This window comes from Microbacterium sp. AG790, assembly GCF_003634765.1.
Lineage (GTDB): Bacteria > Actinomycetota > Actinomycetes > Actinomycetales > Microbacteriaceae > Microbacterium.
Map to the genome: position 1 here is coordinate 57,337 of NZ_RBWZ01000006.1, position 55,692 is coordinate 113,028.

At 71.1% G+C, this 55,692-nt stretch carries 56 protein-coding genes (2 of these 56 cut by a window edge); 27 read left to right on the forward strand and 29 right to left on the reverse strand.

Features of this window, described 5'->3' with window-relative positions:
* Positions 1-352, reverse strand: partial view of a sensor histidine kinase gene (locus tag DEU37_RS00865; protein ID WP_121188832.1) — the 5' end (the start) only. Its footprint begins 947 nt before the window's first position; the window shows 352 of its 1,299 coding nt (coding positions 1-352); the start codon lies at positions 350-352; its stop codon lies off the left edge, out of view.
* Positions 353-445: 93 nt separating this feature from the next.
* Between DEU37_RS00865 and DEU37_RS00870 the strand changes: the two genes are divergently transcribed.
* The gene (locus tag DEU37_RS00870) at positions 446-868 is read left to right on the forward strand and encodes a VOC family protein (protein ID WP_121188833.1); all 423 of its coding nucleotides are present in this window, start codon (positions 446-448) and stop codon (positions 866-868) included.
* A gap of 16 nt (positions 869-884) precedes the next feature.
* Here DEU37_RS00870 and DEU37_RS00875 read toward each other — a convergent pair whose 3' ends face one another.
* The 3 genes from DEU37_RS00875 to DEU37_RS00885 all read right to left on the reverse strand — a co-directional run bounded on the left by DEU37_RS00875 (position 885) and on the right by DEU37_RS00885 (position 4,968).
* Positions 885-1,724 carry an exodeoxyribonuclease III gene (locus DEU37_RS00875; RefSeq protein WP_121188834.1) on the reverse strand — a complete coding sequence of 280 codons (840 nt, stop codon included), beginning with the start codon at positions 1,722-1,724 and terminating at the stop codon, positions 885-887.
* Between the two features lie 245 nt (positions 1,725-1,969).
* A complete protein-coding gene (gene pntB / locus DEU37_RS00880; RefSeq protein ID WP_183043582.1) occupies positions 1,970-3,379 on the reverse strand; it encodes a Re/Si-specific NAD(P)(+) transhydrogenase subunit beta in 1,410 nt (469 codons plus the stop codon).
* Positions 3,380-3,411: 32 nt separating this feature from the next.
* Complete coding sequence (locus DEU37_RS00885; RefSeq protein ID WP_121188836.1) at positions 3,412-4,968, reverse strand: Re/Si-specific NAD(P)(+) transhydrogenase subunit alpha; 1,557 nt, start codon at positions 4,966-4,968, stop codon at positions 3,412-3,414.
* 150 nt (positions 4,969-5,118) lie between these two features.
* On the opposite strand from DEU37_RS00885, the gene pyrE reads away from it, so the two are divergent.
* The gene (gene pyrE / locus DEU37_RS00890) at positions 5,119-5,694 is read left to right on the forward strand and encodes an orotate phosphoribosyltransferase (RefSeq protein ID WP_061683505.1); all 576 of its coding nucleotides are present in this window, start codon (positions 5,119-5,121) and stop codon (positions 5,692-5,694) included.
* Positions 5,695-5,788: 94 nt separating this feature from the next.
* Here pyrE and DEU37_RS00895 read toward each other — a convergent pair whose 3' ends face one another.
* The 8 genes from DEU37_RS00895 to DEU37_RS00925 all read right to left on the reverse strand — a co-directional run bounded on the left by DEU37_RS00895 (position 5,789) and on the right by DEU37_RS00925 (position 11,824).
* Positions 5,789-6,010 (reverse strand): hypothetical protein, encoded by a 222-nt coding sequence (locus DEU37_RS00895; RefSeq protein ID WP_121188837.1) that lies wholly within the window; start codon positions 6,008-6,010, stop codon positions 5,789-5,791.
* 78 nt (positions 6,011-6,088) lie between these two features.
* Positions 6,089-6,271, reverse strand: coding sequence for a hypothetical protein (locus tag DEU37_RS00900; RefSeq protein ID WP_016464066.1), 183 nt, complete (start codon positions 6,269-6,271; stop codon positions 6,089-6,091).
* A complete protein-coding gene (locus tag DEU37_RS14965; protein WP_259457086.1) occupies positions 6,268-6,396 on the reverse strand; it encodes a hypothetical protein in 129 nt (42 codons plus the stop codon). The genes DEU37_RS00900 and DEU37_RS14965 overlap by 4 nt, the downstream gene beginning before the upstream one ends.
* A gap of 34 nt (positions 6,397-6,430) precedes the next feature.
* Entirely contained in the window at positions 6,431-7,648 is a 1,218-nt protein-coding gene (locus tag DEU37_RS00905; protein WP_121188838.1) for a GDSL-type esterase/lipase family protein, read from the reverse strand.
* Positions 7,645-8,454 (reverse strand): S9 family peptidase, encoded by an 810-nt coding sequence (locus tag DEU37_RS00910; RefSeq protein ID WP_121188839.1) that lies wholly within the window; start codon positions 8,452-8,454, stop codon positions 7,645-7,647. The genes DEU37_RS00905 and DEU37_RS00910 overlap by 4 nt, the downstream gene beginning before the upstream one ends.
* A 27-nt stretch (positions 8,455-8,481) precedes the next feature.
* A complete protein-coding gene (locus tag DEU37_RS00915; RefSeq protein ID WP_121189595.1) occupies positions 8,482-9,795 on the reverse strand; it encodes an MFS transporter in 1,314 nt (437 codons plus the stop codon).
* 161 nt (positions 9,796-9,956) lie between these two features.
* A complete protein-coding gene (locus tag DEU37_RS00920; RefSeq protein WP_121188840.1) occupies positions 9,957-11,018 on the reverse strand; it encodes a LacI family DNA-binding transcriptional regulator in 1,062 nt (353 codons plus the stop codon).
* Complete coding sequence (locus tag DEU37_RS00925) at positions 11,015-11,824, reverse strand: HAD-IIA family hydrolase (protein WP_121188841.1); 810 nt, start codon at positions 11,822-11,824, stop codon at positions 11,015-11,017. Before DEU37_RS00925 ends, DEU37_RS00920 begins: the two co-directional genes overlap by 4 nt.
* A gap of 68 nt (positions 11,825-11,892) precedes the next feature.
* Here DEU37_RS00925 and DEU37_RS00930 point away from each other — a divergent pair, with 68 nt between their 5' ends.
* Positions 11,893-12,828, forward strand: coding sequence for an SDR family NAD(P)-dependent oxidoreductase (locus DEU37_RS00930; RefSeq protein ID WP_121189596.1), 936 nt, complete (start codon positions 11,893-11,895; stop codon positions 12,826-12,828).
* Between the two features lie 156 nt (positions 12,829-12,984).
* Here DEU37_RS00930 and DEU37_RS00935 read toward each other — a convergent pair whose 3' ends face one another.
* On the reverse strand, positions 12,985-13,629 hold the full coding sequence (locus tag DEU37_RS00935; RefSeq protein ID WP_121188842.1) for a metal-dependent transcriptional regulator: 645 nt from the start codon (positions 13,627-13,629) through the stop codon (positions 12,985-12,987).
* A gap of 22 nt (positions 13,630-13,651) precedes the next feature.
* Positions 13,652-14,920: an Nramp family divalent metal transporter gene (locus DEU37_RS00940; protein ID WP_121188843.1), complete on the reverse strand. Its 1,269-nt coding sequence runs from the start codon at positions 14,918-14,920 to the stop codon at positions 13,652-13,654.
* A 261-nt stretch (positions 14,921-15,181) separates the two neighbouring features.
* Here DEU37_RS00940 and DEU37_RS00945 point away from each other — a divergent pair, with 261 nt between their 5' ends.
* Positions 15,182-15,847 (forward strand): TrmH family RNA methyltransferase, encoded by a 666-nt coding sequence (locus DEU37_RS00945; RefSeq protein WP_121188844.1) that lies wholly within the window; start codon positions 15,182-15,184, stop codon positions 15,845-15,847.
* A gap of 12 nt (positions 15,848-15,859) precedes the next feature.
* Here DEU37_RS00945 and DEU37_RS00950 read toward each other — a convergent pair whose 3' ends face one another.
* Entirely contained in the window at positions 15,860-17,179 is a 1,320-nt protein-coding gene (locus DEU37_RS00950; protein ID WP_121188845.1) for an MATE family efflux transporter, read from the reverse strand.
* Positions 17,180-17,357: 178 nt separating this feature from the next.
* On the opposite strand from DEU37_RS00950, the gene DEU37_RS00955 reads away from it, so the two are divergent.
* Both DEU37_RS00955 and DEU37_RS00960 read left to right on the forward strand, forming a co-directional pair.
* A complete protein-coding gene (locus tag DEU37_RS00955; protein ID WP_121188846.1) occupies positions 17,358-19,355 on the forward strand; it encodes a M13 family metallopeptidase in 1,998 nt (665 codons plus the stop codon).
* A gap of 89 nt (positions 19,356-19,444) precedes the next feature.
* Positions 19,445-20,392 (forward strand): class A beta-lactamase-related serine hydrolase, encoded by a 948-nt coding sequence (locus DEU37_RS00960; RefSeq protein WP_259457088.1) that lies wholly within the window; start codon positions 19,445-19,447, stop codon positions 20,390-20,392.
* Between the two features lie 24 nt (positions 20,393-20,416).
* On the opposite strand, the gene purU is transcribed toward DEU37_RS00960, so the two are convergent.
* From purU to DEU37_RS00975, 3 genes are read right to left on the reverse strand one after another with little or no spacing between them, the layout of a single operon-like run.
* Entirely contained in the window at positions 20,417-21,298 is an 882-nt protein-coding gene (gene purU, locus DEU37_RS00965; RefSeq protein WP_121188847.1) for a formyltetrahydrofolate deformylase, read from the reverse strand.
* Positions 21,299-21,325: 27 nt separating this feature from the next.
* Positions 21,326-22,912: an amidohydrolase gene (locus DEU37_RS00970; protein ID WP_121188848.1), complete on the reverse strand. Its 1,587-nt coding sequence runs from the start codon at positions 22,910-22,912 to the stop codon at positions 21,326-21,328.
* A complete protein-coding gene (locus DEU37_RS00975; protein ID WP_121188849.1) occupies positions 22,909-24,378 on the reverse strand; it encodes an APC family permease in 1,470 nt (489 codons plus the stop codon). Before DEU37_RS00975 ends, DEU37_RS00970 begins: the two co-directional genes overlap by 4 nt.
* A 127-nt stretch (positions 24,379-24,505) precedes the next feature.
* Between DEU37_RS00975 and DEU37_RS00980 the strand changes: the two genes are divergently transcribed.
* Positions 24,506-25,114: a TetR/AcrR family transcriptional regulator C-terminal domain-containing protein gene (locus DEU37_RS00980; RefSeq protein WP_183043551.1), complete on the forward strand. Its 609-nt coding sequence runs from the start codon at positions 24,506-24,508 to the stop codon at positions 25,112-25,114.
* A gap of 24 nt (positions 25,115-25,138) precedes the next feature.
* On the opposite strand, the gene DEU37_RS00985 is transcribed toward DEU37_RS00980, so the two are convergent.
* On the reverse strand, positions 25,139-26,317 hold the full coding sequence (locus tag DEU37_RS00985; RefSeq protein WP_121188850.1) for a cobalamin-independent methionine synthase II family protein: 1,179 nt from the start codon (positions 26,315-26,317) through the stop codon (positions 25,139-25,141).
* A 185-nt stretch (positions 26,318-26,502) separates the two neighbouring features.
* Entirely contained in the window at positions 26,503-27,903 is a 1,401-nt protein-coding gene (locus DEU37_RS00990) for an MFS transporter (RefSeq protein ID WP_005047924.1), read from the reverse strand.
* Positions 27,904-27,994: 91 nt separating this feature from the next.
* Between DEU37_RS00990 and DEU37_RS00995 the strand changes: the two genes are divergently transcribed.
* The 5 genes from DEU37_RS00995 to menC all read left to right on the forward strand — a co-directional run bounded on the left by DEU37_RS00995 (position 27,995) and on the right by menC (position 31,479).
* Positions 27,995-28,741, forward strand: a complete 747-nt coding sequence (locus tag DEU37_RS00995; RefSeq protein WP_121188851.1) for a GNAT family N-acetyltransferase — start codon at positions 27,995-27,997, stop codon at positions 28,739-28,741.
* Positions 28,738-29,133, forward strand: a complete 396-nt coding sequence (locus DEU37_RS01000; RefSeq protein WP_121188852.1) for a hypothetical protein — start codon at positions 28,738-28,740, stop codon at positions 29,131-29,133. Before DEU37_RS00995 ends, DEU37_RS01000 begins: the two co-directional genes overlap by 4 nt.
* Positions 29,134-29,188: 55 nt before the next feature.
* Positions 29,189-29,641, forward strand: a complete 453-nt coding sequence (locus DEU37_RS01005; RefSeq protein ID WP_121188853.1) for a MarR family winged helix-turn-helix transcriptional regulator — start codon at positions 29,189-29,191, stop codon at positions 29,639-29,641.
* 36 nt (positions 29,642-29,677) lie between these two features.
* Positions 29,678-30,100 carry an organic hydroperoxide resistance protein gene (locus DEU37_RS01010; protein WP_005047915.1) on the forward strand — a complete coding sequence of 141 codons (423 nt, stop codon included), beginning with the start codon at positions 29,678-29,680 and terminating at the stop codon, positions 30,098-30,100.
* 239 nt (positions 30,101-30,339) lie between these two features.
* Positions 30,340-31,479, forward strand: coding sequence for an o-succinylbenzoate synthase (menC, locus tag DEU37_RS01015; RefSeq protein WP_121188854.1), 1,140 nt, complete (start codon positions 30,340-30,342; stop codon positions 31,477-31,479).
* Positions 31,480-31,666: 187 nt separating this feature from the next.
* Here the strand turns inward: menC and DEU37_RS01020 are convergent, their stop codons facing one another.
* Entirely contained in the window at positions 31,667-33,034 is a 1,368-nt protein-coding gene (locus DEU37_RS01020) for a flotillin family protein (RefSeq protein WP_259457089.1), read from the reverse strand.
* 133 nt (positions 33,035-33,167) lie between these two features.
* Here DEU37_RS01020 and DEU37_RS01025 point away from each other — a divergent pair, with 133 nt between their 5' ends.
* The 3 genes from DEU37_RS01025 (at position 33,168) to DEU37_RS01035 (ending at position 35,919) form a co-directional block, all read left to right on the forward strand.
* Positions 33,168-33,539 carry a DUF4870 domain-containing protein gene (locus tag DEU37_RS01025; RefSeq protein WP_121188856.1) on the forward strand — a complete coding sequence of 124 codons (372 nt, stop codon included), beginning with the start codon at positions 33,168-33,170 and terminating at the stop codon, positions 33,537-33,539.
* Positions 33,540-33,582: 43 nt separating this feature from the next.
* Positions 33,583-34,362: a DUF4239 domain-containing protein gene (locus tag DEU37_RS01030; protein WP_259457090.1), complete on the forward strand. Its 780-nt coding sequence runs from the start codon at positions 33,583-33,585 to the stop codon at positions 34,360-34,362.
* Positions 34,363-34,494: 132 nt separating this feature from the next.
* The gene (locus DEU37_RS01035) at positions 34,495-35,919 is read left to right on the forward strand and encodes a sugar porter family MFS transporter (protein WP_396652192.1); all 1,425 of its coding nucleotides are present in this window, start codon (positions 34,495-34,497) and stop codon (positions 35,917-35,919) included.
* Between the two features lie 14 nt (positions 35,920-35,933).
* Here DEU37_RS01035 and DEU37_RS01040 read toward each other — a convergent pair whose 3' ends face one another.
* Positions 35,934-36,821, reverse strand: a complete 888-nt coding sequence (locus DEU37_RS01040; RefSeq protein ID WP_121188859.1) for an NAD(+)/NADH kinase — start codon at positions 36,819-36,821, stop codon at positions 35,934-35,936.
* A gap of 1 nt (position 36,822) precedes the next feature.
* Positions 36,823-37,851, reverse strand: a complete 1,029-nt coding sequence (locus DEU37_RS01045) for an SPFH domain-containing protein (RefSeq protein WP_121188860.1) — start codon at positions 37,849-37,851, stop codon at positions 36,823-36,825.
* Between the two features lie 89 nt (positions 37,852-37,940).
* Here DEU37_RS01045 and DEU37_RS01050 point away from each other — a divergent pair, with 89 nt between their 5' ends.
* Positions 37,941-38,624, forward strand: coding sequence for an NUDIX domain-containing protein (locus tag DEU37_RS01050; protein WP_121188861.1), 684 nt, complete (start codon positions 37,941-37,943; stop codon positions 38,622-38,624).
* A 136-nt stretch (positions 38,625-38,760) separates the two neighbouring features.
* Here the strand turns inward: DEU37_RS01050 and DEU37_RS01055 are convergent, their stop codons facing one another.
* On the reverse strand, positions 38,761-40,332 hold the full coding sequence (locus DEU37_RS01055; protein WP_259457091.1) for a class I SAM-dependent methyltransferase: 1,572 nt from the start codon (positions 40,330-40,332) through the stop codon (positions 38,761-38,763).
* Positions 40,333-40,456: 124 nt separating this feature from the next.
* Between DEU37_RS01055 and DEU37_RS01060 the strand changes: the two genes are divergently transcribed.
* Together DEU37_RS01060 and DEU37_RS01065 are read left to right on the forward strand one after the other, a co-directional pair.
* The gene (locus DEU37_RS01060; protein WP_121188863.1) at positions 40,457-41,845 is read left to right on the forward strand and encodes a glycine--tRNA ligase; all 1,389 of its coding nucleotides are present in this window, start codon (positions 40,457-40,459) and stop codon (positions 41,843-41,845) included.
* 185 nt (positions 41,846-42,030) lie between these two features.
* Entirely contained in the window at positions 42,031-42,756 is a 726-nt protein-coding gene (locus tag DEU37_RS01065; RefSeq protein WP_121188864.1) for a GNAT family N-acetyltransferase, read from the forward strand.
* A gap of 248 nt (positions 42,757-43,004) precedes the next feature.
* Here the strand turns inward: DEU37_RS01065 and DEU37_RS01070 are convergent, their stop codons facing one another.
* Positions 43,005-43,571, reverse strand: a complete 567-nt coding sequence (locus tag DEU37_RS01070; RefSeq protein ID WP_121188865.1) for an HhH-GPD-type base excision DNA repair protein — start codon at positions 43,569-43,571, stop codon at positions 43,005-43,007.
* Between the two features lie 47 nt (positions 43,572-43,618).
* Here DEU37_RS01070 and DEU37_RS01075 point away from each other — a divergent pair, with 47 nt between their 5' ends.
* The 3 genes from DEU37_RS01075 (at position 43,619) to DEU37_RS01085 (ending at position 46,556) form a co-directional block, all read left to right on the forward strand.
* Entirely contained in the window at positions 43,619-44,629 is a 1,011-nt protein-coding gene (locus DEU37_RS01075) for an endonuclease/exonuclease/phosphatase family protein (RefSeq protein ID WP_121188866.1), read from the forward strand.
* Between the two features lie 98 nt (positions 44,630-44,727).
* Entirely contained in the window at positions 44,728-45,738 is a 1,011-nt protein-coding gene (locus tag DEU37_RS01080; RefSeq protein ID WP_121188867.1) for an ATP-binding cassette domain-containing protein, read from the forward strand.
* Positions 45,735-46,556 (forward strand): ABC transporter permease, encoded by an 822-nt coding sequence (locus tag DEU37_RS01085; protein WP_121188868.1) that lies wholly within the window; start codon positions 45,735-45,737, stop codon positions 46,554-46,556. Before DEU37_RS01080 ends, DEU37_RS01085 begins: the two co-directional genes overlap by 4 nt.
* On the opposite strand, the gene DEU37_RS01090 is transcribed toward DEU37_RS01085, so the two are convergent.
* On the reverse strand, positions 46,538-49,384 hold the full coding sequence (locus DEU37_RS01090; RefSeq protein WP_121188869.1) for an AAA family ATPase: 2,847 nt from the start codon (positions 49,382-49,384) through the stop codon (positions 46,538-46,540). The two genes, DEU37_RS01085 and DEU37_RS01090, sit on opposite strands and share 19 nt — an antisense overlap.
* Positions 49,385-49,455: 71 nt before the next feature.
* Here DEU37_RS01090 and DEU37_RS01095 point away from each other — a divergent pair, with 71 nt between their 5' ends.
* From DEU37_RS01095 to DEU37_RS01115, 5 genes are all read left to right on the forward strand, one after another.
* Positions 49,456-50,934, forward strand: a complete 1,479-nt coding sequence (locus DEU37_RS01095; protein WP_121188870.1) for an NAD(P)/FAD-dependent oxidoreductase — start codon at positions 49,456-49,458, stop codon at positions 50,932-50,934.
* 109 nt (positions 50,935-51,043) lie between these two features.
* Positions 51,044-51,439 carry a hypothetical protein gene (locus DEU37_RS01100; protein WP_036285681.1) on the forward strand — a complete coding sequence of 132 codons (396 nt, stop codon included), beginning with the start codon at positions 51,044-51,046 and terminating at the stop codon, positions 51,437-51,439.
* 1 nt (position 51,440) lies between these two features.
* Positions 51,441-51,851, forward strand: coding sequence for a phage holin family protein (locus tag DEU37_RS01105; RefSeq protein WP_005047881.1), 411 nt, complete (start codon positions 51,441-51,443; stop codon positions 51,849-51,851).
* Positions 51,841-52,113 (forward strand): hypothetical protein, encoded by a 273-nt coding sequence (locus DEU37_RS01110; protein ID WP_121188871.1) that lies wholly within the window; start codon positions 51,841-51,843, stop codon positions 52,111-52,113. The genes DEU37_RS01105 and DEU37_RS01110 overlap by 11 nt, the downstream gene beginning before the upstream one ends.
* Before the next feature lie 233 nt (positions 52,114-52,346).
* Positions 52,347-53,141: a uroporphyrinogen-III synthase gene (locus DEU37_RS01115; RefSeq protein WP_005047876.1), complete on the forward strand. Its 795-nt coding sequence runs from the start codon at positions 52,347-52,349 to the stop codon at positions 53,139-53,141.
* A gap of 21 nt (positions 53,142-53,162) precedes the next feature.
* On the opposite strand, the gene DEU37_RS01120 is transcribed toward DEU37_RS01115, so the two are convergent.
* A complete protein-coding gene (locus DEU37_RS01120; protein ID WP_121188872.1) occupies positions 53,163-54,140 on the reverse strand; it encodes an acetylxylan esterase in 978 nt (325 codons plus the stop codon).
* 125 nt (positions 54,141-54,265) lie between these two features.
* Here DEU37_RS01120 and DEU37_RS01125 point away from each other — a divergent pair, with 125 nt between their 5' ends.
* Positions 54,266-54,655: a hypothetical protein gene (locus tag DEU37_RS01125; protein ID WP_005047872.1), complete on the forward strand. Its 390-nt coding sequence runs from the start codon at positions 54,266-54,268 to the stop codon at positions 54,653-54,655.
* Between the two features lie 7 nt (positions 54,656-54,662).
* On the opposite strand, the gene DEU37_RS01130 is transcribed toward DEU37_RS01125, so the two are convergent.
* Positions 54,663-55,487 carry an ABC transporter permease subunit gene (locus tag DEU37_RS01130; RefSeq protein ID WP_121188873.1) on the reverse strand — a complete coding sequence of 275 codons (825 nt, stop codon included), beginning with the start codon at positions 55,485-55,487 and terminating at the stop codon, positions 54,663-54,665.
* Positions 55,484-55,692, reverse strand: partial view of an ATP-binding cassette domain-containing protein gene (locus DEU37_RS01135; RefSeq protein WP_121189599.1) — the 3' portion only. 880 nt of this gene lie beyond the right edge of the window; 209 of the gene's 1,089 nt are visible here — the last part of the coding sequence; its start codon lies beyond the right edge, outside the window; the stop codon is at positions 55,484-55,486. Before DEU37_RS01135 ends, DEU37_RS01130 begins: the two co-directional genes overlap by 4 nt.

Below are 55,692 nucleotides of genomic sequence, written 5' to 3' on the forward strand. Positions count from 1 at the left end.
TCGTCGCGCGACGCCGGTGGCCGACCCACGCACCGACGGTGTACATCGCGATGAACAGCGCGACGTTGCCGACATAGACCTCGGGGATACGCACCGACACCCCGACGAAAAAGGTGAGGGCGACCACGATGAGGGTCAGCTCGGGAAAGCGCCGGCGCAGGGCGAGCGGCAGCGTGAGGGCCGCGACGTAGACGAGCGCCCAGCCGAACGCGGGCGTGCTCTCGCCGTAGAAGCCGGCCACCTTGCCCAGCCACGCACTGATCACGGCACTGATCAGCAGCGCCAGCGCGAGCCACACGTCGTTGCGACGCTGCGCCGGGGTGATCGTGCGGATGAGGGCGGCCGAGCTCATCCTTCCACGCTAGGGGGAGCCGGATGCCGCGGCATCCCCCGTGGGACGGAGAGGAGCCTCGACGTCATCGCGCCGCGGGTGCATGCTCTGCGTATGACGAGCATCTTCGTGAACATTCCGACGAACGACCTCGACCGCAGCATCGCCTTCTACCGGGCGCTCGGCTGCGCGATCAACCCCAACTTCACCGACGAGAACGCGGCGTGCGTCGTCTGGTCGGACGACATCTTCTTCATGGTGCTGCGCCGGGAGTTCTTCGCGACCTTCACGGACAAGCCCATCGGAGAGCCCAAGGAGTGGGCCCAGGTGTCGCTGTCGTTCACGCGGGACTCGCGCGCCGACGTCGACGCGATCGTCGAGGCGGGCGTGGCTGCCGGTGGCACCGAGCCGCGCCCCGCTCAGGACTACGGCTTCATGTACAGCCGCGACCTGGACGATCCCGACGGCAACAGCCTCGGCTTCCTCTACATGGACCCCGTCGCGGCCGAGCAGGGACCCCCGGCGGAGACCGCGTGATGCGCGGCGGGTCCGGTCACCAGATCATCGGGCGGTCGTCGTCGTCCGGGCCGTCGAGGTCCAGGTCGACGACGACGGGGACGTGATCGCTCGGGATCTCGCCCTTGCGCTCGTCGCGGTGGATGGCGGCCGCGGTCACCGCGTCGGAGAAGGCGTGCGAGCCGAGGATGAAGTCGATGCGCAGGCCCTCGTTCCGGGGGAAGCGCAACTGCTTGTAATCCCAGTAGGTGTAGCCGGTCGGCACGAGAGGGCGCACCGTGTCGGTCAGCCCGGCGCCGAGCAGCGCCTGGAAGGCGGCACGCTCGGGCGGGGAGACGTGGGTGGTCACGCCTTCGATGACCGTGGGGTCGCCGTTGTCGGCATCCGTGGGGGCGATGTTGAAGTCGCCGGTGAGCGCGAGCGCCCGGTCGGGATCGGCCGCGAGCGTGTCGGCGGTGTAGCCGCGGAGGGCCTCCAGCCAGTCGAGCTTGTAGCGGTAGTGCGGATCGTCGAGGCCGCGCCCGTTGGGCACGTACAGGCTCCACACCTCGACGCCGCCGATGGTCGCGCCGAGCGCGCGGGCCTCGAGCGGAGCGCCGGGGCCGTCGTGGCCCTTCGCGAAGCCGGGCATGTTCGGGAAGCCGATCTGCACGTCCTCGATCGGCTCACGGCTGGCGATCGCCACGCCGTTCCACTGGTTGAGACCGTGCGCCTCGACGGTGTAGCCCGCCTCCTCGAACGCCTCGTACGGGAACTGCTCGGGCTTGCACTTGATCTCCTGCATCGCCAGCACGTCGATGCCCTCGCGGACGGCGAAGTCGACGGTGCGGACGACGCGGGCGCGGATCGAGTTGACGTTCCAGGTGGCGATGCGCATGGCATCCAGCGTATTGGCCCCCGCGCTGGGGTCGGCGCCCCGCCGCTGCGTATTCAGTCTCCGCGGCCCGCGGCATCCTGCTCCGGCCCGTCGTGGCACGCTGCGTCACCACGCCGCATCGCAACCAGACTGAATACGGAACGCCCACAGGGGACCGCGTGCACAACTCCTCCCCAGCCGGCGGTGGGGAGCTGCCGGCGCCCGAGCCGGGCCGTCCAGGCGGAGTTATGCACGCGGGCGGCGGGTCACAGTGCCCGCAGGATGTCCTCTACCCGCTGCTTGGCGTCGCCGAAGAGCATCTGCGTGTTGTCTCGGAAGAACAGCGGGTTCTGCACGCCGGCGTAGCCGGAGGCCATCGACCGCTTGAACACCACGACGTTGCGCGCCTCCCACACGTGCAGCACCGGCATGCCCGCGATGGGTGAGCCCGGGTCCTCCGCTGCGGCCGGGTTGACCGTGTCGTTCGCCCCGATCACGAGCACCACGTCGGTGTCGGCGAAGTCGTCGTTGATCTCGTCGAGCTCCAGAACGATGTCGTACGGAACCTTGGCCTCGGCCAGCAGCACGTTCATGTGGCCCGGCAGGCGCCCGGCGACGGGATGGATGCCGAAGCGCACCTCGACGCCCCGTTCGCGCAGCCGCTTCGTGAGGTCGGCGACCGGGTACTGCGCCTGGGCGACGGCCATGCCGTAGCCGGGAGTGATGATGACCGACCGGGCGTCGCGGAGGAGCTCGGCGACGGTCGCGGCATCCGTCTCGTGGTGCTCGCCCTCTTCCGCGTCGGCGCTGCGCGGGGCCTCGATGCCGAACCCGCCGGCGATGACCGACAGGAACGAGCGGTTCATCGCCTTGCACATGATGTACGACAGGTACGCACCCGACGAGCCGACGAGCGCGCCGGTGACGATGAGCAGGTCGTTGTTCAGGAGGAACCCGGCGGCGGCCGCAGCCCACCCGGAGTAGCTGTTGAGCATCGAGACGACGACCGGCATGTCGCCGCCGCCGATCGAGGCCACCAGGTGCCAGCCGAGGGCGAGGGCGAGCGCGGTCACGGCGACGAGCAGCCAGATCGACGGGGTCGCGACGTACCAGACCGTGAGCACGAGGAAGAGTGCCAGGGCGCCGATGTTGAGGGCGTTCTTGCCGGGCAGCATGAGCGGCTTCGACGACATCCGCCCGGAGAGTTTGAGGAAGGCGACGATCGACCCCGTGAAGGTGACGGCGCCGATGAAGACGCCGATGAACACCTCGGCGTGGTGGATGCCGATGAGCTCGGGCGCGATCCCGTCGGCGTACAGGTGGCCGTTCCAGCCGACGAGCACGGCCGCCAGTCCCACGAAGGAGTGGAGCAGGGCGATGAGCTCGGGCATGCCGGTCATCTCGACGACGCGCGCCCGCCACAGGCCGATGGCGCCGCCGACCACCACCGCGGCGACGAGCAGCCCGATCCCGAGCGCGGCGGAAGCGCCGTCCAGAACGAGGGTGCCGTTCGCGACGACGAGCACGAGTGTGGCCAGAAGGGCGATCGTCATGCCGACGATGCCGTAGACGACGCCGCGGCGGGCGGTCTCCTGTGTGCTGAGCCCGGCGAGGGCGAGGATGAACAGCAGCGCCGCGACGATGTACGCGGCGGTGGCGACCGACTGGGCGAGCATCACGGCGCCGAGGTCTCCGATGTAGGCGTCGGTCACTTCTGGTCACCCTTCTGGAACATGGCGAGCATGCGACGGGTCACCGCGAAGCCTCCGAAGATGTTGATGGATGCCAGGAGCACCGCGACCGCCGCGAGCACCTGCACCACGGGGTTCGGCACGACGATCTGGCTCATGGCGCCGACGACGATGATGCCGCTGATCGCGTTGGTGACGCTCATCAGGGGCGTGTGCAGGGCGTGGGCGACCCTGCCGATGACGGAGAAGCCGATCACGACCGAGAGGGTCAGCACGAGGATGTGCTGGGGCAGGGGCGCGGGCGCGACGGCGCACACGAGGAACAGTGCGGCGATGCCGGCGACGATCAGGCCGCTCTTCGCTCCCGTCGAGAGCCCCTTCTTGGCGGCCGGGGCCGGCGCGGATGCCGCGGCATCCGTACCCGGCGTCGTGGGCGCGGCCGAGACCTGCACCGGGGGCGGCGGCCAGGTGACGGCGCCGTCACGCGTGACGGTGACGGCGCGCTGCACGACGTCGGTGTCGTCGATCGTGAGCTGCCCGTCTTTGCCTGGGGTGAGGAGGGCGAGCAGATTCAGCAGGTTGGTTCCGTAGAGCTGCGACGCCTGCTGGGGCAGGCGGCCGGCGAGATCGGTGTAGCCGAGGATGATGACGCCGTTCGCGGTGACGACGCGCTCGCCGGCGACGGAGCCCTCGACGTTGCCCCCCTGGCCCGCGGCCATGTCGACGATGACGCTGCCGGGCCTCATCGCGGCGACGTCGGCGGCCGTGAGCAGGCGCGGGGCGGCGCGGCCCGGGATGAGCGCCGTCGTGATCACGATGTCGACGTCGGCGGCCTGGTCGCTGTAGAGCTTGGCGGCCGCGGCGTCGTAGGCGGCACTGGTGGCCTTGGCGTAGCCGTCGGCCGAGACCTCCTTCTGCTCGTCGGGCACGACGACCTCGAGGTAGGTGCCGCCGATCGAGGCGACCTGGTCGGCGACCTCGGGGCGGGGATCGGTGGCGCGGACGATCGCGCCGAGGCTTGAGGCGGCGCCGATCGCGGCCAGACCGGCGACGCCGGCCCCGGCGACCAGCACCTTCGCGGGCGGCACCTTGCCGGCGGCGGTGACCTGTCCGGTGAAGAAGCGGCCGAACTCGTTCGCGGCCTCGACGACCGCGCGGTAGCCGGCGATGTTGGCCATCGAGCTGAGCACGTCCATCGACTGCGCGCGCGAGATGCGCGGCACGGCATCCATGGCGAGGGCCGTGACACCGCGGGCGGCGAGCGCGGCGAGCAGGTCGGGGCTGAGCGCGGGGCTCAGGATGCCGACGAGCGTCGCACCCGGCTGCAGGAGCGCGATCTCGGCATCCGTGGGGGCCGCGACCGACAGGACGACATCGGCGCCCCAGGCCTCGTCGCGGGGCGCGACGGTGGCGCCGGCGGCGGTGTAGGCGGCATCCGGGAACGACGACGCGGCGCCCGCGCCGGCCTCGACGACGACGTCGTAGCCGAGCGCACGGATCTTGCCGACGGTGGTGGGGGACGCGGCGACGCGGGTCTCGCCGTCCCGTTCGCGGACGATGCCGATACGGGCCATGGTGCTCCTTCGATCGGGTCCGACGGGGCCTGCGGGCGCGCCCGGGCACCGCGCCGGGTGACGTTCCCGACTCTAGGGGGCGGGACGGATGCCGCGGCGGGTGATGACGCGGAAATAATCCCGGTTCTTCGCTTCCGTAGACTCTTCAGCATGACCGCCGCCTCCACGCCCGAGCTCGAGTCCGAGCGCCGCGCCCTCGTCGACCTGATCGCCGCCGAAGCCGTCTTCCACGGCGACTTCACGCTCTCCAGCGGCAAGAAGGCGACCTACTACGTCGACATGCGCAAGCTCACCCTCGACCACCGGGCGGCTCCCGCGATCGGCCGCCTCGTGCTCGACGCGGTGCGCGACCTCGAGGTGGATGCCGTGGGCGGTCTGACCCTGGGCGCCGACCCGATCGCGAACGCCGTCATGCACGCGTCGGTCGCCGCCGGCACCCCCGTCGACGCGTTCGTCGTGCGCAAGGAGCCGAAGGACCACGGTCGTGGCCGCCAGATCGAGGGCGCCGAGGTGGCCGGCAAGCGCGTCGTGATCGTGGAGGACACCTCCACCACCGGAGGCTCCCCCCTGAAGGCGGCCGAGGTCGTGGCGGCTGCCGGTGCCGAGATCGTCGCGGTCGTGACGGTCGTCGACCGCAAGACCGGCGCGCAGGCGGCAGTGGAGGCCGCCGGCTACGAGTGGCGCTCGATCATCGACCTCGACGACCTGGGCCTTCAGGCGCAATAGCGCCCGCCCTGGCCGTTTCCGCCGCCGGCCGTGAACCGGATGCGGAGATGAGCAGCAGATTCGGAGATCAGCACTGGATTCGGATACGGCGAGCTCACGCCTCCGCATCCGTTGTCGGCATCCGATTCTGATCGGCCGCGCGGCGCGGCCGATAGCGGAAGAACGTGGCTACCCAGGCGCCGGCGGCGATCAGCTGAAGCGCGAACGCGACGGCGTACTGCTGCGTCGCGATCCCGATTGCGGCACCACCTCCGACCACGATGACCATCATGATCGCGAAGCTGGTCCAGAACAGGAACGGGTTCGGCGTCGTCACCGTGTTGCCTCCGTTCGATGTAGATCGGACGGTTTCACGCTACGTCGCGGCGCGGTCGAGCTCAAGGCGCTGGCGCGCTCAGCGGAAGACGGGCAGCTGCGACGCCAGCGCGAGCACGAGTCCCGCGAGGGTGAGCAACAGGATGCCGCGGCCGTTCGGCAGTGGCGTTCCCTGGGGGGCATCGCGGCGGCCCCGCACGAAGAGCACGAGTGCGACGATCAGCAGCACCATCGCGGTCACGACGAAGACGATGGCGATCACTGGTCGCTCCCGTCGCCGCCGTCGCGCCCGCGACCGCGGATGAACTGCACGACGAACACCACGAGCGTCCCGACCAGCACTACGCCGGTCGAGGCGAACAGCAGCGTCTGCTCGGTCGCGTTCACATCGTCTCCTCCGCCCGCGCGGAGGCGGGCAGTCTCAGCCTAGCCCGGCGCGCGGCACGAGCCCGTCGGCACCGAAGACGGCGGCGGAGAAGCGCGCGGCGATCTCGGCGTAGAGCTCGGTGTCTGGATGCAGGCTGTCGGGCAGCGTGTAGCGCTCCTCGTCGTCGGAGCCGTAGAGGCTCAGCCCGTCGAGGTACGCGATTCGTTCCCCGGATGCCGCGCGCACCCGCACCACCTCGGCCAGCTGCCGCCGCGACTCGGTCATGGTCAGCGCACCGCGGGCGACGTCGGCGGCGTCTCCGGCGGCGTAGCAGCGGACGTGACCGTCGTCGAAGAACTCCACGTCCGAGGGCCCCGGTGTGTCCTCGCTTCCGGGCCAGAGGATCGACGACGCCAGCACGATCGGGGTGTCGGGATGCCCGGCGCGCACGCGGTCGAGGAAGCCGTGCATCGCGGGCGTGAACGTGCGCTGGTCGAACGACCGCGCGCCCACGATGTTGATGCCCACCTTGAGCGTGATGACGTCGGCGGGCGTGGCGGCGATCGTGTCGGCGACGAACGGGTCGAGCATGCACTGCCCGCCGAAGCCGAGGTTGATGAGCGACAGATCGCTCGTGCGCGCCGCGATCACGGGCCACACCCCGGTCGGCGAGGGCGTCTCGACGCAGTGACTGATCGAGCTGCCATGGTGGATCCACACGGGTGCGTGCGACGGTTCTGCCGCGATCACGGGGGCGTCGGCACGGAGATCGAGCAGGTCGACGATCATCCCCTGCGGCAGCCATACGGTGACGGCGCGCGCAGCCGGCCCGCCCGCGCCGCCGAGCGCGATCTCCAACGTCGCGGGTTCCGTCACGGGCTCGTCGGTCGCGGCATCCCCGGTCCATGAGAGTCGACGGACGTCGGTGACGGGCGCGCGCTCGATGTGGACGGGCTCTCCGTCGACTTCCACGACGACGTCGTTGACCGGTCCGGCGAGCTCGGCGAAGAACAGCTGCGTGCACCGCAGCGTCAGGCTCAGCGTGGTCGCGGCCGTCGTGAAGCGCACGCGCACACCGCTCGCGTTGGCCGTGATCGCGCGCAGGATCTCGCCGTTCGGCGGGAAGTGCGCCCACGTGCGGCGGGGCAGGCGCAGCGGGCGGATGCCGCGACTGTCGTCGAGGTCGAGATGACCCTCCAGCAGCACCTCGGAGTCTCCGAAGCGCACGACCTCGCCGATGCCGGTGCGGGACGGGATGAGGGGGGTGGTCACGATGCGGTCCTCTCGGAGTGGGCCGTGATGAACGAGACGGTGCGGGTGATCAGTTCGTCACGCTGGGGCAGTTCGGCCCACCCGTGGTCGGCCCCCTCGACGACGACGACCTCGGCGCGCTCGCCGAACACGTCCGCGTCGGCGTAGCGCTCGGCGTAGCGCACCGGGACGAAGTCGGCCGTGCCGTGCAGCAGCAGGGCCGGGCCGTCGTAGGCCGCGGCTCGCGCATACGGATCGAACGTGAGAGCGTCGGCGCGCATCGCCGGACCCAGTCGCATCCCGAGGAAGTCGAAGAACCCGTCCGGCCCGTCGAGCGCGGCGAGCGAGCGCCCCTGGATCTGTCCCGAGCGGATGTCGTCGACGAACACGGCGGCCGTCGACCACATCGTCAGCGAGCGGATGCCGCCCGCTCCCGCCTCCGCCGCGACGACCGCGGCGATCACGGAGCCGAGGCTCATGCCGACGAGATGCAGGTTGTCGGCATCCACCTCGTCGGCCTTTCGGATCGCGGCCAGCACGGCCGCCGTGTCGGCGACGTCACCCGACGCCGTCGTGTCGAAGAACTTCCCGTCGCTCTCGCCGTGCCCGGCCCGGTCGAAGGCGACCACCCCGAACCCGGCCGCGACCAGCGTGCGGGCGAGAGTCACGAAGACCCCCGTCGTCTCCACTCGAGATCCGCCGAAGCCGTGCAGCAGCACGACGGTCGGATGCGGCGCCGGGTCGGCGCCCGCCGCGGCATCCGGCAGGTAGTGCGTGCCGCGCAGCGTGAGCGCGCGGACGGTGGTTTCGAAGGGCACGAGTCGCATGGGGGTTCTTTCGTCAGGGCAGCCGGATCAGTGGGCGAGTGTCGCGGCGGGCGCGTCGGTGTCGGATGCCGGGAGCATCTCCGCCTCGACGTCGAACGCGTTCGTCACGCCACGGCGGAAGCCGATCCAGCCGATGAGGAAGCCGGCGGCGGCGACCACCGAGACGGCGACGTAGACGGCGCTGGGGTTCAGGAGCAGCAGGGCCGGGGTGACGACGTTGAACGCGGCGGTCGCGAACCGGGCGACGGCGTAGACGGTGCCCTGCGCCGTGGAGCGCAGCATGGTGGGGAAGGACTCCTGCGTCCACACCTTCATGATCGTCTCGAAACAGAACGCGCCGGCGAAGGTCGTCACGACCACCGAGACGATGAGGGCGGGCAGCGTGAAGCCGAACACCACCGGCACCAGGTTCGCGACGACCACCGCGATCGCGCCGGCGACGTAGTAGCTCATGCGGAACGTCGTGTCGGCGACGGCCATGAACCAGACGGCGCCGAGGATCGCGGCGGGCATCGCCAGCAGGGTCCAGGTCTGGTACTCGTTCACCGGGATGCCGGCGACGTTGACCGCCACGAAGGTGCCGAAGCTGCCGGCCACGCTGATCGCGATCGAAGCGAGCGTGTAGTAGACGAGCAGGGTCACGAAGGGGCGGCGGTACTGCGGGCGGCCGAAGTCGCGGAGGCGGCCGCGCTCGGCACGGACGGTCTGCACGCCGCTGCGGCGCTCGTCGCGGGCGGCGAGCCAGTCGGCCGACTCGGGGATGGTCAGCCGGAGCGCAAGGACGACGAGGCCGACGCCGCCGAAGGCCGCGAACATGATGCGCCCACCGGCCTCGCCGAGGGATCCGAAGAAGATGCCGATGAGCACCGCGAGGAGGATGCCGAAGCCGCCGAGCAGGTTGGAGAAGACGAGGATCTTGCCCCGGTTGCGGTCGGTGGCCGCTTCGGAGATCGAGGCGAGGGCGGCGGGCAGGTCGGCGCCGACGCCGAGGCCGATGAGTGCGATGCCGGGCAGGAGCAGCCCGAAGGAGACGCCGAAGAACGGCGTCAGTGATCCGAGCACGATGAGGGTCATCGTGACGAGGAAGACGCGGCGACGGCCGAAGCGGTCGGCCAGGCGCCCGCCCACGAGCGATCCGATCGCGACGCCCGCGGTCAGCACGCCCGTGAGCAGGCCGACCTGGTCGGGCGTGAGTCCGGGAGTCCCGGGGACGAACGACTGGAAGAGAACGAGGGCGACGGCGATGCCGGTGGTCGCGGCGGCGTCGACGAACGTCGCCATCCCGCAGACGAAGCCCACCCACCAGGGGTTGGGGGCGGTGCGAGCGAGGGGTGCGCTCATGGTCATACTCCTTTGTACGTGCGGGTGACGAGGGTGGACGACAGTGCGGTGTTCCCGAAGGCTCCGCCGCCGTCGCGTCTCAAGCTATACCGATATAGCAACCGAGGCAAGCAGGAATTTCGCCCCAACGGCCGGAGAAATCCGACTCCGGATGCCGCCGGTCAGAGCCGCGGCGCGGCGATCGAGGCGCCGGCGCTGACCGGCATCTCGACGAGCTCGTGGCGCACGCCCTCGTCGGGGGAGAGCAGCAGATCGGCGGCGCGACGGCCGATCTCCGCCTGCGGAAGGCGCAGGGAGACCAGTTGCGGATCGGTCGCCTCGGCGAGAACGCCGCCGTCGAAGGAGACGAGCGACACGTCGTCGGGCACCCGCAGCCCCGCTCGGCGGAGAGCCTGGAACACGCCGACCCCGACGGCGTCGTTGACGCAGATGACGGCGCGCGGGCGCGCGCCGGACGCGAGCAGGCGCTCCGCGGCATCCCGCCCGTCGTGCACCGTCCAGTCGTCGTCCACGGCGACCTCGCCGGCGAGCCGCGTGCCCGCGGCGGCCAGCTGTGCGCGGATGCCCTCCAGGCGGCGGGGGAGCGCGACCGGACCCCACTCGTGCCAGGCGCTGCCCCCGGTGCGGCCGGGCGCGAGCGTGCCGACGAACCAGATGTCGCGATCGTGACCGGCCTCCCGCAGCAGCCGTGCCGCGGTCGCGCCCGCGGCACGCTCGTTGGGGACGACCGAACTGATCGCCGCGTCGTCGGCCTCGCAGTTCATGAGCACCAGTGCGGTGTGCCGAGCGGACGCCGGGGGCGTCACGCGCCGCGTGAACATCGACGCGTACAGGATGCCGTCGATGTCGCGCGCGACGAGGTCGTCGAGGAAGCGGCGCTCCATCTCGGCATCCCCCTGCGTGTCGACGGTGAACAGCAGCAGCCCCGCCTCGCGCAGCCGCTCCAGCGCACCGCGCACCATCGAGTTGGCGAACGAGGTCGAGCTGACGAAGTCCGAGACCAGTGCGACCGTGCCCGAGCGGCCCGTGCGCAGGGTCTTCGCGGTGACGTTCGCGCGGTAGCCGAGCTCGTCGGCCGCCCGGCGAACGCGGGCCATCGTCTCGACGGACAGACGCTGGTCGAGGCGACCGTTCAACGCGAACGAGGCCGCCGAGCGCGACACGCCCGCCCTCTCTGCGACCTCGGTGAGGGTGACCCGCCGACCGGAGCTGCGCTCCGTCACAGCCCCTCGGGCATCTCGGACTCCGCCGGCTCATCGGCCAGCAGGTCGGCGACCGAGTCGAGGATCTCGTCAGGGCGGAAGGGGTAGCGCTCGATCTCGGCGTCGTCGGAGATGCCGGTGCGGACGAGAATCGTGTGCAGACCGGCCTCGATGCCGGCGACGACATCGGTGTCCATGCGGTCGCCGATCATGCCGGTGTTCTCCGAGTGGGCCCCGATGCGGTTCATCGCGGAGCGGAACATCATCGGGTTCGGCTTGCCGACCACGTACGGGGCCTTGCCCGTCGCATGCGTGATGAGCGCGGCGAACGAGCCGGTCGCCGGCACGATACCGGTGGGGGTCGGCCCGGTCGCATCGGGGTTCGTGATGATGAAACGCGCGCCGTTGTTGATGAAGCGGATCGCCTGGGTGATGCGGTCGAACGAGTAGTTGCGCGTCTCGCCGATCACGACGTAGTCCGGCTGCGTCTCGGTCTGGACGTATCCCGCTTCGTGCAGGGCGGTCGTCAGACCCGCTTCGCCGATGACGAAGGCGGTGCCGCCCGGATGCTGCGAGCGCAGGAAGTCGGCCGTCGCCAGCGCCGACGTCCAGATACGGTCCTCCGGCACTTCCAGACCCGAGATGCGCAGGCGTGCGCTCAGATCACGCGGTGTGTAGAACGGGTTGTTGGTCAGCACGAGGAACGGTGTGCCCGCATCGCGCCACTGCGCGAGAAGCTCGGCGGCCCCCGGGATCGGCTTGTTCTCGTGGACGAGGACGCCGTCCATGTCGGTGAGCCAGCATTCGATATCGGCGCGTGTCCGCATGGGGCCAGCCTAGCGGGGCGATCCGGCCGTAGTCTCGACGCGTGGCACGCGACGACTGGGACCCGAAGATGCTCCCCGACCTGTCCGGCAGACGGTACCTCGTCACCGGATCGACGGCCGGGCTCGGCTTCTTCGCGTCGTTGCAGCTGGCCGGTGCCGGTGCCCACGTCATCATGACCGGGCGCAACCCGAACAAGCTGGCCACCGCGCGCGTCGCGGTGAGGCGCCAGGTGCCGGATGCCGAGATCACGACCCTCCTGCTCGACACGAGCAACCTGGGCTCGGTGCGCGCCGCGGCCGCGACGGTGCGCGGTCGCGCGGGGCTGCACGGGCTGCTGCTGAACGCCGGCGTCGTGCACCCGCCGCGCCACCGCGAGACCACCGCGGACGGGCACGAGGTGGTGTTCGCGACCAACGCTCTCGGCCACTACGCGCTCGCCGGCGAGCTGTTGCCGCCGCTCGCCGCCGGTCGCGGTCGCATGGTGTGGGTCGGGTCGATGTCGACCGCGATGGGAAACTACGACCCCGTCGACCCCGAGCTGGAGACGAACTACTCGCCGTGGCGGGCCTATGTGCAGTCGAAGGTCGCGACGACGGCCCTCGGCTTCGAGGCCGACCGGCGCCTCCGCGCCGCGAACGTGCCGATCGCGAGTCTGATCGCGCACCCCGGGTACGCGATCAGCGGCCGCACGCGCGGCATCCTGGGGATCAACGAGCCGTCCCGGATGACACGTTTCGTCGACAATCTGCAGGCCCCGATCACGCAGTCCAAGGAGCGCGGGGCGTGGCCGCTCGTGCGCGCGCTCGTCGATCCGGAGGCGGTCGGTGGGCAGTTCTGGGGGCCGTCGCGCCTGGTGGCCGGCGCGCCCACACTCGGTCAGGCCAGCAAGCTGGCCCGGCGCGAGGACATCGCAACCCGGCTCTGGGACTACTGCGAGCACGCCACCGGCATCACCTGGCCCTACCTCAAGGCCGGCCGGCCGCGGCGCCTCTGGCGGCGCTGACGCGGGTGCCGCACGCCCGCGCTGTCCACCGCGCACGCCTGCCGGCCCCTGCGCGCGGGCCGCGGACGCGGAGCATGTGAACAGATGCGGATGCCGCGACCGCCGCGGCCCGCATCCGTTGCGCTGATCCGAATCTGCGGCGGCGCGCCGACGCCGTCAGGCGGTCAGCCAGACCGCACCGGCCGCGCCGGCGGGCAGGGCGATCGTCGCGCCGTCATCGACGCGGACCACGTCCGTTCCGGCGACCACGAGGCGGTGCCCCACATCGATGCCGGCGCCCTCCAGCGCCCGCAAAAGCTCGGGATCGCGGTCGCTGACCCGCAGCACCTCGCCCGCGTGTCCGACCTCGGCGGTCGACAGCAGCACGAACGGCAGGCGGTGGACGTTGCCCTCGGCATCCGGGATCGCGTCGCCGTGCGGGTCGAAGCGGGGGTGGCCCAGCCGCTCCGCGATGCCGGCGAGCAGGCGGTCGCTGATCGTGTGCTCGAGCACCTCGGCCTCGTCGTGCACCTCGTCCCACGCGTAGCCGAACTCCTGCACGAGCCAGGTCTCGATGAGACGGTGGCGGCGGATGATGGATGCCGCGCGCAGCCGACCCCGCTCCGTCAGTGCCACCGGTCCGTACGGGCGGTGGTCGACGAGGCCCTGTGCGACGAGCTTCTGCACCATCTCGGTGACCGTCGACGGGGCGAGCTTCAGCTCGGCCGCCAGCTGCGACGACGTCATGAGCGCGGGCTGCCACTCGGTGTGGTGGTAGATCGTCTTCAGGTAGTCGTCGATCGCGACGGAGTTCGCAGCCACGCTCCCAGGCTACCGGCCGGAACTATCCGCCGATCAAGACCAGCCACAGCAGCAAGGCGTTGAGCGCGATGAGGAACACCGAGGCGGCGACGCCGGCGAGAGTCGTCCACCAGCGGTTGCGGTACGGCCCCAACACGTCGCGGCGGGCGGTGAGCGCGACGAGCGGCACGAGCGCGAACGGGATGCCGAAGCTCAGCACAACCTGGCTGAGGATCAGCGCCCAGGTCGGATCGGCCCCGAGCGCGAGGATCACGATGGCCGGCACGAGCGTGACGAGGCGCCGCGCGATCAGCGGCACCCGCACACGCAGCAGGCCGTGCATGATCTCCGCGCCGGCGTAGGCGCCCACCGCGGTGCTCGCCAGGCCGCTCGCGAGCAGGCCGACCGCGAACATCGTCGCGACGACGCCGCCGAGTCCCGCCGCCAGGGCGCCGTATGCGCCCTCGAGGCTGTCGGTCCCGTCGACGCCGGCGAGGTTGGCGGCCGCGAGCAGCAGGATCGCGAGGTTCACGGTGCCCGCGATGATCAGGGCGATCGTCACGTCCCAGCGGGTTGCGCGCAGCAGGCGCGGCGTGGTGATGGCGCGGTCGACGGGTCGCGCGCCGGCGGAGGAGAACCGGTCGCGGGCGAGGGCGCTGTGGGCGTAGATCGCGTGCGGCATGATCGTCGCGCCCAGGATGGATGCCGCGAGCAGCACCGACTCCGACCCCTCGAATCGCGGAATCATGCCGCCGGCGACACTCGCGGCATCCGGCGGGGCGATGAAGACGCCGTAGGTGAAGCCGATCGAGATCACGACGAGCAGGCCGATCACGACGAACTCGAAGCTGCGCGCGCCGCGGCGCTGCTGGATGAGCAGCAGTGCGATCGAGACGGCTCCCGTGATGAGGCCGCCGACGGGCAGGGGGACGCCGAAGAGAAGCCAGAGGGCGACCGCGCCGCCGATCACCTCGGCGACGTCGGTGGCGACGGCGACGAGCTCGGCCTGCAGCCAGTAGGCGCGGCGCGCCCAGGGATGACGAAGGCGCTCGCCGAGGGTCTCGGCGAGGCTCTGGCCGGTGACGATCCCGAGCTTCGCGGACAGGTACTGGATGAGCCACGCCATCGCGTTGCCGAGCACGACGACCCACACCAGCAGGTAGCCGAACCGCGCCCCGGCGGTCATGTTGCTCGCGACGTTGCCCGGGTCGAGGTAGGCGACACCGGCGACCAGCGCCGGACCGAGCAGCCATGCCGCGCGCCGGGTCCGGGAGGGCACGGTCGCCGTGCGGACAGGCGCCTCGATGATCACCCCGGTATTTTTCGGCACACCGAAAAATTACCAGAGATTTCGGGTGACCGAAATGTCGAGCACGTGGCCCGAACTCCTCCACATCGACGCCTCGTCGTGACGCACGGCAGAGGCGGCCCCACGCGGACGTGTTCCGTATTCAGTCCCGCGTGGTCCGGCAGCGCAACGAGGTCGCAGAACGATCGGACCGATCGCGCGCGGCGCGTCCGTGCGGACTGAATACGGAAGGCGAGTCGGCGAGGTCGTCGGTAGCCTGGAGCGATGACCGAGCCCGTGCTGCCGCCGGATGCGGCCGCCCCGGACAGTGCTGAGCTCGAGGCTCAGTTGCCCGTCGGGGTCGGGCCGTGGCCGGGGGGACCCGACGCGTGGCCCGACAATCCCCGCTACGACCGCGACCTGCTCGCCGACGGTGATCGCCGCAACGTCGTCGACCGCTACCGCTACTGGACGATGGCCGCGATCGTGGCCGACCTCGATGAGCACCGGCATCCGTTTCACGTCGCCATCGAGAACTGGCAGCACGACATGAACATCGGCTCGATCGTCCGCAGCGCCAACGCGTTCGGCGCCGCGGAGGTGCACATCATCGGCAAGCGGCGGTGGAACCGTCGCGGCGCGATGGTGACCGACCGCTACCAGCACGTGCGGCACCACGAAGATGTCGCCGCGTTCACCGCCTGGGCGGCGGATGCCGAGATCCCCGTGATCGCCGTCGACAACGTCGACGGGTCGGTGCCGGTCGACCGCGCCGAGCTCCCTCAGCGGTGCGTCCTGCTGTTCGGCCAGGAGGGACCGGGGCTGTCCGCCGAGGCGGTCGCCGCGGCATCCGCCGTCGTCGAGATCACCCAGTACGGCTCGACCCGCTCGATCAACGCGAGCGCGGCGGCCGCGGTCGTGATGTACGAGTGGTGTCGCCGTTGGGCGTGACGCCCCGGCCGCTCACGCCCGGTCGGTGACCCACTCCGGCCGCCGCACGCGCCAGGCGAGCGTCGCGAGCCGCGCCAGCATATAGACCCCGAAGAAGCAGACGGCGAGCCACATCAGGCCGATGGCCCCGGTCGGATGCACGAGCCACAGCACCGCGAGGGCGGGCAGGTACGGGACGAGGTTGAGGCCGCCGACGGCGGCGAGATAGCGGACGTCGCCGGCTCCCATCAGCACACCGTCGAGCACGAAGACCACGCCGCACACCGGCTGCGCCACCGCCAGCACGAGGAGAGCGGGCTGCACGAGAGCGGCGACCTCGGGCGACCCGGTGAACACGAGACCGATCACGCCGGAGAGCGCCGCGATCGCAGCGCCCACGATCACCCCGAACCACCCTCCCCACGCGACGGTGCGGCCGAGCACCCGGCGAACGAACAGCTCATCACCCGCGCCGAGACCCCGGCCGATGAGCGCCTGCGCGGCGATCGCCAACGCGTCGAGCGCGAAGGCGGCGGTCGAGAAGATCGTGAACGCGACCTGCCATCCGGCCAGCTCGTCGGTGCCGAGAGCGGTCGCCGCGAAGACGGTCGCGAGGAACGCCGCGCGCAACGACACGGTGCGCAGGAACAGCCAGCCTCCCGACGCGGCGGATCCGCGCAGTCCGTCGCGCTGCGGACGCAGGGATGCCGAGTGGCGCTGCGCCAGCCGGCCGATCACGACCGCGTAGGCGCCGACCATGCCCCACTGCGCCGCAACGGTTCCGGCCGCCGAGCCGGCGATGCCCCACCCGAACCCGTAGATGAACAGTGCGTTCAGCGCCGCGTTGAGGGCGAAGCCGATCCCCGCGATCCACAGCGGCGTGACGGTGTCCTGCATGCCGCGCAGCAGGCCCGTCGCCGCGAACACGATGAGCATGGCGGGAAGGCCCCACATCGACAGCTGCAGGTAGATGAGCGCCTGGTGAGAGACATCGGGCGCCGCGCCGAACAGCGACACGAGCGCGGGTGTCGCCAGCGATCCGGCGATCGCGAGCACGACGCCCAGACCGAGAGCCAGCCAGAGTCCGTCGACGCCGGCTCGCACCGCGTCGGCATGATCACCGGCACCGAAGCGACGCGCCACCGCCGGTGTGGTCGAGTAGGCGAGGAAGACCATGAGTCCGACGATCGTCTGCAGCACGGCCGACGCGATCCCGAGGCCCGCGAGCGGCACCACTCCCAGATGGCCGACGAGAGCCGCGTCGACGATGAGGAACAGCGGTTCGGCGACCAGCGCACCCAGGGCCGGCACCGCCAGCCGGAGGATCTCACGGTTGAGGGTGGGCGCGGCCATGCGTCGAGCCTACGGGCGGGCGCCGACGCGGCGCGTCGGTCGGGGCGGGGCGTTTCGACTCGTCGCGGTGCTCCTTGCTCAACGACCGGGGGGAGGGGTGCCGCGCAACGACCGGGGGTGGGCGAACGGCGGGTGAACACGGATCGCGCGGACAGGACCGGCGCGTATCCTGTACGGCATGACCGCCCCCACCCTTCGCTCGGGTATCGAGCTGTCCGCGTTGAGCCCCGGCATCCGTCCTCAGGACGACCTGTTCCGTCACGTGAACGGCGCCTGGCTGGAGGCCACCGAGATCCCGGACGACAAGGCCCGGTGGGGGTCGTTCCACCTGATCGCCGAGCAGGCCGAGAAGGATGTGCGGGCCATCATCGAGGAGTCGACCACGGCCGAGCCGGGCACCGAGGCGCGCAAGATCGGTGACCTGTTCGCCAGCTTCATGGACACCGAGCGGATCGAGCAGCTCGGCGCGCAGCCGCTGGAGGCCCAGCTCGCGCGGGTCGACGCGATCGGCTCCGTCTCCGACCTGCTGCGCACGGTCGGCGAAATGGAGCGGGAGGGCGTCGGCAGCATGATCGGCGTCTACATCGAGCCCGACCCGGGAAACCCCGAGCGCTACGTCGCGTTCTTCGTGCAGTCCGGTCTGTCGCTGCCGGATGAGAGCTACTACCGCCTCGACAACTTCGACAAGACCCGCATCGCCTTCCGTGAGTACGTGCAGACGGTCCTCGGTCTCGCAGGCGTGGGTGCGCAGGGTGAGGATGCCGGGCGGCAGGCCGACCGCGTGCTGGCGCTGGAGACCGAGCTGGCGAGCCACCATTGGGACAACGTGCGCACCCGCGACGCCGTCGCCACGTACAACCTCATGACGTGGGACGACGTGCAGCAGCTGGTCGGCGTTGACCTCGCCCCCTGGCTGGATGCCGTCGCCCCCGGCCGCTCCGACGGCTTCGCCGAGATCAACGTGAACGAGCCCAGCTACTTCGAAGGGCTCGGCTCGCTGCTCGTCGAGGACCGCCTCGAGGACTGGAAGGCGTGGCTGCGCCTGCATGCCGTGCGCGCCTCCGCAGCCTTCCTGTCGTCCGACTTCGTCGATGCGAACTTCGCGTTCTACGGCACCGAGCTCACGGGCGTCCCCGTCAATCGCGAGCGGTGGAAGCGGGGCGTCAGCTTCGTCGAGGCGGCGATGGGTGAGGCGGTGGGCAAGGTCTACGTCGAGCGCCACTTCCCGCCCGCAGCCAAAGAGGCGATGGACGAGCTCGTCGCGAACCTCATCGAGGCCTACCGGCGTTCCATCGAGACGCTCGAATGGATGACGCCGGAGACCCGCGGGCGCGCCCTCGAGAAGCTCGACGCGTTCACGCCCAAGGTCGGCTACCCCGTGACGTGGAAGGACTACGCGGCGCTGGAAGTCGACGCCGCCGATCTGATCGGCAACGTCCGCCGCACGAACGCGTGGGAACACGAACGGCAGATCGCCAAGCTCGGCGCCCCCATCGACCGCGACGAGTGGTACATGACCCCGCAGACGGTCAACGCCTACTACAACCCGCTGATGAACGAGATCGTGTTCCCCGCCGCGATCCTGCAGTACCCGTTCTTCGAGCTGGACCGGGATGCCGCGGCCAACTACGGCGGCATCGGCGCCGTGATCGGCCACGAGATCGGCCACGGCTTCGACGACCAGGGATCGGCCTTCGACGGCACAGGGGCCCTCCGCGACTGGTGGACGGATGACGACCGTGCCGCCTTCGAGCAGCGCACCGGCGCCCTCATCGCCCAGTACGACGCACTCGTGCCGCAGGGCCTCGCCGCCGAGCACCACGTCAACGGCGCTCTCACGATCGGCGAGAACATCGGAGACCTCGGCGGGCTCGGCATCGCGATCAAGGCCTACCGCCTCTCGCTCGGGGCCGACACGACCGACGAGGATGCCGATGGTCCCGTGATCGACGGGTACACCGGCATCCAGCGGCTGCTGCTCAGCTGGGCGCAGATCTGGCAGCAGAAGGGTCGCGAGGCCGAGACGATTCGCCTCCTGACCATCGATCCGCACTCGCCCAACGAGTTCCGCTGCAATCAGATCGTTCGCAACGTCGACGAGTTCTACCGAGCGTTCGACGTCACCGAGACCGACGCGCTGTGGCTCGACGCCGACCAGCGCGTCACCATCTGGTGACCACCGCGTCGCCGGGCCGGCGATCGTCGGCGCGGCGTCCGGGCCACGACACCGCCGGCGGCGACAACATCGAGAACGGAGCATCTCGCGTGGACAGTGCAGGTCGAGCATCGTCACCACGTCGCGGTGAGGTGCGCGCACCGCTGCGTGGCGAGGCGCGAGGCGAACGGCCCTCGACGCGACGATCGCCCCGGCGCTCGTCGGGCCGTACCCGTTCGTTCTCGACCGCGCTCGCCGCGCTCGACGCCGTCGCCGCAGCGGGGGCGCAGGTCTCGGTGTGCGTCACAGATCTGGACTCGGGTGAGACGGTGCTCGCCGGCGATGCGCACCTCGTGCTGCCCGTCGCGGGCATCGGCGTCGTGCCGCTGTTGATCGAGGTCGCCGCGCAGATCGACGCGGGCACGCTCGATCCGCTCCAGATCATCGAACGCAGCTCGGTGGCGCCGGTCGCCGTCGGCGGCCTCTGGCATCGGTTGGCCGCGCCCGCGCTGCCGGTGCGCGACCTGGCCGTGCTCGCCGCCGCGGCCTCCGACGCGGCCGCCGCCAATGCGCTGCTCGAGCGCGTCGGTCTCGACGCCGTGCGGGCCCGTGTCGAGCAGATCGGCCTCGTCAAGACGGCGCTGATCGACGGCTTCCGCGACGAGCGCGGCCTCGACGACGCCCCGCACGTGGGCCTCGCCTCGACGGGCGAGCTCGTCACCCTCTTCGCCGGTCTCGTGAACGCGCAGGTCGTCTCGCCCGCGGTCAGCGCGCAGGTGTCGGAGTGGCTCAGCCTCAACCAGGATCTGGCGCTCGTCGCGGCGAGCACCGCGCTGGACCCGTTCGCGCACGACGACGACCGCCACGGGCTGCTCTTCGTCAACAAGACCGGGCGTGGCGACGGCATCCGCGCGGAGGCCGGAGTGATCGCCGGGCCCCGCGCCGGCGCCGCTTACGCGCTGATCGTCTGCTTCGACGACCTGTCGGTCGCGCATCGGCTGCGCGCGCACGAGGCGTTCCGCGCCCTCGGCCTCGACCTCATGGAGTACGTGTACTGACGGTTTCCCGCCGGCAGCACCGCCTCAGAAGACGATCGTGTGGTTGCCGTGGCGGATCACGCGGTCCTCGGCGTGCCACAGCACCGCGCGGGAGAGCACCTGACGTTCGACGTCCGCGCCGCGACGGGCGAGTTCGGCCGACGACTCGGCGTGGGTGACGCGCACGGTGTCCTGCTCGATGATCGGGCCCTCATCGAGGTCGCCGGTGACGTAGTGCGAGGTCGCGCCGATGAGCTTCACCCCGCGCGCCTTGGCCTTCTTGTACGGCTCGGCGCCGATGAAGGCCGGCAGGAACGAGTGGTGGATGTTGATCACCGGCACCCCCAGTCGCTCGAGGAACTCGGGCGACAGGATCTGCATGTAGCGCGCGAGCACGACGAAGTCGACGTTGCCGACGAGCAGCTTCAGGATCTCCTCCTCCGACGCCGACTTGTCCGGCCCCGCGACCGAGGGCACATGGAAGAACGGCACGCCGAAACTGCGGACGTCTTCGGCCGTCGTGGTGTGGTTCGAGATCACCATCGGGATGGTGACCGGAAGGTCGCCGCGGCGGTGGCGCCATAGCAGGTCGAGCAGGCAGTGGTCCTGCGTGCTCGCCAGGATCGCCATCCGCTTGGGAACCGACTGGTCGGTCAGCGACCACTCCAGCTCGAAGTCGGCGAGGGTGCGGGCGATGTCGATCTCGATCGCGGGGCGCTCGAGCGCGAAGTCGGGGCGGTGGAACACCACGCGCTGGAAGTACGCCCCGCCGCGGTGGTCGTCGGAGAACTGGTCGAACGCCACGATGTTGCCGCCGATGCGGGTGATCATCGCCGAGACGGCCGCGACGATGCCGGGCTTGTCACTGCCGTGCACGATGAGGCACGCGTGGTCGGCGGGGAGGTGGGGATCGTGCACGGGAGACATGGATCGATTCTGCCCGATCGGCGCGCCTCACCCGCGCAGGTGGCGCACCCGCCCGTCGACCACGGTGGCGTTGACCGACAGGGCCGGGACGTCCTCCGGTGCGCACTGCGTCGGATCGGCGGCGAGAACCGTGAGGTCGGCGCGCATGCCCACCGCCAGCCGACCCTCGTCGGCCGCGTGCCCCGCGGCGGCGGCCGCGCCGGTCGTGTATCCGGCCAGCGCCTGCGCGGCCGACAACGCTTCGGCCGCGCCGACCGGTTCACCGTCGCCGTGTCGGCGCGTCTGCGCCTCGGCGATGATCTCCCGGGGGTCGAACGGTGCGATCGGCCAATCCGAGCCCAATGCGAGCATCACGCCGCGATCGGCGAGGGCACGGGTGCGCCACGACTGCCCCGCCCGCGCCCGTCCGACGCGCGCGCTCCAATTGTCGCGGCCGTCGGCGCGGATGAACCGCGTGCAGTGGGTGGGCTGCATGCTCGCGATCGCGCCGCTGCCGGCGACGGCGTCGACGATGTCGTCGCCGGTCAGCTCCAGGTGCTCGATCCGGTGCAGCGAGCCGGGGTGCGCGGCGCGCGCGGCGGCGATGGATGCCGCGGCGTGGCGCACCGCAGCATCCCCGATCGCGTGGGTCGCCGTGGGCACCCCGGCCGCCGCGAAGCGCGCGATCGCCGCGGCGTAGTGCGCCGGCGACGGCCAGGTGCTGCGCACCGACTGTCCGTGGCAGTCGGCGTGGGTCAGCCACGCCGTGCCGTTGTCGATCGTCCCGTCGAGGAAGAACTTGACGCCGTGCAGCCGCCAGAGCCTGCCGCCCGATCCGGTGGCACCGATGAGCGCGTCCCAGTCCTGCTCCGTCGTCGACGGGTCGACCCACGGGTGGATCCGCAGGCGCAGCGGCATCCGGTCCGCCTCCTCGACCGCCGCGTAGAGGGCCGCCGGGTCGCCCTCGAAGTCCATGACGTGTGCGCCGGTCAGACCCGCCGCGGCCATGCGCTCCAGATGGCCGGCGAGGCGCTCGGCCACGTCGGCCAGCGCTTCGACCGGCACGAGCCGCTCGACCAGGTCGATCGCCTCGTGCTCCTGCAGCACCCCGGTCGGGGTGCCCTCGGCATCCACCGCGACGCCCGCGCCCGAGGGGAACGTGCGCGGACCGTCGACGCCCGCCCGGGCGAGCGCCGCGGAGCTGGCGAGGGCGGAGTGGGCGTCGAACATCCGCAGCAGCACGAGGGCGCCGTCGACCGCGGAGCCCAGAGAGGCGGCGGTGATCGGGGCGCCCTCCCACACATCGTGGGAGAGCCCCCAACCGAGCACCCAGGCACCCGGCGCGGCCTCGCGGCAGGCACGCGTCAGGATCGTTCGGAGCTCGCCGAGGGTGCGGACACCCTGCAGGTCGAGCCCGCGCGACACCCGCGCACCGAGAACGGGGTGCGCATGGGCGTCGACGAGGCCGGGGAGGACGACGCCGGGCAGATGCACGGTGCGTGTTCCCCGGCCGCCCCACCCGGACGTGTCACGGCGGTCGCCGATCGCGACGATCCGCCCGTCCGCGACGGCCAGAGCCTCGCCGGTCGTGCCATGGAGCGCGTCGGCGACGACGACGAGGTCGGCGGCGGTCACTGCTCCGGACCGCCGATGCCCGCGTAGGCGGCCGGTCGAGCCCGTCGCAGCACCTCGGCGAGCACGATTCCGACGAGGAACGCCACCGGGATGACACCGATGATGACCGCGTTGGTCGTGTCGTCGGCGCCGGTCAGGACGCCGATGTTGACGACGATGAGCACGAGGAAGACGAGCATCAGCACGCCGCCGGCGATGCCCGCGGGCACCGCGTACCACGGCCGGTCGGCGCGGCTGGCGCGACGGACGAAGAAGACGACGACGGATGCCGCGGCCAGGATCTGCAGCACGACGACGCCGACGACGCCCGGGGTGTTGACCCAGATCAGCAACTGGAGGTAGGGGTCGGCACCCGCGAGGGCGAAGCCACCGACGATGATCGCGGCGAGGACCGACTGCGCGAGGCCTGCGACCCAGGGCGTGCCGTTGCGCGGACGGGTGCGGCCGAGCGCGGCGGGCAGCACGCCGTCGCGGGCGAGGGCGTACGTGTACCGGTTGATCGAGTTGTGGAAGGCGAGCAGTGCGGCGAAGACGCTCGTGACGATCAGCAGCAGGAACACGCTCGTCGCGACCTGGCCGAGCCGGCTGCCCGCGGTGGCGAACAGGAACGTCTCGACGCCGTTCTCGCCGATGAAGGCCTGCACGGCGCTCTCGCCGTACGCCTGGACGAGCAGCCACGTCAGCACGAAGTAGAACAGCGTCATGGCGGCGACGGCGATGTAGGTCGCGCGGGGGATCGTGCGGTGGGGGGTGCGCGCCTCGGACCGATACAGCACCGTCGACTCGAAGCCGATGAAGGCGGCGAAGGCGAGGCCGAGCACCACCGCGAACTGCGGCGTGAAGACGTTGACGGGGGCGAAGGCGCCCGTGCCGAAGCCCTCGGGGCTGCCCCCGGTGACGAGGATCGCGACGCCGAGCACCGCGAGTGCGATGGTCTCGGCGACCAGCAGCACGCCCAGCACGCGCGCTCCGATGTCGATGCCGGTGAAGCCCATCGCCCAGACGCCGACGAGCGCGACGCCGGCGAGGACGGGCCACGGCACGTCGATGCCGAAGACGGTGGCGAGCATCGCCTTGGCGTTCACGGCGAACAGGCCGTAGATGCCGATCTGCATGGCGTTGTAGGAGACGAGGGCGAGGATGCCGGCGCCGAGGCCCATGTGCTTGCCGAGGGCGGCGGCGATGTAGGTGTAGAAGCCGCCGGTGCGGGAGATGCGGTTGGTCATCGCCATGAAACCGACGGCGAAGATCGCCAGCGCGATGCCGACGACGAGGTAGGCCGTGGGGGCTGCGGGGCCGGCGATGAGGATGGCGAGCGGGACGGTTCCTGCGATGACCGTCAGCGGCGCGGCGGCCGAGACGACGAGGAACGTGATGCCCCTCGCGCCGAGGGAGTTCTTCTTCAGGGTGCCGATGGCACCGGACGGTTCCGCTGTCGCGGAGGGTGTGGGCGTCGCCGTTGACATGTGTCCTCCAAAGGGTGAGTCTGCCCCGGTCGATGCGCCGGGTTTATCTAACGATGTTAGGCAGTATGTCTCTCGTATGCGTCGCCGACAAGTACGCTGTGTAACTGTCTTGTTTCGGGAGGTGCGTGTGGGCAGACCGTCGGTGGCGCGGCTCTCGATCGAGGGCATCGTCGACGAGGCGCTCGCGCTCATCGACAGCGGCGACACCTTTTCGATGCGTGCCCTCGGCAAACGGCTCGGCGTCGCCGCGCCCTCGCTCTACTACCACGTGGGCGGACTCGACCACCTCGTCGACCTCATCCGCGACCGCATGGTGCGGGACTTCCCGCCTCCCGTGCCGGATGACGGGCGGCCCTGGCGCGAGGAACTGGAGGCGATCCTCCGCTCGATGCGCGCCGGCTACGCCGCCCACCCGCGTCTGGTCGCCCTCCTCGTCGGCACCCCGATCACCTCCGAGACGGTGCTCGGCATCTACGAGCGGATGGCGGCGTCGCTGCACGCCGCCGGCTTCGCCCCGCACGCCGTCTCGGTCTACCTCGAGGCGCTCGACAGCTTCGCCCTGGGCATCGCGCTCGAACGCGCCGCCCCGTCCGAGGTGTGGCGGACGTCTCCCGCGACGGGCGCGCTCGCCGCGGCGAGCAGCGCATGGACGGATGCCGACGCGCGCCTGGATGCGGCCTTCGAGATCGGCCTGCAGGCCCTGCTCGACGCGATCGATCGCGCCCAGCGCGGCTGACGCCCCGGCATCCGGTCCCGCGGCTCAGACGCGGTGCGCGCCCGCGCCGAGCGTCTCGAGCTTCGCCCAGGCGATGTCGGGGTGGATGCGGCCGCCGAGGCCGCAGTCCGTCGAGGCGATGACGCGGTCGGCTCCGACGATGTCGGTGAACCGGCGGATGCGCTGCGCGACCAGCTCGGGATGCTCCACGACGTTCGTCGCGTGGCTGACGACGCCGGGCACCAGCACCAGGTCGTCGGGCAGGGCGGCATCCGCCCAGGCGCCGAACTCGTGCTCGTGGCGCACGTTGCCGGCCTCGAACGAGATCGAGCCGACGTTCGCCTGCAGCACGACGGGGAGGATGTCCTTCAGTTCGATGTCGGTGGTGTGGGGGCCGTGCCACGACCCCCAGCACAGGTGCAGACGCACCTGCTCCTTGGGAAGCCCCGCGATGGCGTGGTTGATCGCGTCGATGCGGATCTTCGTGAACGCCTGATAGTCGGCGATCGAGGGCTCCGGGGAGATCTGGTCGAAGTTCTCGGCGAGCGAGGGGTCGTCGAGCTGCAGGATGAGACCCGCCTCGACGATCGCGCGGTACTCCTCGCGCAGCGCGTCGGCCCACGCGAAGATGTGCTCCTCGTCGGTGGCGTAGTAGTCGTTGCGCACGCGTGCCGCGGATCCGGGCGCGATCGCGGTGAGGAAGCCCTGTTCGCCCGGTCGCAGCGCCGCGGTGAGGTGGTGGATGTCGGAGGCCACGGCATCCTGACCCCGGTACGCGAGCGGTCCGGTGGTCGTGGGGAAGGCGGTCGCGGTGCGTCCGGCCTCCACGGCCTCGGCGTACACGGCGGGGAACCGCTGGCGGTCGCGGCGATCGAGGAAGCTCGTCAGGCGGATCGCGCCCGGCTCCGAGCGCACCGGCGGCTCGTTGAAGGCGTTGATCTCGGTGAGCGACAGGCCGCTCACCCGCTGGAACGAGTACGACCACCAGGCGCCGTAGTCGACGGCGTTCGACATGGCCTTGCCGAACTCGCCGTCGCCGACCAGGGTGACGCCGGCGGCCCGCTGGCGCTCGACGACGTCGGCGACGGCCTGGGCCGTGAGCGCCTCGAACTCGGGCGTCGACAGCAGCGTGAAGCCGTCGTCGGCGAGGCTGCGGGCGGCGTTCGCCTCGATGAGGGCGGCGGTGCGCGGCAGGCTGCCGGAGGTGGTGGTGGCGACGGACATGGTTCTCCTCCTGAGGACGATGGCCCGCGACGCGGGCGAGTGTCAGAAGGCTCTTGCAGCGGCGACGGTCACCGGCTGCTCAAGGCGGAGGCTTCCGGTTTTCGAGCCGTCGTCAGGATACGGCGCGACGGGCGTGCGTGACGGCCGTGTGACGCCGGGTGAAACCGGGCGGCGCCCGCGCGCCGCTAGTGACCGTTCGGCAGCGCCGGGTGGTGCTCGGCGGCGGGGCGCAGCGGGATGAAGGCGGCGACCGTGAGTGCGATCACCGCGGCGACCAGTCCCAGCCAGAACGACACCTGGAAGGCGGCTGCCGTGGGAACGGTGCGTCCGTCCTGCACGCTCGACATGCTCGCGAGCACGGCGCCGACCACCGCCGCCGCCGAACTCGTCCCGAGTGAGCGGAAGAGCGCGTTCAGGCCGTTCGAGGCGCCCGTCTCGCTCTGGGGGACCGAGCGCATGATGAGCATGGGCATGGCCGCGTAGCCGAAGCCGATCCCCACGCCGATCAGGAGGTTCGCGATGAGGATGTGCCAGACGGCGGACGCGAGAAGGAGGCTGAAGCCGTACGCCGCGATGAGGGCGATCGCGCCCAGGATGAGCAGGCGGCGCGGGCCGACGGTGCTCGCGAGGCGTCCGGAGAACGGGGAGAGCACCATCATCACCAGGCCGGAGGGCATGATCACGAGGCTCGCCGCCAGCAGGGTGAGCCCGAACCCGGTCGGCGCGGGCAGCTCCAGCAGTTGCGGGTAGGAGACGTTGGAAGAGAAGAGCGAGAAGCCCATCGCGACCGAGGCGATGTTGGTGAGCAGGACGGGGCGTCGGGCGGCGACCCGCAGGTCCAGCAGAGGCTCCGGGATGCGCAGCTCGTACCATCCCCACACGAGCAGCACCGCCACCCCGCCGAGGCCGCAGCCGAGCGTCGCCGCCGACCCCCAGCCCCAGGCGTCGCCGCGCGAGATCGCCAGCAGGATGCCGAGAAGTCCCACCGCCAGCCCGAGCGCACCGGCGTAGTCGAAACGGCCCGCGGTGCGCAGGACGCTCACGGGGACGACGAGAAGGACGAGGACGAACACGACGGCGCCGAGGACCGCGGCCGTCCAGAACAGCGCGTGCCAGTCGGCGTTCTCCGTCACCAGCGCACTGATGGGAAGCCCGAGCGCGCCTCCGACGCCGAGAGTCGCACTGATGAGGGCGATGGCCGGGTCGACCCGGTCCTCGTGGAGCACATCGCGCAGGATGGAGATGCCCAGGGGGATCACGCCGGTCACCGCGCCCTGCAGGGCGCGGCCGACGATCAGCCAGATCAGTCCGGTCGACACGGCGGCGATCACCGACCCGACCACCAGCGTCGCCAGCAGCACCAGGACGATGCGCCGCTTGCCGTACATGTCGCCCAGGCGTCCGGCGATGGGCGTGATGACGGCGGCCGCGAGCAGCGTCGCGGTGACCACCCATGCCGTGTCGTCCCTGTTCGCGTGCAGCAGATCGGGCAGGCGCGTCTGAATGGGAACGACGAGCGTGAACATGAATGACGACGCGAGCCCGGCCAGCGCCAGCACGGCGACGATCGCGCCCTGCGGCGGCATCCGGGTCAATCGTCGTCGGGCATCGTCATCAGCGGGCATCCTTTCAGGCTATCGGCCGCCTGATGCGGTGGCTCCGGCATAGGGTGACGGCATGGCGGACCTCGACAGCCGGACCCTCGACGGGTTTCGCATCCGGCCCCTTCGCACGATGGAGCAGATCGCGGCGGCATCCGCCGTGCTCAGCGAGGTGTGGGGCGGTGACCGCACGGGCATGCCGCCGAACCTCCTGCGTGCGCTCGCGCACGTCGGCAATTACGCCGTCGGGCTCTATGCCGTGCCGACGGGGGATCCCTCGGCGGAGCGCATGATCGGCGCGTCGGTCGGCTTCTTCGCCGCCCCCGACGACCGTTCGCTGCACTCGCACATCACCGGCATCGTCGGCGATCATCGCGGGCGGGGACTCGGACGGCTGCTGAAGCAGCACCAGCGCGAGTGGGCTCTGACGCGCGGCGTCCACCGGATCACGTGGACGTTCGACCCGCTCGTCGCCCGCAACGCCTCCTTCAACCTTCGTGTGCTCGGCGCGCGGGTCGGAGAGTACTACGTGGATCACTACGGCGCGATGGACGACGGCGTGAACCGCGGTGACGAGAGCGACCGCATCTTCGCCGTCTGGGACCTGGATGCGCCCGCCGCCGCGCCGCGCGAGCGCGACATCGTCACCACCGTGGAGGTTCCCGCCGACATCGAACGGCTCCGCCGAGATGCCCCGGGCGAAGCGCTGGACTGGCGGTACCGCGTGCGGGAGGCGTTCCTCGGGCTCACCGAGGACGGCTTCGCGGTGGCCGGGTTCGACGAGCGCGGCTACCTCTTCGTTCGCTCCGGGGTGGCGTCGTGAGCGGGGGCGGCGCCGTTGCCGACGATTGGACTCCCCACCGTCGCGACGACGGCGAGCGGTTGGGGTGGATCCGCCCCGACGGCGACGCGTGGACGGCGATCGACGTGCTGGGGCGGGTGGTCGCGGCATCCGTCGAGTGGCTGGATGCCGAGGAGGCGCTCGAGCAGCGCGGCCTCGCTTTCCTTGCCGAGCCTTGGATTCTCGAGCGCGGCGAGGGCGCGCCGGTGCGGGTCCGGCTCGTCGAGGTGACGCCGGCGCGGATCGTCGTCAAGGTCGACGACTACGGCGACATGAGCCGGCCGCACGAGGGCATCGTGCTGCCGTGGCCCCTGCCGCCGCAGCTGCGTCCGCCGCGGCCGGGCGATCCGGACGGGTTCACCCTGTCGCGCTGAGGAGTGCCTCACGCGAAAGATTGTGCACAACTGAATTGTGTGCAATGCTTTTCGCATGCCCGCTCCCGCCACACTCGACGAGTTCGTCTGCTTCGCGATGTACACCGCCTCGCACGCGACGACGCAGGCCTACCGCGAGCTGCTGAAGCCCTGGAAGCTCACCTACCCGCAGTACCTCGCGATGGTCGTGCTCGCCACGGGCGAGCGCACCGTCAGCGGCCTCGGCGAGGAGCTCGCACTGGACTCCGGCACCCTCTCGCCCCTGCTGCGGCGGCTCGAGGACCGCGGGCTGGTCTCGCGCCGGCGGGATGCCGCCGACGAGCGCGTGGTGCGGGTCGCCCTCACCGCCGCCGGTCGTGACGTGCACGCCGAGGTCGTCGCCGCGGCCGGCTGCCTCGTCCCGGCATTCGTCGACAGCGGCCGCAGCCTCGCCGACCTGCTCGACCAGCTCGCGGCGATCACCGCGAACATGCGCGCGCTCGCCGCAGACCTGCGCACCGCCGCCTGAGCGGCGCGCCCTCCCGCCTCCACGAAAGGAAGAACAATGGAAACTCTCTACACCGCCGAGGCCCTCGCCACCGGCGGCGGCCGCAATGGGCACGTCCGCACGACCGACGGCATCCTCGACTTCGACGTGCGCGTCCCCAAGGAGATGGGTGGTGCCGGTGAGGCGCCCAACCCCGAGCTGCTCTTCGCCGCCGGTTACGCGGCGTGCTTCCACAGCGCGCTGCAGAGCGTCGCCCGCGCGCAGAAGGTGAGCATCGAGGGCTCGAGCGTCGGCTCCCGGGTCGGCATCGGCCCGAACGGCCAGGGCGGCTTCCAGCTGGCGGTCGAGCTCGAGGTCAACATCCCCGACGTCGACCTCGCCGTCGCTCAGCAGCTCGCTGACGCGGCGCACCAGGTGTGCCCGTACTCGAACGCCACGCGCGGCAACATCGAGGTCAACGTCACCGTCGTCGACGACTGACTTCGCGAAGCCGCGTCATATCGCACGGCATCCGTCATCTCTTGAGTGAAGACCTCGAGAGGACGGATGCCGTGCGCATTTTCATCACCGCCATCACCGAAGCCCTCCTGCCGCGGGCTCCGCGTCGTAGCACCTACGTCGCCCCGCGCTTCGCCCTGCTGCGAGCGCCCCGCTGAGCACGCCCGGCGGCGCGCGTTTCCGTCCGGGTGCCCGCGGGGCGCGCGGCGTAGCCTGAGCGCATGCCGATCGTCCGCCCCGCCGCGCCCGTGCGCATCGACGCCGTCGAGCTGCGGGTGCTCCATCTGCCGCTCGTCTCGCCGTTCACGACGTCGTTCGGCACCGAGACCGTACGCGAGGTCATCGTGGTACGCGTTCGCACCGGCGACGGCGACGGGTGGGGAGAGATCGTCACCCAGCAGGCGCCCCTCTATTCCAGCGAGTACACGCAGGGCGCGTGGGACGTGACCCAGCGCTTCCTCGCGCCGGCGCTGTTGGATGCCGCGGCGGAGGGTGTCGCGCCCGAGCAGGTATCGACTATCCTCGCGCCGTTCGTCGGGCATCGCATGGCGAAGGCGGGGCTCGAGCTGGCCGTTCTCGACGCGGCGCTCCGTGCCGCGGGGCGCCCGCTGGGCGAGTACCTCGGCGCCACGGTCGACCGCGTGCCGAGCGGTGTCTCGGTCGGCATCCAACGCGACCCGTCGGCCCTCGTCGACGCCGTCGGCGGCTACCTCGACGACGGCTACGTGCGCATCAAGATCAAGATCAAACCCGGTCGCGACGTCGCCGACACCGCGGCGGTACGTGACGCGTTCGGGGCGATTGCGCTGCAGGTGGACGCGAACTCCGCCTACACGCTCGCGGATGCCGACACCCTCGCCGAGCTGGACCGCTTCGACCTCCTGCTGATCGAGCAGCCCCTGCAGGAGGACGACATCGTCGACCATGCCGCGCTCGCCGCGCGTCTTCGCACGCCGATCTGCCTCGACGAGTCGATCGTGTCGGCCAAGGCGGCGCGCGACGCGCTCGCCCTGCGCGCCGCGGCCATCATCAACATCAAGGCGGGCCGCGTCGGCGGTTACCTCGAGGCCGTGCGTGTGCACGATCTGTGTCGCGAGGCGGGGGTGCCTGTCTGGTGCGGAGGGATGCTGGAGACCGGCATCGGCCGCGCGGCCAACGCGGCGCTGGCCGCGCTCCCCGGATTCACGCTGCCCGGCGACGTCTCGGCATCCGACCGCTTCTACGCCCGCGACATCGTGCGCGAGCCGATCGTTTTGGAAGACGCGCACGTCCGCGTGCCGACCGCGCCCGGCATCGGCGTCGAGATCGATCCCGTCGCGCTCGAAGACGCGACCGTCGCGCGGGTCGAGCTGCGGCGCTGACCCCGCCGGCGAGCGGTCGAAAGCGCCGCCCGCCGGAGGCAATCGGCCGAGAACAGGCGGAATCGCGGCGAGTCGGCCTGCGCCGGTCAGATTGCCTGCGCTCGCTCAACGGCCGGGGGTGGGTGGGGCCGGGGCGTGAGGCTTCCCCGGTCGTTGAGCGACGAGCGCAGCGAGGAGTCGAAACGCGTCAGCTCTCGGTCGTGACCTGCGGCTCTTCGCGCAGCCCCTGGGCCATGCCGCGGCCGGTCGCCTGCCCCTGGATGACCTGTCGCAGGTCGATGCCGGTGGCCGCCTGGATCGCGTCGAAGCTCGCCCGCATGCTCGAGGCCGACTCCGCCGCCATGTGGCTGGACGCGCCCTCGCCGCCGAGCACCGTGATCGAGCCGACCTTGTCGAAGCCGCGTGCGAACTCGGTCATCATCGGCACGAGGGCCTCGAGCGCGCGCTGGGCGAGCAGCGCCTCCTGGTTCTTCGACAGGGCCTCGGCTTCCGCCTCGATCGCCGACGCACGGGCTTCTCCGACGAGGCGCACCGCGTCGGCCTCGGCCTGGGCGCGCAGACGGGTCGCCTCCGCCTCCTGAGCGGCGATCTGGGCGCGCGCCTCGGCCGCCTTGACCTCGCCGTACGCCGCGGCATCCGCCGCGCGCTGGCGCTCGTAGAGGGACGCGTCGGCAACCTTCTTGATGTCGGCATCCAGCTGGGCCTGCTTGTTCTCGGCGCCCTGCAGCAGCACCGCCTGCTCGCGCTCGGCGCGCGCGAGGGCCTCGGCCTGGTCGGCCTCGGCGCGGGCGCGACCGACCTCGGCGGCGGCCGCGGCGGAGTTCTTGTCGAACGCGGTCTGCTCGACGAGGTTCGCCTCCTCGGTGGCGATCTGGCGGGCACGCACCTCGCGCGCCGCGTTGATACGGGCGACCTCGGCCTCGCGGCGCACGCGCTCGACCTCGGTGGCGCCGAGGGCGTCGATGTAGCCGTTCTTGTCGGTGACGCCCTGGATCTGGAACGAGTCGAGGATGAGACCCTGCGCGAGCAGGTCGCTCTTGATGCCCTCGGCGATCTGGTCGGACAGCTTCTGGCGGTCCTTCATGAGCTGCTCGACGGTCAGCGTCGCGACCACGCCGCGCAGCGCACCCTCGAGCTGCTCGGTCGTGAACTGCTCGATCGCGCCGTCCTGCGAGAGGAAGCGCTCCGCCGCGCGGCGGACGAACTCGGGGTCGGAGCCGATCTTGACCAGCGCGACGCCCGAGACGTTGACGGTCACCCCGTTGGAGGCCTGCGCCGTCGGCTCCATCTTGATCTGACGCGCCCGCAGCGAGATCATCTCGGCGCGCTGCGTCAGCGGGTTGACCAGGGCGCCACCGCCGGTGATCACCGAGATGCGCGACGATTCGCCGCTGGCGCTCTTCTGACTCTTTCCCACGATGACCAGGGCCTGGTCGGCCTTCGCGACCTTGTACCAGGCGCGGACCATGATGAGGAGGAAGACCAGGAGGATGACGGCGGCGACGACGGCGATGCCGACGATCACCAGTGCTCCTCCGGCGGCAAGAATATCCACGTAACGAACCCACTTCCTTTGTGCTGCCGATGTCCTCCGACCGTATCGAATGCGACGGACGGATGCCGAGGACAGCGCGGATCTCGGGATAACCCCCTCGGCGGCGGTGCCGTCCGCCCCCTACGCTGGTCGCATGACGACTCCGCAGTACCCGCAGCCCGCGGCCCAGCCCGGTCCGCAGCCGATGAACCCGTCCGACGAGAAGATGTGGGCGACCCTGGTCCACGTCGGCGGCATCTTCTACTTCCTGCCGTCGCTGATCGGATACCTCGTCCTCAAGGACCGCGGCCCGTTCGTGCGGGCGCACACGGCCGCCGCGCTGAACTTCCAGCTCACCATGCTGATCGCGTCCCTGGTCGGCACCGTGCTCTCCATCATCGGCATCGGACTGGTGATCCTTCTCGCCGTCTACGTCGTGAACATCGTCTTCTCGATCATCGCCGCTGTGAAGGCGAGCCGGGGAGAGTGGTACACCTACCCGCTCTCGATCTCGTTCGTCAGCTGACCCGCGCCCGCCCACGCCCCGCCGAAGCATGATCGTCGCACTGATGGACGCCCCCCTGTGGCTGGGGATGACGGTCTTCTGCGTCGGCTTCGTGGGCCTGTCGTGTCTGATTCTGCTGGCACTGCGGCGGTGGGTCGCGCGCATGGCGCACGATCAGTCCGAGTGGGATCGCGTCCTCAGCTACGCGGTGGGCGCCTATGGGGTGTTCTACGGTGTCACCCTCGCGCTCATCGCCGCCGCCTCCTACTCCACGTACGCCGATGTGGACCAGGTCGCTCTCGATGAGTCCTCCTCCATCGCTGTGCTGTATCGCTCGGCGGAGGACTTTCCCCAGCCGCAACGTGCCGAGCTCCGCGACGCCCTCGTCACGTACACGCGCAACGTCATCGAGGTCGACTGGCCGCAGCAGGCGCAGCTCATCGAGCCGGTGAGCGGGGATGCCGACGTCACGGCGATCCAGCGGGCGATCACCGGTTTCGTCCCCGCCGACGCGCGGGAGATCAATGTGCAGGCGCAGACGCTGCAGTCCTTCGAGGCGTTCGTCGGACAGCGGCGCGAGCGGATCGAGGTGACGGATCTCGGCCTGCCGAGCATCCTGTGGACGGTGCTCTGGGTGGGGGCGCTGCTGAACGCGATCCTGCTGTCGCTCATCCAGGTGCGAAACCTCCGCATCCACCTCATCATGGCGGGGCTCATCGCCGTCTTCGTCGCCCTGCTGCTGTACGCCATCGCGGGCTTCGACCGCCCCTATTCCGGGCCGATCTCCGTCACACCGGCCTACTACCAGTCGCTGCTGGACGGCCTCTTCCAGCGCGTCCCCTAGCGGCATCCGCGGCGACGACGCTGCCTCTACCACGCGCAGGGCACATTCGGCGAGGGCGCCCGCTGTCGGGCGAGGCGGGTCTATCGTTTTCCAGTGACCTCGACCGATTCCCTCCCCGCCGGCACGTTCTCGATGAAGAGCCCCTACGGGCGAAGGGCCGCGGCGCTGTCGGTCGCGGCCGCGGTTGGCGGGTTCCTGTTCGGCTTCGACTCGTCGGTGATCAACGGTGCGGTCTCCTCCATCGAGTCCACCTACACGAAGGACGCTCTTCTCACCGGTTTCGTCGTCGCGGTCGCTCTGCTCGGCTGCGCGCTCGGCGCGATCATCGCCGGAGCGCTCTCCGACCGCTGGGGCCGGCTGCGTGTCATGCTTCTCGGCTCCGCCATGTTCCTCGCCAGCTCGATCGGCTCGGCGCTGACCTTCAGCGTCGCCGACCTCATCGTCTGGCGCGTGCTGGGCGGTATCGGCATCGGCATCGCGTCCGTCGTCGCCCCCGCGTACATCGCCGAGGTCGCGCCGCGCCAGGTGCGCGGCAGCCTCGCTTCCCTGCAGCAGCTCGCCATCACGATCGGCATCTTCACGGCGTTGCTCAGCAACGCCGTGCTCGCCGGCGCCGCCGGCAGTGCCGACAACGTGCTGTGGTGGGGCCTCGAAGCCTGGCGGTGGATGTTCCTCATCGGTGTCGTGCCGGCTGCCGTCTACGGCATCCTGGCTCTGACGATGCCGGAGTCTCCGCGTTTCCTGCTCGCGAAGGGGCGAAACGACGAGGCGCGAGCGATCTTCGAGCGACTCGTTCCCGCCGCCGACCTCGACAAGACGATGAACGAGCTGATCAGCAGCATCGAAGACGACCGCAAGAACCGGAGCGCCTCTCTGCGTGGAAAGGCGCTGGGCCTCCAGCCCGTCGTCTGGATCGGCATCCTGCTGTCGGCCTTCCAGCAGCTCGTCGGCATCAACGTCATCTTCTACTACTCGACGACGCTGTGGCGGGCCGTCGGATTCGATGAGAGCAACTCGCTGCTGATCAGCGTCTTCACGTCCGTGACGAACGTGCTGGTGACGCTCGTCGCGATCTTCCTCGTCGACCGGGTGGGACGCAAGCCGATCCTGATGACCGGTTCGCTGATGATGACCCTGTCGCTGGGCACGATGGCGGTGGCCTTCGCGTTCGCGCAGACCGTGGACGGCGAGGTCACTCTGCCGGGTGCGTGGGGTCCGATCGCGCTCGTGGCCGCCAACCTCTTCGTCGTCGGGTTCGGCGCCTCGTGGGGCCCCATCGTGTGGGTGCTCCTCGGCGAGATCTTCCCCAGCCGCATCCGCGGCAAGGCGCTCGGGGTCGCGGCGAGCGCCCAGTGGATCGCGAACTTCCTCGTGTCGTGGACCTTCCCCCAGCTCTCGGCGTTCTCGCTTCCGTTCACCTACGGCATGTATGCGGTGTTCGCGGCACTGTCGTTCGTGTTCGTGCTGTGGAAGATCCCCGAGACGAAGGGCATGGCGCTCGAACAGAGTGAGACCCTCTTCGTCCGCAAGCCGAAGGCTGCCGCGCGGGCCCGCTGACTCCGCCCGTCCGGTCACCCGGTGACGGTGCGAAGCGTCCGCTCGGCGACCCCCACGCTCACCCGCTGCCCCCAGGAGAGAACCAGTCGGTCGTCCTCCATACCGTCGCCGAAGGCGACGAGCCGGTCGGACTCGACCCGAAGAGTGAGTTCGCCGTTGTCGAGCCGGCCCGCGAAAAGATCGGCACCGGTGCTCGGCGATGGCCACGCTTCGCGGACGAACCAGGCGAGCGCGCTCTCGGTGGGAGTCGGAAGGGGAAGCCGTGGCGCCTGGATGCGGGCGATCGAGGCGCACCACCCGGTCGACCCCGTCCCCGTGCTGACGATGACGCCCGACGACGACTGCCGTTCGCTGCGGCCGTCGACCTCCAGCGTGTAGCGGGCGGACTGGTGGCCGGGCTGGCCGATCATCACCTCGTTGAGAGCCGTGAGCGACTGACCGTCGTCGGTGCCCACCTGCACCATGACGCGTTCGCAGACGGCGGCCGTTCCCTCGGATGCCGCAACGGCGAGAGCCACGCCGGCCGACGGTGTGTGCGGCACGAGCACGCCGGGATTGACGCCGGGGAGGGGGTCGATGCCGATGACGGGTTGGATGCCGAGGTACTTGGCGGCATTGGCGACGAGCCCGTCCTGCCCGACGACGAGGACGACGTCGTCGGGCTCGAAGACGAAGCGGGCGAGCTCGCTGCGCTCCACGGAGGCTCGTCGCCAGTCGACCGGGAGTCCCGCGGAGACGTCGGCCAGGGCGGTGCGGGTGCGCTCGTGGCGCTCTTCGACGGCGGCGAGGCTCTGGCCCCGCTGATCGAGGAAGAAGGCGACCTGGCCGCGTGTGCCGTGCCGGGCGAGCAGTTCGGTGAGCTCGCTCGCCCGGTGCACGATGACCGCTCGAGGGGCGGTCATCTCAGCGTCCCGTCGCCATGGCCGTCTGCGCGGCGGCCCGACCGCCGAGGCGTCCCACGAGGTCGGTGAGCAGGTCGGGAGTGACGGTCAGGTGGTCGATGCTGGGGAGGTTGCCCGCCAGCTCGCGCATCGCCAGGGCGGTCAGCACCTCGACGGGCACGTCGCGCAGCGCCGCCATGCGTGCCTGTTCGGCGGCGCCGGCCGCCTCGCCCAGCGCACGGTCGGCGTCGGCCCGCGCCTGCGCGTTCGTGCGGATGCGTTCGGCCTCGGCATCCACGGCGATCGCGGCCGCCGCGGCCGCCTGCTCCGCCTCGATGCGCGAGTTGCGTCCCCGCGCCTGGACGAGCTCCTCCTGGCGGCGGGCCAGTTCGACCTGGTTGGACAGCTCGTTCTCGCCGATCGCGGCCTCGCGCTCGACCGCGAGGGCGCGGCGGGCGAAGGTGGCCTTGTCGGCATCCTGCTGGATCGCTTCGCGGGCGGGGGTCTGCAGGGCACGCTCGACGTCGGGCTCGGCGCGCAGCAGCGAGAACCGTACCCCGACGATGGCGATGCCGAGGTCGGTCAGGCGCGCGTCGGCGGCCAGCATGGCGGTCGCGGCGGCGCCGAGTTCGGCGAGGTCGGCGCGCAGCGCGTTGTCGAGGGTACGCGGCTGCAGCAGGTGCACGACGGCGGCGGTCGTCGCACCGTGCAGGGGAGCGGCGATCGCGTCGAGCGGCTGCTCCGTCCATGTTCCGGTGGTCAGATCGATGGAGAAGTCGATGCGGCGGGCGGCGAGTTCGGGATCGGTGATCCGGTACGTCGCCGTGACCGGCGCCGACAGCTGCTGCAGGTCGGCGGTGCGCAGGCTCACGACGACCGACAGCTCGCGGTCGTCGAGCGGCACCTCGCTGATCGCGGCATCCAGCGGGCGGAACCAGAACGCTTGCCCCGCGCCGGTGTGGCGGATGCCGCCGCGGCGGAAGTGGGTGACGTGCATCGTGGGTGTCGTGCTCAGGTGGCGGACGAAGGGGCGGCGGGTGATGGTGGCCATGATGTCCTCTTTCTCTCGTTAATGTCATTTTGACGATAACCCCTCGTGGCATTTATCGTCAAGATGACGATTTGAGGTAGTCTGAGCGCGTGGACCCCTTCTCCTTCGCGGTCGCGGCCGACCTCGTCGTGCTGACCATCCGCGACCGCGCGCTGCATGTCCTCCTCGTCGAGCGCGGCATCGAGCCGGCGGCGGGGATGTGGGCGTTGCCGGGTGGCTTCGTCCTCGCCGATGAGGATGCCGAGCGTGCCGCATACCGGGAGCTCGCCGAGGAGACCGGGGTGACCAGCGGCGTGCACCTCGAGCAGGTGCGCACGTACAGCGCGCCGGATCGCGATCCGCGCGGACGCGTCGTGACGGTCGCCTGGTTGGCCCTGGCGCCCGATCTGGGTGAGCCGGCGGCCGGGTCGGATGCGCGCTCCGCCCGATGGTGGCCGGTCGCGGATGTCGAAGGCGGCGTGCTGCCGCTGGCGTTCGACCATGTCGCGATCTTCGCCGACGCCCTCGAGAGGGCGCGCGCGAAGCTCGAGTACTCGGCGCTCGCGATGGCTTTCTGTCCGCCCGAGTTCACGATCGCGCAGCTGCGCGCGGTCTACGAAGCGGTCTGGGGAGTGCCCGTCGACCCGCGCAACTTCCACCGCAAGATCACCGGCGCCGCCGGATTCGTCGAGCCGGCCGGCGGCATGGCCCGCGACGGTGGTCGTCCCGCGCAGCTGTTCCGTCGCGGCCCCGTCGGCCAGCTGCAGCCGCCGTTCACCCGCCCGGAGCGCTGAGCGGCCGGGGCGCCGCGCGGGCGGTCAACGGATTCGGAGAATGTGAACGGATGCGGATGCCGGCGCGCGCGGCATCCGATTCTGTTGACCTGATCCGAATCCGCGACGCGGAAGACGACGCCCGCCGGCGTCGGCCTCAGCCGTCGAGCGGGCGGCGGGCGACGAGCAGCATGTGCGTGTCGGGCCAGTCCAGCGGCTCGTCGTCGAGCCCGAGGAGGGATGCCGCGGGCGCGAACCGATTTTCCACGAGCCAGTCGTTGCGCCGCGGCCCCGAGCGCTCGTCGATCTCGAGCCCCACCGATGCGACCAGCTCGCGCCAGTCGGCCCAGGACAGGGCGCAGAACTGCTCGTGCATCTCCGACAGCCAGTTGCGCGTGTACGAGACGGTCTCGAGGAACTCCATGGCATCCGCCAGACGCAGCTCGATCGTCCGCTCGTCGCGCACCTCGTACTCCCACGCGGCGCCGCTGAGCGCGCGGAAATCCTGCGCGAACTGGGCGACCCGGCTGCCGACGGGCACGGCGTCGAGGGATGCCGCGACCTCGTCGTTCGAGCCCGACAGCGCGCGCGCGGGCGTCGTGACGTCGCCGTCCTGCATCCGCAGCCGCACGATGCGATCGGGATCGGCCGGTCCGCAGACATCGGAGTTGATCCACACGCCGCCGGGAACGGTGTGGTCGGCGATCGCCGACGCGAAGGCCTGAAGCGACGGCATCCCGTCGCCGTAGGAGAAGATCTCGTGCGTCAGCGCGAAGCTGAGGGTCGTGGCGATGCTGCGCGCGGGGAAGAGGCGTCCGGCGAGGATGTTGCGGCGGTAGAAGAACGTGTTCGGGTTCGCGAACGCGCCCTCGGACTTCTTGTGCTCGCAGGCTGCGAACAGTTCGGGGGCGATCTCGACTCCGATGAGATCCGACTCGGCCAGGGCCGGTTCGCGCGACGCGAGCTCGAGCATGGCGCCGGTCGCGCAACCCAGGTCGACGATGCGGCCGGGCACGATCCAGGGGCGCGCCTGGGCCCACTTGCGCTCCGCGGCATCCTCGAACGCGCGGCTGTAGGTGCGGTAGTCGCGCGTCTGGGTGAGCCCGCCCTCGTCGCCGATGACGGGATCGGCGGCGATCTCCTGCGCCTGCGTGGCGAGCCCGTAGCGGTCGACGATGTCCAGGCTCGCCGGGTGCGCGTCTGCGCGCCAGTCATCCGAGCCGGCCATCAGTTCGTCCAGCAGCTGCCAGGGCGTGCGCGGCGCGTCGGAATGGTCGCGCTCCATCGGCGCGATGCGATACCCCAGGCCGCGGTACATGTCGGCGACCTGCGGCGTCGAGGTGGCGATGATCGCGGTGTCGGGCGCGGGGATCACCCCCTGTGCGCTCGCGTACCCGATCTCCTTCAGCGTGATCTCGGCGAACCGGGGCGTGGGGGCGACGTCGACGACCGGCACGACGATCGAGGGGATCCGCTCGACGTGCGCGAGGATCTCGATCGCCGCCTCCCGCCGGTGCCCCGGGAACGGGTTGCGGCGCGTCGCGGAGTGGTTCGCGCTCGTGACCGCCCAGACGACGACGGCGTCCTTGGCGACCGGGATCGGCTCGCCCGCCTCGTCGCGTGCGGCGCCGGCGAGCAGCTCGCCGAGGTAGGTGGCCTGGAACCGCGTCAGCAGGTGGTGGCGTCCCGGGACGATGATGTGCTGGATCTCTGGCCGAGGTGCGCTCACCCGTCCCACGTTAGTCACGGGCCGGCCGGGAAGCCGCAGCGGCGGAAGACTAGACTCGACGGATGCCGGAACTGTCGGCATCCACACCCTTTTCGCATTCGCGACACGACCATTGGAGCCACCTGTGGCCGAGCAGTCCCGCCTCGACAAAGTCATCGCCCTCGCCCGTCACCGGGGTTTCGTCTTCCAGGCCGGGGAGATCTACGGCGGATCGCGGTCGGCCTGGGACTACGGCCCCCTCGGCACGGAGCTGAAGGAGAACATCCGTCGCCAGTGGTGGCAGACGTTCGTGCGGGGACGCGCCGACATGGTCGGCCTCGACTCGAGCATCATCCTGCCCAAGCGCGTCTGGGAGGCCTCCGGGCACGTCGCGACCTTCACCGACCCCCTCGTGGAGTGCCTGCACTGCCACAAGCGCTTCCGCGCCGACAACCTCATCGAGGACTTCGAGGCGCGCAAGGGCCGCGCCGCCGAGAACGGTCTCGCCGACATCCCCTGCCCGAACTGCGGCACCAAGGGTCAGTACACCGAGCCGAAGGCGTTCTCCGGTCTGGTGAAGACCTACCTCGGCGTCGTCGACGACGAGTCGGGCCTGTACTTCCTGCGCCCCGAGACGGCGCAGGGCATCTTCGTGAACTTCTCGAATGTGCTGACGGCGTCGCGCCGCAAGCCCCCGTTCGGTGTGGGTCAGGTCGGCAAGGCGTTCCGCAACGAGATCACCCCCGGCAACTTCATCTTCCGCACCCGCGAGTTCGAGCAGATGGAGATCGAGTACTTCACGCCGCCCGCCGAGGCGCAGGAGTGGTTCGAGCACTGGGTGGAGGCGTGCTGGAACTGGTTCGTCGACCTGGGCGTCGACCCGGCGAACATGAAGCGGTTCGACGTTCCCGAGGAGGACCGCGCGCACTACTCCGCCGGCACGATCGACGTGGAGTACCGCTTCGGCTTCCCGGGCAAGGAGTGGGGCGAGCTGATGGGCGTCGCCAACCGCACCGACTACGACCTGAAGAGCCACTCCGACGCGTCGGGGCAGTCGCTCACCTTCTTCGACCAGGCGTCGGGTGAGAAGTACACCCCCTTCGTCATCGAGCCCTCGTTCGGCCTCACCCGCGCCATGATGGCCTTCCTCGTCGACGCGTACCGCGAGGAGGAGGTGCCCAACGCCAAGGGCGGCACCGACACTCGCACGGTGCTTGCGCTGGATCCGCGCCTGGCGCCCGTCAAGGTGGCCGTGCTGCCGCTGTCGCGCAACGAGCGCCTGTCGCCGCTGGCGCGCGAGGTGGCCGACGATCTTCGGGCTCAGGGGTGGAACGTCGACTTCGACGACGCCGGCGCCATCGGTCGTCGCTACCGCCGTCAGGACGAGATCGGCACCCCGTTCTGCGTCACCGTCGACTTCGACTCGCTCGATGACCGCGCCGTGACCGTGCGCGACCGCGACACGATGGCGCAGGAGCGCATCGCGCTCGACGCGCTCGTGGGCTACCTCGGCTCGCGCCTGCGGGGCGCCTGAGCCTCGGCATCCGCCGATCCGGGCCCCGCGCCCCGCGCCGCCGCCGCGTCGCCGCCGCCGCTCCGGTCCGCGAGACACCGGCACCGCACCGAGATGCGCGTTGTGCACCGGTGTTTCGGTGCGCCGCGCGTGTCTCGCGGCCAGGGGCACGCGGCGGAGCGCGAGAGAACGGCTACCGTGGAGGTATGGCATCCGGCGCATCCGAGTCCACCCTCAGTATCCGCGACCTCGACACGCTCGACGAGATCTTCGCCGCCCACCGGGTGATCGTGGAGATCTGGGGAGGCCGCGACCCCATGCCCGCGCCGCTCATGCGGGCGCTGCAGTACTCGGGCAACTACGTGGTCGGCCTGTACGACGGCGACCGCATCGTCGGGGCCTCCGTCGCGTTCTTCTCCCCGCCGGAGCAGCACGCCATGCACTCCCACGTCACGGGCGTGCTGCCGGAGTACCAGCGTCGCGGGTTCGGACGCCTGCTCAAGCAGCAGCAGCGCCAGTGGGCGATCGCCCGCGACATCGGCACGGTCACCTGGACCTTCGACCCGCTCGTGCGGCGCAACGCCCACTTCAACGCCAAGACGATCGGCGTGCGTTTCGTGGAGTACCTCGTCGACCAGTACGGCTCGGCCTACGACGGCGCCGAGCTCGACCAGAACGGCCAGGGTGTCGACAGCGACCGCCTGCTGGTCGCGTGGGCGCTCGCGTCCGCTCCGGTGCGTGAGCCGGATGCCGCGGACGTCGTGACCGCGGTGCAGATCCCCGAGGACATCGAGTCCCTGCGCCGCAGCGACCCGGCCGAGGCCGCGGCGTGGCGTCTGCGCGTGCGCGAGGAGATGCTCTCGCACTACGGCCGCGGGCTCGTCATCGGTGGCTTCGACGACGAGCGCGGCTACCTGTTCGTGCAGGGCTGAGCCCGCGGGCTCGCCGCGTTTCGACTCGCTGCGCTCGCTCAACGACCGGGGGTTCCGCGGCGTTTCGACTCGCTGCGCTCGCTCAACGACCGGGGGTTCCGCGGCGTTTCGACGCGCTGCGCTCGCTCAACGACCGGGGGTTCCGCCGCGTTTCGACGCGCTGCGCTCGCTCAACGACCGGGATGTGCGCAACTTCCGGTCGTTGAGCGACGAGCGCAGCGAGGAGTCGAAACGCGCCTCGCCGGCCGTCAGCCCTTCGCCGCGGCCTTCGCCGCCTTCTTGAACTCGCGCACCTTGGCGAGCGACTCGGGCGAGACGATGTCGGCGACCGAGCGGTAGGAGCCGTCCTCGCCATAGGCGCCCGCGGCCTCGCGCCAGCCGGCGCCCGTGAAGCCGTACTGCTTGCCGAGCAGGGCGAGGAAGATCTTGGCCTTCTGCTCGCCGAAGCCGGGAAGGGCCTTCAACCGCTTCAGCACGGTCGCACCGTCGGGGTCGCCCTCGGTCCACAGAGCCGCGGCATCCCCGCCCCACTCCTCCTCGAGCGTCTGGCAGAGGGTCTGCACCCGACCGGCCATCGAGCCGGGGTAGCGGTGAACCGCCGGCGACTGCTGGAAGGCGGCGACGAGGGCGTCGGGGTCGTAGCCGGCGATGGTCGCGGCATCCACGGCGCCGATGCGCTCCTGGATCTTCAACGGACCGCTGAACGCCGTCTCCATGGCGACCTGCTGGTCGAGGAGCATGCCGATCAGCAGCGCCAGCGGGTTCTCGGTGAGCAGGGTGTCGGCGGCCGGGTCGTCGGTGATGTGCAGGCTCATCCTCCGAGTGTGTCACCCGCCGCGGCGATGATGGTTGACTGGCACGGATGAATGGGCGCGCGGCACCCCGCCGGGGACTGGTCGTCACTCTGCTGGTCGGGGTGCCGGTGCTGGTGCTCCTGGTCTGGCCGCAGGCCCTGGGCCTGCAGCGGATGCCGCTCGTCGCGCAGGCGGTCGCGTTCCGGTCGGTCCTCGCGCTCGGCCTCGGCGTGGCCGCCGTCGGCGTCGCCGTGGTGGCGGTGCGCCGCCGCCGGTGGGGCGTGGCGGCGGCACTCGCGATCGTGCTGACTCTCGCTTCCGTCGGGAACGGCGCCATCGTGCTCATCCGCGGCTCGGGCGGTTCGCTGCCTCCGGGAGAGCTGACCGTGATGGTCTGGAACACGCAAGGCGGGGCGACCTCTCCGGCGGAGGTCGCCGACGTCGTCCTGCGGGTGCGTGCCGACATCGTCAGCCTGCCCGAGATGGACGAGGACGCGGCGGCGGAGGTGGCGCGCCTGGTCGGCGAGGGCGGGCTCGAGATGACGGCGGCAACCACGCGCGGCGACGACGACTCGTGGATCCCGACGTCGCTGCTCGTCGCGGATGCGCTGGGCACCTACGTGCTCGACCGGTCGGCGGGGTCGACCCCGGGGCTTCCGAGCGGCGTGTGGCGGCCCGACGGTGACGGCTCCGCCATGGAGGCCCCCACGATCGTCGCGGCCCATCCGGCTCCGCCCCTGCGGGAGAGCATGGACGACTGGCGCAGCGGGCTGCAGTGGCTCGCCGCCCGCTGCGACGAGCCCGACGTGATCCTCGCCGGCGATCTCAATGCGACCGTCGATCACCTCTCCGGGCTGGGTGAGGGCGAGGGGCTGCTCGGCGGATGCCGCGACGCGGCGTCCCTGACCGGCGCCGGGGCCGTCGGAACCTGGCCGTCGACGGTGCCGACGTGGCTCGCGTCGCCGATCGACCACGTGCTGGTGGGATCGTCGTGGCGTGTGCTCGGTTTTCAGGTGATCACCGACACCCGCCCGGGCAGCGACCACCGCGCCGTCGTCGCGGTCATGGGCCGTCGCTGAGCGCATCACGGGCGCCGACGAGCGCGTGACAGCGCCGTGACAGCGCCGTCGCCCTCGTGACAGGGGTGCGACAGTGCCCCCGGCGCACAGTGGATGCCATGACCACTTCCACCTCACCATCCACCCTCGCGGTGCGCGCGGAGGGCCTCGTGAAGGTCTTCGGCGACAACCGCGCTGTCGACGGCGTCGACCTGGCCGTCGACGCCGGCACGGTCTACGGCGTGCTCGGACCCAACGGGGCCGGCAAGACCACCACCATCAACATGCTCGCGACGCTGATGCGTCCCGACGCCGGTCGCGCCGAGATCTTCGGCCACGACGTGATGCGCGAGCCGAACGTCGTGCGCCAGCTCATCGGCGTCACCGGCCAGTTCGCGTCGGTCGATGAGACGCTGTCGGCGACCGAGAACCTCATGATCTTCGGCCGGCTCCTGGGTCTGTCGCGCAGCGAAGCCAAAGCCAAGTCCGAGGACCTGCTCGAGCGCTTCTCGTTGACGGATGCCGCGCGGCGGCCCCTGAAGAAGTTCTCCGGCGGCATGCGGCGACGGCTCGATCTGGCGGCATCCCTCCTCGCGCAGCCTCCGCTCATCTTCCTCGACGAGCCCACGACGGGTCTCGACCCGCGCACGCGCGGGCAGATGTGGGACACGATCCGCGAGCTCGTCGCGACCGGTTCCACCGTGGTGCTCACCACGCAGTACCTCGACGAGGCCGATCAGCTTGCCGACCGCATCGCCGTGATCGACCACGGGCGGGTCGTCGCCGAGGGCACCGCCGACGATCTGAAGGCCTCTGTCGGCACCTCGTCGCTGGTCCTGCGGATGTCCGATCCCGCCGACGCCGATGACGCCCTGCGCGCGATCGGCCAGGTGCTGGGGGTTCGCGGCACCCTCTCCCCCGAAGCGGCGCGCATCACCGCACCCATGACCGACCCGGACCGCGTCACCGACCTGCTCATCACGCTGCGCGAGGCCGGCATCCACCTCACCGAGCTGAGCGTGCAGAAGCCGACGCTCGACGAGGTGTTCCTGACCATCACGGGTCGACCGGCCGATGCCGACGAATCCGACTCCGCGTCCGTTGACGCCCGCACGGAGGTCCGCGCATGACCACCACCCTGACCCCCATCACCCCGGCATCCGAACGCCGACTCTCCAACCGCACGAGCTTCAGCCAGACGGTGGAGAACACCCTCACGATGGCCTACCGGGGCCTCGTCAAGATCCGTCGCACGCCCGAGCAGCTCGTCGACGTGACCGTGCAGCCGATCATCTTCACGCTGATGTTCGCCTACATCTTCGGCGGCGCGATCGCCGGCAACGTCGAGAGCTACCTGCCGGCGCTGATCCCCGGCATCCTCGTCCAGACCGTCATCACCACCTCGGTCGTGACCGGGACCCAGCTGCGCGAAGACATGGACAAGGGTGTGTTCGATCGGTTCCGCTCCCTGCCGATCGCCCGGATCGCGCCGCTGTCGGGCGCGCTGCTGGCCGATACCCTCCGCTATGCGATCGCGACGACCATCACGTTCGTGGTCGGCTTCCTGATGGGGTACCGCCCGGACGGCGGCATCGGCGCAGTGGCCCTGGCGGGTCTGCTCGTGATCGTCTGCTCGTGGGCGATCAGCTGGATCTTCGCGTTCTTCGGGGTCATCGCGCGGACCGCGTCGAGTGTGCAGGGCATCTCGCTGCTGGTGCTGTTCCCGCTGACCTTCCTGTCGAACGCGTACGTGCCGATCGACTCCCTCCCCGGCCCGCTGGCCTGGATCGCGAGCGTCAACCCGATCTCGCACCTCGTGACCGCCGTGCGCGACCTCGCGAACTCCGGGGTCATCGCCGGCGACTTCTGGGCGTCGCTGCTGGGCGCCGCCGTCATCGTCGTCGTGTTCGCACCGCTCACGGTGCGCGCCTACATGCGGAAGGCCTGAGGCGCGTCCAATCGATCGACCAGTGCGGTGAGGTCCGCGGGATCGGATGCCGCGGCATCCCGCCCCGCGGATCTCACCGCATCGCGCACGGGCAGGGCGATCGGGTCGCTGAGGTCGGCGCGCCCCCGGAGCCGGTCGGCCTCCGCGAGTGCCGCCGCCGCGTCGGGGAGGCGATCCGCCGCCAGGAACCATCGGGCGAAAGCGACCGCGACATCCGACATGATCGGCTGATCGCCCGTCCGGACGGCGACCGGCGCGGCGCGGCGCAGAGCATCGGCGGCCGCTGCCGCGTCGCCGGTCAGCAGCAGCGCCAGGGCGCGCTTGCTCTCCTGCCACGCCGCGACCTGTGCAGGAAATCCCGCCAGCGCCTGCTGCTGTTCGAGGCTGCCGGCGCGCTCCAGCTCGCGCAGTGCCGCAGCCCCGTCGCCGCGCACCAGTTCGAGCGCGGCCGCCGTCGCGGCGGCCTGCGCGACGGCACGCTCCGAGCCGTCGGCCTGAGCGCGGGCGAGCATCTCATCGACGCGCTCGCGGGCTTCGGTGTCGTGACCGAGTCGGAGCAGCAGCGAGACCGAGAGCGCCTGTTGCTGCAGCAGATCGCTGACGGAGGTCAGACCCACGAGGGCCTGCGTCGACTCGTCGGCGATGCGCAGCGACTCCTCGAGACGCCCCTGCAGCATGAGCCACTCCGACCGCATCTGGCTGGCCAGAGCCGTGCCCCACGCATCGCCGAGGCGCCGGAAGGCATCCAGCGCGCGACCGCTGGCCTCGCCGAGCGTATCGATGTCGCCGTTGTTCTGCGCGGTGGCCGCGTTCATGACCGCAGCGAACGCCCGGCTCCATGCGGGACCGTTCGACAGCTCGCTCTCATCCAGCCGCAGGTACGTCGACCACGGTTCGTCTCCACGCCGCTCCTGGCGGGCCCGCAGCGCTCCGCGCAGGACCACCGGCAGGATCGCCGCCAGCTCCGAATCGTGACCCTGCGCCGCGTCGGCGATGCGCGCGACGCTCTGCGCGGACAGGTGCGCGGTCGTCGGGTCGAGCATGGTGCGCATGAGCATCGCCATGGCCGCCACCACGACGTCGGCTTCGCTGGCCAGAGCGTCCGCGGGGCCTGCGGTCGCGTTCAGCACGGACGTCAGCAGGTCGAACCGCTCACGCAGCTGCCAGATCCACAGCTGCGCCCGCGCGAGGCGCACCTCCAGCTCGCCGCGGCCGGCGCAGAAGCGGGTCGCCGCGGCGAGGTTCTCCTCGTTGGCGTCGAACCAGGCGATGGCCGGGCGTGCGTGTGCCGTGCGCAGGGCCCCGTCCTGCGCGAGCGCGAGCTGCGCCATCACGGTGGCCTGGCGCTCGCGGGCGAGCTCCAGCCGGCCCGATCGGTGGAGCGCGTCCAGCCCATACTCGCGCACCGTCTCCAGCAGCCGATAGCGGCCGCGCGAGCGTTGGACGAGCGAACGGTCGACCAGGTCGTCGATCGCCGTCTCGCGGAGCCCGAACGCTGCCGTGACCTCCCGGAGGTCGCCGGCGGAGATGCCGTCGGGAAAGACGGCCAACGCGAGAAGTGCATCGCGTTCCGGTTCGTCGAGCAGGCTCCAGCTCCAGTCGATGACGGCGCGCAGCGTCTGATGACGCGGCGCCGCCGTGCGAGGTCCGCGGTCCAGGAGCGCGAATCGATCCGCGAGGCCATCCTCGATCTCGGCGATCGACAGCACCCGTGCCTTCGCTCCGGCCAGCTCGAGCGCCAGCGGCAGCCCATCCAGGCGGCGTGCGATGCGGGTGACGGCCCCCTTCTCGCCGGCCTCCGGCGGGTGCCCGCGGGCGGCGCGGATGCGCGCAGACAGCAAGGTCACGGCATCCTCCTCCGGCAGCGAACCCACGTTGACGAACGCCTCGGCGGGAACCCCCAGCGGCTCACGGCTCGTGACCAGCAGCCGCAGGGCCGGCGCCACCCGCAGCGCCTCGGTCGCCACCTGGGCGGCATCGGCCACGACGTGCTCGGCGTTGTCGAGCACGAGCAGCAGAGGCCGGCCGGCGAGGGCGGCGAGAGCGCGCTCGCGGGAGCCCTGGGCCTGGCCGACGGTGCCGTCGGACAGGCGCACGCCGCGTCCGAGAGCGGTGGCGACGGCATCCCAGACTCCGCCGGCATCGGCCGGTGCCAGCTCGACGAACACCGCGGGCGAGTGACGGCGGGCGATCTCCAGCGCGAGGGTCGTCTTTCCCGCACCGCCGGGGCCGATCAGGGTGAGCAGCCGCTCATCGCTCAGCTGGGCCTCGGCGAGGGCGATCTCGTCGGCCCGCCCGATCAGCGGCGTCAGCGCCGCCGGAATGCGCTCGCCGCCCACGGCGCCTGCCCCGACGCGCGCGTGGTCGCCGCCGGCGAGACGCTCGGCGTGCGCCCGGTCTTCGAGCAGATCGCGCCGCGCCCAGTCGAAGTCATCCGGAACCCACGGGTCGGCCGTCCAGAGGCCGAGCGCATCGCGCGCCAGTGCGGCCGCCCGTGCCGGGTCGTCCGCGCGGCGAGCCGCCGCCACGAGATCCTGGAAGCGGGTCAGGTCGATCTCATCCCGGCCGAGCGTGAGGCGATAGCCGCCGGACACCGCCTCGATCGCCTCAGAGCCGAGGGCGCGGCGCAGTCGAGAGACGAGGGACTGCACGGCTGCGCGCGGATCATCCGGCGCATCGACGGGCCACAGGTCGTCCGACAGCGCGCGCACCGACACCGCCGCGCCGGCGTCGACCGCGAGACGGAACAGCAGGCTCTCCTGCCCCCGACCGCGCGCCGGGAGAGTCCCGGCATCCCATGCCGGTCCGCCGAAGTAGGTGAGCCGCACGGCTCCACTCTAGGTGCGAGGCGCCGCACCTCTTCCGGCGCATGTCCGTGGCCCGGTGCAAGGATGGGGGCGTGTCCGACAAGCCTGCAGCCGACCTCGCCGACCGTGCCCGCACCACCCGGGTCGTCGTCATCGGCGGGGGGATCGCGGGTCTGGTCGCCGCCTGGGAGTGCGCCCGCATCGGCATGCCCGTCACGCTCCTCGAGCAGGCGCCGCGGCTCGGCGGCCGGATCGAGACGGATGAGCTGGACGGCATCACCGTCGATCTGGTTCCCGAAGCATTCGCGCTCTCGGCGCCCGCGCTCGCCGGCCTCCTCGACGAGCTGGGACTGCGCGCCGAGGTCGAACCGGCGCGCGACGGCTCGGTGGGGGTCGCTCTGGCCGCTCCCGGCGGCCCCCGCGTCGTCACCCTGCCGCCGAACCGCGCCGGGATCCCGGCCAACGTCTGGGCCGAGCCCGTGCGGCGCCTCATCGGCGGGCGAGGAGTCTGGCGCGCCTACCTCGATCGCCTGCGGCCGCCGCTGACGATCGGTCGCGAGCGGAGCCTGGGTGCGCTCGTGCGTTCGCGCATGGGAGCGCACGTCCGCGACCGTCTGGTCGCCCCGCTGACGCTGGGCACGTGGGGCGTCGACCCCGACAGGATCGATGTCGACCTCGCCGTCCCCGGCCTGAGCGCCGCGTTGACCCGCGCGGGATCGCTCGCCGGTGCCGTCGGCCAACTCCTGCCGGACGACGATGCCGAGGCGAGACGCCCGCGCCGTGCGCGGCTCCGTGGGGGGCTCACGCAGCTCGTCACCGCCCTCATCGAGCGACTGCTGCTGCTGGACGCCGACCTGCGCGTGAACGCCCGCGCGGGCAGCCTGACGCAGACGCCGGACGGCTGGCTCGTCCATCTCGCCCCCGCCGACCCCGCTGAGCCGACCGACCCCGCTGAGCCAACCGACCCGGCTGCCGCGGGAGAACCCGCCCCGCCGCTGCCCGCGGATATCGTCGTGCTGGCCGCCGGCGCGGCGACCTCCGCCGCCCTCGTGCGCGATCACGGCATCGTCCTCGAGGCTGCGCCCGTGCCCGTGCGCGACGTCGTGACCCTCGTGATGGATGCCGGGACCGCCGCCTCCGACGGTCCCGCGACGATCTATCCCGTGCCGGGAGCGATGGCGGCGGCATCCGTCATCGACGTCGGCTCCGCGTGGGCGGGTGTGCGTGCCCAGGCCGGGCCCGGTCGGCGGGTGCTTCGGCTGACCTTCGATGCGGCACCGGCGGACGATGCCACCGACCTCATCGCACGCGCCGCCGCCGACGCTGCGCAGTTGTGGCCCGGAATCGGAGGCGTTCGCGCGGCCGCGCAACGGCGTGCGACGCTCGCACCGCCGGCATCCGTCCTCGGTCACGCCCAGCGCGCCGCCGCGACCCGTGCGGCGATCGGTCGTCGGCACGGTCTCATCGCGGTCGGCGAGGACCTCGCCGGCGGCGGCGTGTCCGCCATCGTCGCCGACACCCTCGCCGAGGTGGAACGCGTCCGCCACGAGGTGCTGTGGGGCTCCTCCTAGCACACGGCCCTCTTCAGGGACAGCCCCGTGACCGGAGGATGCCGGAATCGGAATATTGCGACTACCCTGGAGTCACGAAGCACTCCCGGCACGGACGTGAGGAGACGCCATGAAGGGCAAGATCGGAATCGTCGTGGGACTCGCCGCGGGCTACGTGCTCGGGTCGCGCGCCGGCCGCGAGCGCTACGAGCAGATCAAGGCGGGATACCTCAAGATCTGGAACACCGCCCCGGTGCAGAAGCAGGTCGCCGCCGTCAAGGACCTCGGCAAGAGCGCCGCCCTGGCCCTGCCGAGCGCCCTGTGGGACGGAGCGGTCAAGGTCACCCGTGCGGCGAGCCGCAACGGCACGCCGGGGCAGAAGCTCGACTCCGCGATCCGCGCGGGCCGGGCCTCGGCCGACGAGGTCACCCGTGGAGCGGAGAAGACGGCCGCAGAAGTGAAGAAGGCCGCCGACAAGGCCGTCGCGGACGCGAAGGCCGCGGCCAAGAAGGCAGCGGACGACTGACATGGCGACGCCTCGGGGATTCCGCGACCGCGCCGATGACAGCCTGCTGACTCTCGTCGGCGAGGTGCCGGAGCTCGTCCGCAACCTGGTGGTCGCCGAGATCGACTCGGCCAAGACGTGGGCCAAGAAGGCGGGCAAGGATGCCGGCATGGGTGGCGTCTGGTTCATCGTCGCTCTGTTCTTCCTCTTCTGGTCGCTGCCGGCGCTGGCCGCTTTCGCCATCATCGGCCTGTCGTCGTGGATGCCGGCCTGGCTTGCCAGCCTCATCGTCGTCGTCATCGCGCTCGTCGGAGCCGCCGTGTTCGCGTGGCTGGGGCTCCTGCGTTTCAAGCATCTGAGTCGTTCGACCAACCCCGTCGACGCCGTGAAGGTCGACGCGCGCATCGTGAAGGACGTGGCCGATGAGTTCTGACCAGCTGATTCCGCGCACCGCCGTCGCCCTCGGCATCACCGATCCGGTGGAGAGCGCGCGTGCGGAGTTGAAGGCCGCTCTGGCGGCGATCGAGGTCAAGGCGAACGTGCCCAAGCGGGTCGCGCAGGCCACCGATCGCGGGGTCGCCGACGCGCGTCGCTTCGCGCGGCGCAATCCCACGCAGGCCTCGCTCGCCGTGCTCGGTGCGGCTGCCGTCGTGGGACTTGCCGTCTGGGGAATCGTCCGCGCCTACACGCGCTGAGTGCCCCGTGGGGCGCGCCCGCGCGCGTTCTGACCCGCGCCGCGGGCGCTGTCAACCCCGTGTTCGAGCTATGCGTCGCCCGGGGTATGCTCGTGTCTCAGGCAGCGGCAATGGTGCGCAAGCTGCCGGCAACGACGACCCGAGCCGCGCAGCCATCGCGTTCGTGCGTGCACGAGCGCCGTTGCCGGATGCGCGAAACCGTGCGTCCCGACTGAGCATCACGAAAGTCGAGCATGATTCCTGATCCGCACGCCGCCAAGCCCCTCAAGGGGTGGCGTGTGCTCGTTCCGCGCGGGGGACCCTGGGGCGACTCCGTGGCGGCGACGCTGCGGGCGCAGGGTGCTGTGCCGGTCATCGCTCCCCTCATCAACTTCGCGCCCTCGACCGATCAGGCAACGCTCGAGCAGGCGCTCGCCGATCTCGCCGCCGGCGCTTTCGACTGGGTGACCCTCACCAGCGCCACCACGGTCGACGTCCTCTACGCCTACCGCGCCGTCATCCCCGCCTCCACTCGCGTCGCCGCGGTCGGCGAGACGACGGCCGCGGCGCTCGCCGCGGTCGGCTATCGCGTCGACCTCGTCCCCGACGAGGACAACTCGGCGGCCGGGATGGCCTCGCAGCTGATCGAGCTCGAGCCCGCGCCGCGGCGCATCCTGACGCTGCGCAGCGAGATCGCCAAGCCGGTGCTCACGCGCCGCCTCACCGAGGCGGGACACGACGTGCGCAGCGTGGTCGCCTACCGCACGGTGGGTGTGCCGGTCACCGAGCGGATCGCCCACGACGTCGCGAGCGGCCGTATCAACGCGATCCTCGTCACCAGCGGCTCGGTCGCCGAACAGGTACGGCTGCAGTTCCCGGAGATCCCCGACGCCACCGTGATCGCCGCCATCGGACCGCGCACCGCGAAAGACGCCCGCAAGGTGGGCCTCGGTGTGAGCGCGGTGGCGCGGGAGCAGACCGTCGAGGGGCTCATCACCGCGGTGTCGAACTTCCCCCTGCCGCACGCCAAGGACGAGTTCCACCTCTGACGCGCGGTCCGCGCGCAGACCTCAGCCGAGGATCTGCGCGAGGAAGCGCGCCTGCTCCTCCCATTGGAAGGCCTGACCGCCTTCGTGCTCGTTGAAGTCGTAGACGCGGATCTGCTTGTCGCCGCGGTCGACGTGGTTGTAGGCGGCGTAGACGGTCGAGGGCGGGCACACCGGGTCGAGCAGGCCGACGGAGAACAGCGCGGGCGCACTCAGGCGGCGAGCGAAGTTGACGCCGTCGAAATAGGAGAGCGTGTCGAGCACCCGCTGCGTGGCGCCCCGGTGCACCGACAGGTAGCGCACCACCTCGTGGTACGGCTCGCGGTCGGTCATCCCGATCGCGCGCTCGAAATGGCAGAGGAACGGCACGTCGGGCATGACCGCGACGAGGCCCTCGCTCAGCGCGGCCGCGGCCAGCGTGATGCCGCCGCCCTGGCTGCCACCGGTGACGGCGATGCGCGCCGCATCCACCCGGGGAAGGGTGCGGGCGGCGTCGATGAGGCGCACCGCGTCGGTGAACACGCGGCGGTAGTAGTAGTCCTCGGGTGATTCGATGCCGCGGGTCATGTAACCGTTGGTCGAGGGTCCCGTGCCGTGCGGATCCGGTGTTGCGCCCGGAGCGCCCCAGGTGGATCCCTGCCCACGCGTGTCCATGAACAGATGCGCGTAGCCGGCCGAGGCCCAGCCGAGCCGCTCGGTCGGAAGCCCGCGACCTCCGCCGTACCCGTTGAACTCGATGACCGTCGGCAGTGCCGCGGCGTCGTCGGAGCGTCGGGGCGTGTGCAGCCACGCCTTCACGGGTTCGCCGGCGAACCCCGGGAACGTCACGTCGAACACGTCGATGGTGCTCAGCACGGTCTCCACCGGCTCGACGACGATCTCGCCGCCGACGGCGCGCGACTGCGCGATCGTCCGCGCCCAGAACTCGTCGAAGTCGGCCGGCTCGCGCACCGCGGGACGGAACGCTTCGAGGGCGGGGAGATCGAGATCGAATCGAGGCATCGGGGACTCCGTGTCGGGTGACGCCGGCGCATCGCGGCCGACGTTCCACGATATCGCCCGCGCCGAGACCGGATCGTTGCGGGGCTGTGAGCATCCGCACATGGTCGCGCTGGCAGACTGAAGTCATGGTGACCCTGCTGCTCGATTCGACGCAGCTCGAGGTCGTGCTGTCGGGCGTCGAACGCGCCCTGTCGCGGCGATCGGAGAGCGTGCGCGTCGACAGGTCTCACATCCTCCGGGTGCAGCTGACCGACGACGCCTGGACCTGGCTGCGCGGAGTGCCCAGCCCCGGCACGCAGGTGCGCGGCACCGTCGCGATGGGAACCTGGCGCTCCGCGAGCGGCAACGACTTCGTGCTGGTGCGCCGACGTCGCCCGGCGGTGGTCGTCGATCTGTCCGAGGATGCCGAGTTCGAACGCCTCGTGCTGACGACTCGTCACGGCGTCGCCCTCGTCCAGGCGTTGCGGCTCGACGGCGACGACGCGTCGGACGTCGTCGAACTCGCCGACTCCTGACGGCCGATCAGGCCACGTCGCGGCGCCAGCTCGTCAGGTAGCCGAGGCCGAGGAACACGGCGGCGTACGCCAGCAGCACCACGCCGCCGCCCCACCATGCGAGGGGCACGGCCCCGCCTGCGCCCATCGTCGCGTAGATGCTGGAGCCGACGAGGGCGTCCGATGCCGCGCCGGGCAGGTAGGCGGTCACCCCCGACACGCCGTCGACCAGCGTCGCGACGGTGCGCGCGATGGGCTCGAGAAACTGTGTGAAGGCCAGCACGCCGACGACGGCGGCGACCTGATTGCGCACCAGCGTGCCCACGCCGACGCCGATCAGCGTCCACAGGACGAAGCTCGCCACGATGCGCCCGATCATCGCCCAGGTGTCGGTCTCGCCCAGCCGCGTGTCGATTCCGAACGCCGCGAGCGCCGCTGCTCCGATCCCGACCGCCGCGATGAGCGCGACGGCGGCGTACAGCATGCCCATGACGACTGCGGCGGCCAGCTTGCCGACGAGGGCGATCTCGCGTCGCGGCGTGGCCAGGAACGTCGGCGTCAGCGTCTTGTGCCGGAACTCGTTCGTCACGAGCAGCGTGCCGATGAGCAGGGGGAAGACGTAGCCGACCGAGGTGGCGAGGCTGTAGATGAGCGGAGGAAGGCTCGTCGGCGACACCCGGGCACCGCTCGTCGTGCCGCCGGGCAGCGTGCCGCTCGCGACCGCGCCGAACACGGCGGACAGGCCGCCGGCGGTCACGCCGACATAGGCGAGCAGCACGACGGCGAGAACCCACCACATCGCCGTGGTGAACTGCTTGGTGAGTTCCGAACGGGACGCGTTGACGAGGCTCATCGCGGGTCTCCTTCCTCGGCGGCGACCGTGTCGCTGGGGTCGTCCTCGACCGCGTGGATGTACTCGGCGTCCTCGACGCCCGGCTCTGCGTCCTCCGGCGAGGCCGCGGCCGGAACGGCGGCGGCCGTGAGCGGCAGCGTGAGCGGGTCCGGAGCCGATGCCGCCGGAGCCGCCGGCGTCGGCGCCTGCACCCGTGTGCCGTTCA

Bases quoted from the DNA above. Each gene is read 5' to 3' on its own strand.
- DEU37_RS00930 (WP_121189596.1), top strand. From the start codon at position 11,893: ATGCTCCCCGACCTGTCCGGCAGACGGTACCTCGTCACCGGATCGACG.
- DEU37_RS00995 (WP_121188851.1), top strand. From the start codon at position 27,995: ATGGCGGACCTCGACAGCCGGACCCTCGACGGGTTTCGCATCCGGCCC.
- DEU37_RS01030 (WP_259457090.1), top strand. From the start codon at position 33,583: ATGGACGCCCCCCTGTGGCTGGGGATGACGGTCTTCTGCGTCGGCTTC.
- DEU37_RS01010 (WP_005047915.1), top strand. From the start codon at position 29,678: ATGGAAACTCTCTACACCGCCGAGGCCCTCGCCACCGGCGGCGGCCGC.
- DEU37_RS00975 (WP_121188849.1), bottom strand. From the start codon at position 24,378: ATGTCAACGGCGACGCCCACACCCTCCGCGACAGCGGAACCGTCCGGT.
- DEU37_RS00990 (WP_005047924.1), bottom strand. From the start codon at position 27,903: ATGCCGCCGCAGGGCGCGATCGTCGCCGTGCTGGCGCTGGCCGGGCTC.
- DEU37_RS01005 (WP_121188853.1), top strand. From the start codon at position 29,189: ATGCCCGCTCCCGCCACACTCGACGAGTTCGTCTGCTTCGCGATGTAC.
- DEU37_RS00945 (WP_121188844.1), top strand. From the start codon at position 15,182: ATGACCGAGCCCGTGCTGCCGCCGGATGCGGCCGCCCCGGACAGTGCT.
- DEU37_RS01125 (WP_005047872.1), top strand. From the start codon at position 54,266: ATGGTGACCCTGCTGCTCGATTCGACGCAGCTCGAGGTCGTGCTGTCG.
- DEU37_RS01085 (WP_121188868.1), top strand. From the start codon at position 45,735: ATGACCACCACCCTGACCCCCATCACCCCGGCATCCGAACGCCGACTC.
- DEU37_RS01115 (WP_005047876.1), top strand. From the start codon at position 52,347: ATGATTCCTGATCCGCACGCCGCCAAGCCCCTCAAGGGGTGGCGTGTG.
- DEU37_RS01070 (WP_121188865.1), bottom strand. From the start codon at position 43,571: ATGAGCCTGCACATCACCGACGACCCGGCCGCCGACACCCTGCTCACC.
- DEU37_RS00950 (WP_121188845.1), bottom strand. From the start codon at position 17,179: ATGGCCGCGCCCACCCTCAACCGTGAGATCCTCCGGCTGGCGGTGCCG.
- DEU37_RS01075 (WP_121188866.1), top strand. From the start codon at position 43,619: ATGAATGGGCGCGCGGCACCCCGCCGGGGACTGGTCGTCACTCTGCTG.
- DEU37_RS01105 (WP_005047881.1), top strand. From the start codon at position 51,441: ATGGCGACGCCTCGGGGATTCCGCGACCGCGCCGATGACAGCCTGCTG.
- DEU37_RS00925 (WP_121188841.1), bottom strand. From the start codon at position 11,824: ATGCGGACACGCGCCGATATCGAATGCTGGCTCACCGACATGGACGGC.
- menC (WP_121188854.1), top strand. From the start codon at position 30,340: ATGCCGATCGTCCGCCCCGCCGCGCCCGTGCGCATCGACGCCGTCGAG.
- DEU37_RS01120 (WP_121188872.1), bottom strand. From the start codon at position 54,140: ATGCCTCGATTCGATCTCGATCTCCCCGCCCTCGAAGCGTTCCGTCCC.
- DEU37_RS00870 (WP_121188833.1), top strand. From the start codon at position 446: ATGACGAGCATCTTCGTGAACATTCCGACGAACGACCTCGACCGCAGC.
- DEU37_RS00955 (WP_121188846.1), top strand. From the start codon at position 17,358: ATGACCGCCCCCACCCTTCGCTCGGGTATCGAGCTGTCCGCGTTGAGC.
- DEU37_RS01080 (WP_121188867.1), top strand. From the start codon at position 44,728: ATGACCACTTCCACCTCACCATCCACCCTCGCGGTGCGCGCGGAGGGC.
- DEU37_RS00910 (WP_121188839.1), bottom strand. From the start codon at position 8,454: ATGCGACTCGTGCCCTTCGAAACCACCGTCCGCGCGCTCACGCTGCGC.
- pntB (WP_183043582.1), bottom strand. From the start codon at position 3,379: ATGCTCGCCCAGTCGGTCGCCACCGCCGCGTACATCGTCGCGGCGCTG.
- DEU37_RS00915 (WP_121189595.1), bottom strand. From the start codon at position 9,795: ATGAGCGCACCCCTCGCTCGCACCGCCCCCAACCCCTGGTGGGTGGGC.
- purU (WP_121188847.1), bottom strand. From the start codon at position 21,298: ATGTCTCCCGTGCACGATCCCCACCTCCCCGCCGACCACGCGTGCCTC.
- DEU37_RS00985 (WP_121188850.1), bottom strand. From the start codon at position 26,317: ATGTCCGTCGCCACCACCACCTCCGGCAGCCTGCCGCGCACCGCCGCC.
- DEU37_RS01100 (WP_036285681.1), top strand. From the start codon at position 51,044: ATGAAGGGCAAGATCGGAATCGTCGTGGGACTCGCCGCGGGCTACGTG.
- DEU37_RS00875 (WP_121188834.1), bottom strand. From the start codon at position 1,724: ATGCGCATCGCCACCTGGAACGTCAACTCGATCCGCGCCCGCGTCGTC.
- DEU37_RS01130 (WP_121188873.1), bottom strand. From the start codon at position 55,487: ATGAGCCTCGTCAACGCGTCCCGTTCGGAACTCACCAAGCAGTTCACC.
- DEU37_RS01040 (WP_121188859.1), bottom strand. From the start codon at position 36,821: ATGACCGCCCCTCGAGCGGTCATCGTGCACCGGGCGAGCGAGCTCACC.
- DEU37_RS01065 (WP_121188864.1), top strand. From the start codon at position 42,031: ATGGCATCCGGCGCATCCGAGTCCACCCTCAGTATCCGCGACCTCGAC.
- DEU37_RS01035 (WP_396652192.1), top strand. From the start codon at position 34,495: ATGAAGAGCCCCTACGGGCGAAGGGCCGCGGCGCTGTCGGTCGCGGCC.
- pyrE (WP_061683505.1), top strand. From the start codon at position 5,119: ATGACCGCCGCCTCCACGCCCGAGCTCGAGTCCGAGCGCCGCGCCCTC.
- DEU37_RS01045 (WP_121188860.1), bottom strand. From the start codon at position 37,851: ATGGCCACCATCACCCGCCGCCCCTTCGTCCGCCACCTGAGCACGACA.
- DEU37_RS01025 (WP_121188856.1), top strand. From the start codon at position 33,168: ATGACGACTCCGCAGTACCCGCAGCCCGCGGCCCAGCCCGGTCCGCAG.
- DEU37_RS00885 (WP_121188836.1), bottom strand. From the start codon at position 4,968: ATGGCCCGTATCGGCATCGTCCGCGAACGGGACGGCGAGACCCGCGTC.
- DEU37_RS01110 (WP_121188871.1), top strand. From the start codon at position 51,841: ATGAGTTCTGACCAGCTGATTCCGCGCACCGCCGTCGCCCTCGGCATC.